Consider the following 57,671-nt stretch of genomic DNA (forward strand, 5'->3'; position numbering starts at 1 on the left):
CATGCGACCTCGCTCGATCATTGCGCGCAACACCGGCGTTCCCGCGTCGATCGTCATCGCCGCTGCCAGCGCCGCCAGTGCAGCCCGTGGCGCCCCCGATCCCGCCGACAGGATCGCGGCGCCGGCGGCGGCGATACCGACGGCCGTCGCGTGCAGCAGATCCAGCCATCCGGCGGCTTCTGCCTGCGCACGCTGCGCGGCGGCGAGCGCACGGCTTCGATCGTCGACCTGCGCGGTGGCCCAGGGCTCGAGCCCGAAGCATCGCAGTTCGGGGGCGGCATCGGCAAGGCCTGCGAACGTCTCGCGAAGTGCCCCGGCAGCATATTGCACCGCCTGGCCAAGTGGCGCGCTACGACGGGCAAGCCGGTCGGCAACGATCAGGAGCACCGCCATGCAGCACGCGGTGGCGATCGAGGCTCCGACGCTGCCGAGCGATACGAGCCCGAGCCCCGCGATCAGCGCGGCGGCGACGCCCCAAGGCGCGGACTGGCGTACGAACTGCATCTCCATCGCATCGACGTCGCCGATCAGCCGGGCGGTCGCCTCGCCCGTCCCGAAGGCGAGCGCGGTACCAGCGGGCTGTGCTGCGAGCACGCGGAAGATGGCCGGGCGGATCCGCGCGAGCGCGCCGAACGCCGCCTCGTGGCTGGCGAGGCGCTCGCCGTAGCGTGCGCCGGTCCGCAGGATGGCAAGAAGCCGGATTCCCGCGCTGGGCAGCATGTAGTTGAACGCGAGCGCTGCCGCCGGGCCCGCCAGACCGGCGATCGCGGCGGCGGTGATGAACCAGCCCGACAGCCCGAGCAGCAGGACGGATGCCGCCGCAACGAGCGCGGCGAGCAGCGCGGCGCGTGCGAGAAGTGGGCGCTGCGCACGTCGCTCCTGCGCGAGCAACCTGTCGAGTGGACCGGTCATGCGGGGTCTCCAAGCCGGACCACGTGATCGGCAATGCCGGCCAGGCGGTCGCTATGCGTCGCGATCAGCGTCGTCCGGCCGCGACAGGCCGCCGCGATCGTCGTCACCAGCGCGATCTCCGACAGCGCATCGAGATGCGCCGTCGGCTCGTCGAGCAGCAAGATCGGTGCAGGCTTGAGCATGGCGCGCGCCAGGGCAAGCCGCCGCCGTTCGCCACCGGACAGCCCGCCGCCGCGCGCATCGAGCCGGGTGTCGAGACCGGCGGCCATCCGACCGCCGCCGCGTGCCATCAGCATCGGCCGAAGACCGGCCTGCACCACCGCGCGGTCGATCGCATCGTCGGTGGCGTCGGGGCAGGCAAGGCGCAGGTTTTCGCGGATCGTTCCGGCGATGATCAACGGATGCTGGCCAGCCCAGGATGCGCGCGGCGCGAGCGAACCGCCGGGTGGGAGCCGCTGGTCGTCGATCAGGACATCGCCCGCGACCAGCGGCGCGAGGCCGAGCAGCAGGTGCAGCGCGCTGGTCTTGCCGCTGCCTGATGGTCCGATCAGCACGACGATGCGGCCGGACGGAACGTCGAACGACAGGTCGGACACAGCGTCCCGTTCCGCGTCGGGATAGCGGATCGCGACCGACTGGAACGCCAGTGCGGGAAGAGCGGGCATTTCGAGCCGCAGTGCGTGCGGCGTCGATGGCAGCGACGCCGGCATGGGACAGGCGGGCGCGGGGAGGGCGATCAGGCGATCCGCCGCGGTCTCGGCCGCCTGCTTGTCGTGATAGGCGGCGGCGAGACGGCGCATCGGCGCGTAGAATTCGGGCGCGAGTGCCAGGACGAAGAAGGCGCGGCCGAGATCGAGCTGCTCGGGCACCGGGAAGGGCAGGAGGTGGAGCAGGTTGAACCCGCAATAGACCGCGACCAGCGCGACCGAGAGTGCGGCGAAGAACTCCAACGCCCCCGAGGACAGGAAGGCGACGCGCAGCACGCCCATCGTCCGCGCCGCGAGTTCGTCCGCGGCGACCCCGAGCGCGCGCGCCTCGCGGCCCTCGGCGCCGAACGCAAGGACGACCGGCAGCGCCCGCACCCGATCCGCGAACCGCCCGGTCAGCCGGGCCAGCGCGGTAAACTGGCGCCGGGATTTGTCCGCGGCCGCACCCCCCGCAAGCGCCATCGCGACGATGAACGGTATGAGCGTCACGACCAGGATGCCCGCGGCGACGGGGCTGGCCAACGCGGTCGCGAGCAGGATCAGGAAGGGTGCGATGGCGCCTGCTTTGCGCGCGGGCAGGAATCGCGCGATATAGCCGTCGAGCGCGTCCACCTCGTCCACCACCGCGGCCATCAGGACGCCCGTGGTCGTCGGCGCACCGAGGTGGCGATGCAGCGCCGACGCGACGATCCGGCGACGCAGCGTCACCTTGGCGTCTTCAGCCTGGCGGGCGCCCCTGCGCGTCGCGAGCATGACGACGAGACCGCGAAGGCCGCCGGACAGAACGACGAGCATTGCCCAGGGCAGGACCGCTGCGGCACCGGCCGGAACCGCGACGATCGCCCCCGCCAGGCCGCCGGCAAAGCCGATCGCGGCAACGCTGTCGAGCATGAGCCACGCCGCCGCCGCATCGCCGCGTCGACCGCCCTGGGCGATGGTCTTGAGCCACTGGCGACGCGCGCGGGGCGTCGGGTCGGTGGATGGGAGGTCGCTCGAAGAAAGTGCCGTCATGGACAGGCTTGTCGCGTATTGCCGTTCGTCTGGTCTTTGACCGCGGTCAATGTTCTGGTCGGCCGCGCCACTTACGCCCCGACCAAACCGGCATGTTCGCCGGGGGGGAGACCGTTCCATGGACCTCGGGGTCATCGACCTGTCGCGGCTGCAGTTTGCGCTCACCGCGCTCTATCATTTTCTCTTCGTGCCGCTGACGCTGGGCCTGTCGATGATGCTCGTCATCATGGAATCGGTCTATGTCATGACGAACCGGCCGATCTGGCGCGTGATCACGCGCTTCTGGGGGCGGATCTTTGCGATCAACTTCGTGCTGGGGGTGGCCACCGGGCTGACGATGGAATTCCAGTTCGGCACGAACTGGTCGTATTTCTCGCATTATGTCGGGGACATATTCGGCGCGCCGCTCGCGATCGAGGGGCTGATGGCGTTCTTCCTCGAAGCGACGTTCGTCGGCATCATGTTCTTCGGCTGGGGGCGGCTGTCGAAGCTCGGGCATCTGCTCGTCACGGCCATGGTGGCGCTCGGCACCAACCTGTCCGCGCTGTGGATCCTGATCGCGAACGGCTGGATGCAGAATCCGGTCGGTGCAAAGTTCAATCCGGAAACGATGCGGATGGAGGTCACCGATTTCGGCGCCGTCCTGTTCAACCCGATCGCGCAGGCCAAGTTCGTCCACACGGTCAGCGCCGGTTATGTCTGCGCGGCGGTGGTCGTGCTCGGGATCAGCGCCTTCTGGTTGCTGACCGACCGCTACAAGGGCGTGGCACGGCGATCGATGACGGTGGCGGCAGCCTTTGGCCTGGCCGCGTCGCTGTCGGTGGTCGTGCTGGGTGACGAGAGCGGCTATGCCCTGACCGACAACCAGAAGATGAAGCTCGCCGCGATCGAGGCGGCCTGGCACACGGCACCGGCGCCGGCCGGTCTGACACTGTTCGGGGTACCCGACGTCGCCGCCCGGGAAACCCGGTACGAGGTCCAGATCCCCTGGGTCCTCGGGCTGATCGCGACGCGCAGCCTCGACGGCACCGTCACCGGCATGTCCGAACTGGTGCTCAAGGCGCAGGAGCGGATCACGTCGGGCGTAGTCGCCTATGACGCGGTCGAACGGCTCAAGACCGACCCTGCCAACGTCGTACAACGCGCACGGTTCGAGGCGCACAAGCGTGACCTGGGCTACGCCCTGTTGCTCAAGCGGCATGTCGCGGATCCGCGCACTGCCAGCCCCGCACTGATCGCTTCCACGGCATGGGACGTGGTGCCGAACGTGCCGCTGATGTTCTGGAGCTTCCGGATCATGGCTGCGATCGGGGTCCTGATGATCGCGCTGTTCGGTGCGGCGTTCGTCCTGACGTCGCTCCGCCTGCACACGCAGACGCGGTGGTTCCTGAAACTCGCGGTGATCGCGATCCCCTTGCCCTGGATTGCGATCGAGCTGGGCTGGATGCTCGCCGAGATCGGCCGCCAGCCCTGGGCGATCGAGGGCGTGCTGCCGACCTTCCTCGCCGCATCCTCGCTGACGCGCGGGGTCCTGTGGACGACGATCATCGGTTTCACTGCAATCTACGGGACGCTCGCGGTCATCGAGGTCCGCCTGATCCTCGCGACGATCCGCAAGGGGCCGTTCGAGCATGACGAGGATGCCTATCCGGTGCCCGATGCCGGACCGGCAGGGCGCGGCGCCACGCGCCCCGTTGCTGCTGACCCGATCCCCGCCTGACCCCTTCTCGCCTGATCCGAAAGGCACGATCCGATGTTTGACTATGAGACGCTGCGCATATTGTGGTGGGGGCTGATGGGGGTGTTGCTCATCGCCTTTGCGCTGACCGACGGGTTCGACCTCGGGGTCGCCACGCTTCTGCCGTTCGTCGCACGGACCGATTCCGAGCGCCGGATGGTGATCAACTCGGTCGGTCCGACCTGGGAGGGGAACCAGGTCTGGTTCATCCTGGGTGGCGGCGCGATCTTTGCCGCCTGGCCGTTCGTCTATGCGGTCAGCTTTTCCGGCTTCTACCTCGCGATGTTCCTCGTGCTCGCGGCGCTGATCCTGCGACCGGTCGGGTTCAAATACCGGTCGAAGCGGCCGGATCCGCGGTGGCGGTCCGGGTGGGACTGGGCGCTGTTCGTGGGCGGTGTCGTGCCTGCGCTCGTCTTCGGGGTCGCGGTCGGCAATGTCCTGTCGGGGGCGCCGTTCCGGCTGGACAGCGATCTGCGCGCCTTTTTCGACGGCAGTTTCCTCGGGCTGTTCACGCCCTTCACGCTGATCTGCGGCCTGTTGTCGGTCGCGATGCTGGTCCTGCACGGCAGCGCGTGGCTGGCGATCAAGGTCGAGCATGGCCCGGTCCATGACCGCGCGACGCGGTTCGGGACGCTGGCCGGCATGCTGTCACTGGTCCTGTTCGCGGCCGGCTGGGCGTTCGTCGCCTGGACCGATATCGGGTTCCGCATCGTCGGGACAATCGAGGCGGCGGGGCCGTCCAATCCGCTGCGCACGACGAGCGAAATCGCTGCGGGCGCATGGCTGGCGAACTATGCACTCCATCCCTGGATGATGATCGCTCCGCTGCTGGGATTCGGCGGCGTGGTGGTCGCGCTGATCGGGATACGCCGACGGATCGAGAGTGCGGCATTTGCGGGATCCTCGGCATCGGCGGTGGGGATCATCGCGACCGTCGGGCTGTCGATGTTCCCCTACATCCTGCCGTCCAGCATCGATGAGCATTCGAGCCTGACGGTCTGGAATGCGTCATCCTCCGAAAAGACACTCGGGATCATGCTGTTCGTCACCGCCGTCTTCCTGCCGATCGTCCTCGCCTACACCGCATGGGCCTTCAAGCTGATGTGGGGCCGCGTCACGGCGCACGAGGTCGCGACCAATCCCGATTTCTACTGATCACTCCGTGCGGCAAGGACGATAGATAATGTGGTATTTCAGTTGGGTATTGGGCCTCGGCCTTGCGCTGGGCTTCGGAGTGCTGAACGGCATGTGGCATGAATTCTCGTTGCCGGCCGATGACGAGATCGACGTACCGGACATGCCGTAGACAGTGTCGGGCAACATATCTTGCCCGGCCCGTCCGGCGATATTGACCAGTCGGCGCCGAATTGATGCGGTCAATTCGGCGACCGGGCGCTATATCTGCCGTCATGCTTGCTGCAACCATCTGCGTCGACTGTGCAGTTCGCGATCAGTCGCTCTGCGGAAGCCTGACCAATAGCGAACTGCATGCGCTCAATACCCTGGGTCGGCGGCGGATCGTGCGGCGTGGCGAGACGCTGATCTGGGCGGGTGAGGACAATATCCTGTGCGCCAATCTCCTGTCGGGCGTGCTCAAGCTCGTCGCATCGAGCGGTGACGGGCGCGAGCAGATCGTCGGGCTCCTATACCCCGCCGACTTTGTCGGGCAGCCCTATCCCGGGCAGGCCGATTTCAGCGTGTCGGCGCTGACCGACGCGGAAGTGTGCATCTTTCCGCGGGCGTCGTTCGAGCGCGTCCTGACCGATCATGCGCGGATGGAGCGGCTATTGCTGCAACGCACGCTTGCCGCGCTCGACGAAGCACGATCGCGCATGCTGACGCTCGCGCGCAAATCGGCGAGCGAGAAGGTCGCAGGGTTTCTCGTCGATATGGCGACCCGTGCCGCGGCGACCGGTTGCAGGGGAACGCCCAGCGGGCCGGTCACGTTCGACCTCCCGCTTTCGCGGGGTCAGATCGCCGACATATTGGGTTTGACGATCGAAACCGTCAGCCGGCAGATGACGCAGCTGAAGACTCGCGGCGTCATCGGCTTGCCCGGCGGACGAGCCATCACCATTGTCGACCGCGACGCTCTCGCGGCGCGCGCCGATCCGGCATAGCGACGCCGGGACCGACAGCAGGCTGTGCTCAGGGTGAAGTGCTACGCGCCAGGCTGTCGGTCAGCCGCATCCTGGCGGCGCGCGTGAGGCGGGCATGCCCCAGGGTCAGGATCAACAGCTCGGTGAAGTCGGTGGCACGCCGGCAGCCGTCGAAGAAGCATCGCAACATATAGCCGAGCATGTCGGGCGCGAACCGGTCGGCTTCGATCGAACGCGGATCGAGTGCGACGATGAGATCCTGTGCGTAGACGGCGTCGGTCGCGCGGTGTGCGGCGACATGATCGAGCAACACGCCGATCAGCGGCTGGGACGGGGTTCGCCGGAACAGCGTGTCGAGCGTCGGCTCGAGGCCATCGTCGCACCGTTCGGTCACCAAGGCCAGTCGCGCACAGATCCAGTCCGCATCACGTGCCGAGGGCCTGACGGGCAAGCAGTCGGCGCAATGTTCCAGAATGCTGCACAGGCTGCGCAGGTCGGCATGCGCGGACAGCAGCTCCGCGAGATCGTCGTCGCGGATGACATGCCAGTGACGACACGCTGGAACCGGGGACGACTCGCCGTCGCGTGATGCCCGATCGACGCGCTGCGCCTTGCCGTCCTGCTTCGTGCCGTGCCCGTCCGTCATGCCGGCTCCTCCGGTTATCGCTCTGCCCGTTATGGCGAACCGTGGCATTGATCGTCGTCAAAGGGGCAGGGTGCCGGTTTGAGGCGACCGCGACGCCAGGGCGCGGACTGATATTTGGTGACGTTTACCGATGCTTAGGCGCGCCGGCCTATCTTTGGACGGGTCGCCCCGTCGTTCCGAAGTCGCGGGATGGACGCATTTTCACAGCTGACCATAATGGTGGAACTGGCCATCATTATGGGTCAATATATTTGCCAATAAGCTAGGTAATAATTCAGTATTGGCATATACTTGCCGGATAGCATGAAGACTTCAACGCAAGACGATTCCGTTTCGACAATGAGCCAGCCGGGCCGTACTGTGGCCGGGTTGTGCATCGCGGCTGTCTTTGCGTGTGCGACGGTCCCGATGATCGGGTGGATGCTGCGGATTCCCGTGCTGACGACGTTCGGTTTGGTCGAGCCAATGCCGCCGTTCGGCTGCATTGCCTTTGCCTGCATGGCGGCGGCGACCCTGATATTGTCACGCGGACATTCCAGTCGCCGGGCCATGCCGCTGCTCGCCGTGCCGATCGCCATTGGTCTTGAGCGCCTGTTCGTCCAAGTGGTCCTGCCGGCCGGGAGCCATGGAATCGATGGGTGGCTGTTTGCGGACGATGTCCGGACAGCCTTTGATCGCGCGATGACGGGGCCGGGCATTGTCGCCGATCTCATACTCGTCGCATTGCCCGTCGCGATCGGCGCAGCCGCGGCAAATACCCGCTCCTATGGACGGCTGGCGGCGGCACTCGCAGGCGGCAGTTTGGTGACTGCAAGCACAGCCTTATTGTTGATCCCGATGCTCCCGGCCCTGCATGCGACCGGGTGGCATCTGTCGTCGACGTCCCTGCCATCCGCGATCGGCGCGATGCTGCTGGCCCTGGGGGTACTTGCCTGGCGAAGTGATATTCTGGACGAGCCCGGTGCCTGGTCGCCCGAATGGCACATGTTGCGACTTGTTCTGCCGCTGCTGCTGGTCGTACCGGTGCTAGCGCCGCTCGTGGAAATGGCGAGCATCGAGCTTGCCGGGGTGTCTGCGGTCTGGGGCGAACTGCTGACCGTCACGCTGAATTTCGTGGTGGTCAGCGCGCTCGTCACCTGGACGGTGCGGAGCGCAGCGCGGCATCGCGCCGCGTTGTCCGAGCTGACCGAGGCATTGAACGCCGCACCGATGGCGCTGGTCGATACCGATGACCGGATCATCCACTGGTCGCGCGGGTGCGAGGAATTATACGGGTGGCGTGCGCACGAGGCGCTCGGCAGGCAGAAGCATGTACTGCTCGCGTCGCGCACCGCCGACGGCAGCTTGGCGACGGGCTGCCCGCATGCCGATGGCGAGCGTGAACTGATCGAGCGCCGACGCGACGGCAGCGCGGTGCACGTGATCGAGCAGGCGCGCAGGGTCGAGAAGCTGGCCCGTGCGCCGGCCCTCGTCCTGTCGATGACCGATATCAGCACCCGGCTCGAGATCGAGGCCGCGCTGCGCAAGAGCGAGGAGCGTCTCGCGCTCGCCAGCAGTGCGCACGAGATCGGGGTCTTCGAATGGGAAATCGCAACGGGGGCGCTGACCTGGACCGCAGGGTCCGAGCAGCGTCTGGGGCTGCCCGCGGGAAGCCTGCACGATTATCCGAGCTGGGCGGCGTTGATCGACCCGGACGACCTGGCGGAGGTCGAGCGCACGATCGCCGAAACCGTCGGCATGCGCGCACCGCGCATCAGTTTCACCTATCGATTGAGACTGCCCAACGGCACGCAGCGTTTCCTCGAAGGCTCTGCGCGCTGCTTCTACGATCAGGCAGGCGCGATGGTCCGGACCACGGGAATCACGCTGGACATAACGCGGCACGAGGAGCGCGAGGCGGCGCTTCGCGTGCGCGAGGCGCAGCTGCGGTCGATCCTCGAAACCGTGCCCGACGCGATGATCGTGATCGACGAGGCCGGCGCCATCCGCTCCTTCAGCGCCGCCGCCGAACTCATCTTCGGCTATAGCGCCGCCGAGGCGATCGGATTGAACGTGCAGACCCTGATCCCGGGCGAGCGCGAGGCGTGGCAGCAGGGGTATTTACGGCGTTATCCGGCCTCGGGCGATCGGCGTGGCGTTGGTCATGGCCGGCTCACCACCGCGCGGCGCGCGGACGGAAGCAGCTTCCCGGTAGAGCTGCATGTCGGCGAAGCGCTGGTCGACGGCGAACGCGTGCTGACGGGGTTCGTCCGTGACATTTCGGAACGGATCGCCGCGGAAGAGCGGCTGAGCCTCGTCCGGCGGGAATTGATGCAGGTCATCCGGTTGAACGCGGTCGGCGAAATGGCTGCGGCGCTCGCGCATGAACTCAACCAGCCGCTCGCTGCGATCGCGAACTTCGTCACGACCGCCGAATTGCTCCTCGACAGCGGCGCCGGCATGGATGGCGACCGGCTCAAGGCCACGTTAATATCGGCGAACGCGCAGGCCCTGCGGGCAGGCGACATCATCCACCGGCTTCGCGAGTTCATCGCCAAGCGCGAGTCCGAGATGCGGATCGAGCCCGTGGAGGCGACACTGCGTGAGGCCGTCACGTTGCTGACGTCCGGCGGACAGCATGCCGATATCGAGCTGAGCTTCGCGCTGTCCCCCGACGCCGACTTCATGCTCGCGGATCGGATCCAGGTGCAGCAGGTGGTCGTCAACCTGCTCCGCAACGCGTTCGAGGCGTTGGCGACATCGCCCGACGGCGCGCGCGGCGTCCTCATCGAGGCGCGGTTGAACAAAGCGGCGCTCGTCGAGATCAGCATCTGCGACAATGGTCCCGGCTTGCCCGATGCGATCCTGTCGCGGATGTTCACGCCCTTCACGTCATCGAAGGGGGAGGGGGGCATGGGCTTCGGCCTGTCGATCTGCCGCCGGATCGTCGAAGCGCATGGCGGGGAGCTGGTCGGCTTCAATGCCCCGGGCGGTGGCGCCTGCTTTCGCTTCACCGTGCCGCATGTCTGTGTGGAATAAGCCGTGAAAGGATGTCTGGATGCGTACCGTCTATGTCGTCGACGATGACGACGCCGTCCGTGCATCGGTGCAGGGGCTGCTGTCGACCCGTCCGAACCTGCTGATCCGCGGCTTTCGCTCCGGGGATGCGTTTCTGGCCGAGCTCAGCAGCCTCGACCCGGGTATCGTGCTGCTCGACCATCATATGCCCGGAACCACCGGGCTCGAGGTGTTGCGAAAGCTCGTGCCGTTCGCACCGCATTTTGCGCCGATCATCCTGACCGGGCAGGGCGACGTGCAGCTCGCGGTCGAGGCGATGAAGGCGGGCGCACTCGAGTTTCTGGAAAAGCCGTGCGATCCGCACATCCTGCTGCGCACGGTCGATGAAGGTTTTGCGCGGCTCGAAACCGAAACCGCGGCGGCGGACCGGACCCAGGCGGCGCGTCAGCGGATCGCGCGGCTCTCGATGCGCGAGACCGACGTGCTGATGGGACTGATCGACGGCCAGCCGAACAAGGTGATCGCGCATGCGCTGAGCCTCAGCCCGCGGACCGTCGAGATCTACCGCGCCAATCTGATGGACAAGCTCGGCGTGCGCAGCCTGTCCGAGGCGCTTCGGATCGCCTTTGCCGCCGGCCTCGTGACGGTCGACTGACGATCGTTCGGTCCAAGGGGGTGTCGTTTGTGGCGTGTGCCGGTTAGGAAGGACCTGACGCCAAGCGGGAGTATCTTTTGGAAGCTGTATCGATCGTTCTGTTCCTCCTGCTCGCGGTAGTCCTGAGCGGGTCCATTTCGCGAATGCTCCCCGTGCCGGTGCCGACGCCTCTGGTGCAGATCATGCTCGGTGCGGTCATCGGTATGTCGACGTCGTACCGGGTCGCGCTCGATCCCGAACTCTTCCTGCTGCTGTTCCTGCCACCGTTGTTGTTCCTCGATGGCTGGCGGATCCCCAAAGACGAGCTGCTCAAGGACATTTCGACCGTGGTCGAACTGGCGCTGGGGCTGGTCCTGATCACGGTGATCGGCATGGGGCTGTTCATTCACTGGATGATCCCGGCGATGCCGCTTGCCGTCGCGTTCGCGCTGGCCGCGGTCGTCTCGCCGACCGACCCGATCGCGGTCTCGGCGATCGCCGCACGCGTGCCGATCCCGAAGCGGATGATGCACATCCTTGAAGGGGAATCGCTGCTGAACGATGCGTCGGGCCTCGTCTGTCTGCGCTTCGCGATCGCCGCGGCGCTGACCGGATCGTTCTCGCCGTCCTCCGCCGCAATCAACTTCGTCTGGGTGGCCGGCGCAGGGATCGTCGTGGGCGTCGGCCTGACGCTCGCGGTCACGCGCGCCAAAGCCTGGGTATCGCGGCGGTTTGGCGAAGAATCGGGGTCGCAGATCCTTGTCAGCCTGCTGATCCCGTTCGGTTCCTATCTCCTCGCCGAACATCTTCACGCGTCGGGGATCCTCGCGGCCGTCGCGGCGGGCGTGACGATGACCTATGCCGAGATATCGCGTCAGGCGCTGCCCAATACACGGATGCGGCGCAACTCGGTGTGGGACACGATCCAGTTCGCGCTCAACGGCATCATCTTCGTGCTGCTCGGCGAACAGCTGCCGGCGATCCTTGCGGGTGCCAGGACGACGGTCAAGATGACGGGGCATGACAGCACCGGCTGGCTTGCCGCTTATGTCCTCGCGATCGTCGCCGGACTCGCCGCCCTGCGGTTCGTCTGGGTCTGGGTGTCGTTGCGGCTGACACTGCTGCGCCGACGCTATCGCGACGGGGTGACCGTTCACAGCCCGGACTGGCGGGTGGTCGCGGCGATGTCGCTGGCGGGTGTCCGCGGGGCGATCACGCTGGCGGGCGTCCTGACGATTCCGCTCGTGCTCGACGACGGCACCGCGTTTCCGGCGCGCGACCTCGCCATATTCCTGGCCGCTGGGGTGATCATCGTGTCGCTGGTGCTGGCGAGCGTCGGCTTGCCGATCCTCCTCAACGGCCTGACGATGCCGCCCGAGCCGTCGCTGCTCGCGGAAGAGGACGCGGCGCGGGTCGCGGCGGCGGAAGCGGCGATCCGCGCGGTCGAGCGGTCGCAGCATGAGCTGGCCGAACGGATGGGCGACGGCGATTTCTATGCGGCGGCGGGCGGCCGGGTGATGGACATCTATCGCGACCGGATCGACAGCCGCAGCGGTTCTGCCAAGGCGTCCGCGGCCGCGCGTGTGCAGGACCGGATCGAGCGGGACTTCAAGCTCGTCGCGCTCCAGGCGGAACGCAGCACGATCGTCGATCTCGCGCGCGATCGCCGGATCGGCAGTGCGACGATCCGCAAGCTGGTCCGTGAACTCGACCTCGTAGAGGCCCGGTATCGCAGCTGACGGTCTGCGAGGGCCTCAGACGGGAGCGCCGGGCTTTCTCAGCGTGGAAAGCCATGCGACCACGTCATCGGGTCGTGTCACGGGGATCATGTGGCCGCCTGCGACCAGCGTGAGCGCTGCGGCGGGACAGGCGTTGGCGAGACCCTGGCCGTGGGCCAGCGGATCGAGCACAGCGTCGTCGCGTCCGAACAGGATCGCGGTCGGGACAGACAGCGAAGGATAGCGGTCGACCATCGCGGGCAGATCGGCATTTGCCGCTGCGAGATCTGCCGCCGCTCCGGCAAAGGCCGATGGACGACCGATCAGCGCGCCGCCGCCGCGTGTCGCGAAATCGTCGGGTACCGGATCGGGTGCGAAGACCATGCGCGCGCCGCTGGGTCGCGCGAGCAACGCCGCGGGCGTGGCGACCGTCCATGCCAGCGCGCTGCGCATCGCTCGCGTAGCGATGGCGCGCGTTGCGACGATCTGCGGCACGGTGGCGAGTGGCTGGGTCAGGGGTGCGATCAGCGCGAGCCCGCCAACCTGCCGCGGATGATCGAGCGCCAGCGCGAGCGCGATCGAGCCGCCCAGCGAGTGGCCGACGACGAGCGGCCGGTCGAGCCCCATCGCGGTGATGAACGCCGCGACATGCGCGGCTTGTGCACGGATATTGGCCTGCGCGATCGGCGCCGAATAGCCCGAGCCCGGGCGGTCGATCAGGATCACGCGGTGATCCGCACTCAGTCGGTCGAGCAACGCATAGCCGAAGTTGCGCATCTGCCCGCCAAGCCCGTGGATCATCACGATCGCCGGGCCCGTTCCACGTTCGAGGTAATGCACGCGTCGCCCGTCGATATCGATGAACCTGCCGTCGGCGGGCACGCGGCGTTCCACGCGGTTCGCCGCTAGCCTGGCAAACAGCGCAAGACCGGCCACCACACTGAGCGCGAGACCGGCTGCACGCGCGGCCGGATGGCGAGGCGGCGTGGGCGCCGCGCGGTTGTTCTCTTTCATATGCGTCATCCGCCGACACATAGATTGCGCCGACAAGTCCCGCCAAGCCTCCGGCACGTTTGGAATAACCGCCCGCGAGCGCCAGTTCGCGCGGACCCCATTTCAGGAAGGGGGGTGAGCCGCTCTATCATCTCGTCGATGTTGCATGGGCGGTATGCAACCCGCTTGCGAAGCGGCAGGCGCAGGCGGCATGACGCTAATATTGGAACCGGGCCGGGCGGGTGCGCCGGATGGGAGATGGTGATGACCGACATGATGGCGATCCTGGCGGCGCAGCGGGCGGCGTCGATGGCGGCGATGCCCGAGCCGCTGTCGGTCCGTAAGGACCGACTGAAACGGGCCGCGGCGATGATCCGCGAGTCCGCCACACGGTTCTGCGATGCACTGTCGGAGGATTTCGGTCACCGGAGCCGCGAGCAGTCGATGATCACCGACATCGCCGGATCGATTGCGCCGATCACCCATGCGATCAAGCATCTCGACCGCTGGGCGAAACCGGAGCGGCGCGCGGTGCAGTTTCCGCTAGGGCTGCTCGGCGCGAAGGCCTGGGTCGAATATCAGCCCAAGGGCGTGGTCGGGGTGATCGCGCCGTGGAATTTCCCGGTCAACCTCATCATGGCGCCGCTTGCGGGCATCTTCGCGGCCGGCAACCGCGCGATCGTCAAGACCAGCGAATATACCCCGGTCACGGGTGCGCTGTTCGAGGAGCTCGTCGGGCGGTATTTCGCGGCGGACGAGCTCGCCTTTGTCGGTGGCGGGCCGGAGGTCGGGAAGGCGTTCGCCAGCCTGCCGTTCGACCATCTGCTCTTCACCGGCGCGACAGGGATCGGGCGCCATATCCTCCACGCTGCCGCTGACAATCTCGTCCCCGTGACATTGGAGCTGGGCGGCAAGTCGCCAGTGGTGATCGGTGACGGGACGGATATCGCACGCGCGACGGAGCGGGTGGCGCTTGGCAAGATGCTGAATGCCGGCCAGATCTGTCTCGCGCCCGATTACATGCTGGTCCGCGACGCGGACGAGCCTGCGGTGGTGGCCGGGCTGACCGCAGCGGCGAGCGCGATGTATCCGACATTGCTCGACAACCCGGACTATACGTCGCTGGTCAGCGACCGTCACATGGCGCGGTTGAACGACTGGCTCGACGATGCCCGAACCAAGGGCGCGCGGGTCGAGATCGTCAATCCGGCGGGCGAGGACCTCAGCGGTGCGAACACGCGCAAGATGCCGCTCCACATCGTCCGCGACGCGACCGATGACATGATCGTGATGCAGGAAGAGATCTTCGGCCCGGTCCTGCCGATCCGTCGTTATGACGATATCGACGACGCGATCGGCCAGATCAACCGGCGCGACCGGCCGCTTGCCCTTTATCACTTCGGCAGCGATGCGGGCGAGCGTCGCCGGTTGCTCAATCGAACCGTGTCGGGCGGCGTCAGCCTCGACGACGTGATCCTCCATGTCTCGATGGAGGATCTGCCGTTCGGCGGCATCGGCCCGTCGGGCATGGGCGCCTATCACGGCGCAGACGGGTTCCGTACGTTCAGCCATGCCCGCGCGGTCTTCCGGCAGGCGCGGTTCGACGTCGCCAAACTGGCTGGCCTGAAGCCCCCCTATGGTGCAACCGCGCGCAAGGCCGCCGCGCGGCTGATCGGATGAACCGCGCGTCCAACCGGTCCGCCGCGGCCAGCGGCGGTCAGAAGTCCTTGCGCAGCAGCAGCCCGGCGTAGCGCTGGTCGTCACGCGGGACGAACCGGACCGTCCCTGCGAACGTCCCTGCGGTGAGGAACGACGAATAGGAGGTGTTCGTCAGGTTCTTCACATAGGCGCGCAACTGCCAGCCCGACTGGTCGCTGAGCAGGGCGACGCTCGCATTCCAGATCGCATAGGCGGGCTGCACGGTGCTCGGCGTCTGCGCCAGCGCATATTGCACCTTGCTGCTGAACGTCACGTCGCTCTGCAGTTCGAGTGCTAGGCTGTCGCTGAGCCCGAAGCGGTACGCCGCATTCTCATAGAGCTTGATATTGGGGGCATAGGGAAGCGGCTGGCCGTCGATGTTGCAGCTCGTCGGCGCGCCGGGCGGGCAGAGGAAATTGCGCACCGTTGCGTCGGTATAGGCGGCCGAGATGTCGAGCGTCAGCCCCTTGGTCGGGCGCAGCGTCACGTCCGCCTCGGCACCGCGCGACCGCACCGAGCCCGCGTTGATCAGGCGGCTGACCTGCGCGCCGGCGACGACGTCGTTGAAGCTTGCCTGATACCCGTCGAAGTTCGTCGTGAACGCGGCAAGGCTGTAGCTCAATGCACGGTCCGCGGTGCTGCCCTTCAACCCGACTTCGTAGGAGTTCGACGTCTCGGGGCTCAGCGGGACCTCGTCGAGCGGCGTCGTGGCGTTGAGCGACCGCATGTTGAAATACACGTTATAGGCCGGCCCCTTATAACCGCGCGAATAGGTGAAATAGGTCTGCGCATGATCGCCGAGATCATATTGGAGACCGAGCCGGTAGCTGTCGCCACGCCGATCGAGCCCGTCGCTGGCATTGTGATAGGCGCGCACGCCGGGGCGATCGAGCGCCGCTGCCCCGGTATTAAGGGGATCTGCGGTCGACGTGCGGACATGGTAGAAGTCCAGGCTGTCCCAGGTTGAACGATAGCCCGCGATACCACGGAAGCGCGGGGTGAAATTGACGTTGGCCTCGCCGAACAGCGCGAAATTGTCGTTGGTGATGCCGTAGTTCGCGACACCCGTCGTCGTGCTGCGCGCGCCACCAGCGGCGAGCGACGTCAGCGTCCGCTGATAGGTCTCGTCGGTGGTGGCGTGGAGATAATAGGCGCCAAGCACGTAATCGATCAGCCCGCCCTTGGGCGACGTGAGCCTCAGTTCCTCCGAAAACTGCTTGGTGTTGACGTGGCCAGTATCCTGACCCGACGGGAAGGCGGTCGATAGCGCGGCGACGCTGTCATAATCCTGACGTTGCGTGTTCAGCCACTGCCGCCAGCCGGTGATCGAGGTGAGGTGATAGTCGCCGAGCGTGAGGTCGCCCGTGAACGAGCCGCCGTAATTCTCGTCGCGCACGTCGGTGATCGTATCGTTGTTCGTGCGGCGGTTGCTGGCGTTCGCGCGGATGCCGCTTGCCGTGAGCGCGGCGGCCAGGTCGGGCGAATTGGTGACAGTGCCGGTGGGGTAGGCGGTCCGGCTGGTGCTGGCATAGACGCTGGTCGGGGTGGTATCGTGCGAATTGAGATAGTCGCCGATGATCGTGAACTTCAGTGCGTCCGACGGCGTGATCACCAGCTTGCCGCGCGCACCGTAGCGCCGATAGCCGTTGACGTCGTCGTTGCGGGCGACGTTGCGGACATTGCCCTTGAAGTCGTCGTAAAGGCCGCCGATCAGCGCCTGGACCTTGCCGGGCACGATCGCACCCGAGATGCCGGCCTTGATCCGGTATTCCTCGTCCGACGTGACGCCGGCTTCGCCGAACATCCGGAATTCGTCGGTCGGATTGCGCGTGACGATGTTGACGACGCCCGCGGACGCGTTCTTGCCGAACAGCGTGCCCTGTGGGCCACGCAGCACCTCGATCCGCTCGACTTCGCCCAGATCGAGCGTCGACTGGCCGGGGCGGGTGAGGACGACGCCGTCGAGCACGGTCGACACCGACGGCTCGACGCCTGGCGAGGTGGTGATCGTGCCGACGCCGCGAATGAAGATCGTCCGGTCCTTGTTCGACGCACCGCTGCGAAAGCCGACCGCGGGGATCGTCGCGGCGATGTTCTCGACGGTGTTCAACTGGCGTTCGGCGAGGGACTGTCCGCTGACGGCGGTGATCGCGATCGGTACGGACTGAAGGCTTTCGTTGCGAAAGCGCGCGGTGACGACAACGTCTTCGCCGGTGTCGGCGGCAGGCGTCGCCGCCTTGGGCGTCGCGGTTGTCGGCGCCGGGGCCGTGTCCTGAGCGAATGCCGGCGTGGCGAAGGTCGCAAGCGCGGTGCCGGCCAGCAGCGCCACATGGCGTGGATCGATCATGATATCCCTCCCGAAGATGATGTCGTCTTTTAAATCCCATTCAGCCGATGGGTATATAGATCTGGATGCAGACGCATCGTATCAGCTTTAGTGCCCCTCGACCGGGCGCAACCGCGGCAGCAGCAGCTGGATCCAGCCGACCGCGAGCAGATAGGAGACGCTGGCGAACAGGAACAGCGGCAGGTAGCCGAGCCCGGCGGTCAGGACGAGGCCGGCGACCTTGGCGATCACCATACCACCGACATTGCCGCTGAACGAGCCGAACGCGGTGACCCGGCCAAGCTTGTCCTGCGGGACGACGTCGGCGATCAGCGCGAACAGGTTGGTCGAGAACGCCTGGTGCGCGGCGAGCGTCAGCGCCATCAGCGCGATCGTGACGGGATAGCTGCCGACGTAAAGCACGAGTGGAACGGGCAGGACGCAGAGTGCGGCGGCGAGCAGGATGCCCTTGCGGACCGCGTTGACGCTGTAGCCGAGGCTGAGCAACCGGGTCGCCACGCCGCCGCCGAGCAGCGAGCCGACCGCCGCGCCACCATAGGCAATCGCGAGCGGGACACCGAGCGCGACCCCGCTCAGCCCATATTGGCGGTGGAAGAAATCGGGCAACCAGAAGAGCATCAGCCACCAGGTAGCGTCGGACAGGATCTTGGCGATCGCGATCGCCCAGGTCTGGCGGTTGCGCAAGATCGGGCCGTATTCGCCGACCGGTGCCGCGGCATCTGCGGCGCCCACGGGCTGCGAGGTGAAGTGCAGGCGACGGGTCGCGATCAGCCAGACCGCCGCCCAGACGAGCCCGAGCGCACCTGCGACGACGAACGTCCCCCGCCAGCCGACGAGCAGCGCGACGCCCGGAATGGCCAGCGGCGCCAGAATCGCACCGATGCTGTTGGCCGCATTGGTCGCGCCGAACCCGCTCGACCGCCAGTTCTTCGGCAGCACCGACGCGATCGTCTTGATTCCGGTCGGCGTGCCCATCGCCTCGGTCGCGCCCAGGCTCACGCGGATCATCACGAACTCGGTCATCGATCGCGCCCAGCCATGCGCCATCGCGGCGATGCTCCACGCCGCGACACCGATCGGGTTCGCCCATTTCACCCCGAGCTTGTCGACGATCCAGCCAGTGAACAGGAATGCGAACGCCGCGCCGCCCTGGAACCAGGCGGCGAGCGTCCCGTAATCATCGTCGCTCCAGCCGAGATCGGCGGCGATCGTCGGCTTCAGCACGGCGATGATCTGACGGTCGACGAGGTTGAGGATGCCGGCGGTGACGACCAGCGCGAACAGCAATGTGCGGCCACGGGTGCTGAGTTGCGCGACGGTCTTGATGGGCAAAGTCATAGCGGGCCAGCATGGACGAGAGGACGATGGATGCGAGCCATTTTCTCTTGTCCGCGTCGGTTATTTGATTTCAATCGGTCTCAGCGGGCAGGTCTGCGTCCTAGACGACCAAGGGACCATGCTCGATCCGCGGCAGCACGTGGCGGGCGAACAGGTCGGCCTCAGCGGCGTGCGGATAGCCCGACAGGATGAACGCATCGATCCCCTCGGCCCGGTAGGCGTTGAGCTTGGCGAGCACCTGGTCCGGATCGCCGACGATCGCGGCACCGCATCCCGACCGTGCGCGGCCGATCCCGGTCCACAGATTGGCCTCGGCATAGCCATCGTCGGATCCCTCGCGCAGTTCGGCCTGGCGACGGACGCCGGCGGACTGAGAATCGAGCGAACGCGCGCGGATCGCCTGGCCTTCGGCATCGTCGAGCTTGGACAGCAGACGATCGGCCGCGGCGCGGGCTTCCGCCTCGGTGTCGCGAACGACGACATGGACACGGTAGCCGAAGCGCAGCGTGCGGCCGTGACGTGCGGCGCGCGCGCGCAGGTCGGCGATGATCGCACGGACGCCGTCCATCGTGTCGGGCCACATCAGATAGACGTCGGCATTGGTCGCCGCGGCCTCCCGCGCCGCCTCGGACAGGCCACCGAAATAGAGCGCGGGACAGCGCCCGGACACGGTGGTGGTCCGCGGAGGATCGAGCTTCAGCTTCCAGAAGTCGCCGTCATGGTCGAGCGGCTTGCCGTCGAGCAGCGTACGCAGGATGTGCATCGCCTCGACGGTGCGCGCATAGCGCGGCGCGCTTGCGAGCGTCTCGCCGGGCAGGTCGCTGGAGATGATGTTGATCGCCAGCCGACCGCCGAGCATCTGGTCGATCGTCGCGATCTGGCGGGCGAGCTGCGGTGGCCAGCTTTCGCCGATCCGTACCGCCATCAGCAGTCGCAATCTCTTGAGCATCGGTGCGATCCCCGCGGCAAACGCGGTCGTGTCGATGCCGAGCGTATAGCCCGAGGGCAGCAGGATATTGTCATATCCGGCCGTCTCGGCCTGCATCACGATGTCGCGACAATGCTCCCAGCTCGATTTCAGCGCGGGGTCGGGGACGCCGAGAAATTCGTAATCATCGTCGCACAGCGCGGAAAACCAGCTGATCTCGCAGGGCGGGAGGCTTGCCGACGGATCGATCATGGCAGCGAGACACCCATGCCGGCCTGCAGCACCGCATACCATTCGCTGCGGGTCCATTCGACCTTGTACGCATCGGCCGAGGCTGCGATCCGCGCGGGGGTCTGCGAGCCGACAATCGGGATGATCCGCGCCGGATGTGCCATGATCCACGCCAGGGTCGCGGTCGCGGCGTCGACGCCGTAGCGCGCGCCATGCTCGGCAAGCAGCGTTGCCGCCGGGTGATCGCCCTGCGCCAGCCGACCGCCGCCAAGCGGCGACCATGCCATCACCGCGACGTCGTGCGCCATCGCCTGATCGAGCGTGCCATCGAACAGGGGCGCGGTCTGGAGCGGCGAAAACTCGGGCTGGGTGCTGACGATCGGCAGGCCGAAAAACGCCTGCAACGCGGCGAATTCGTGGACGCTGTAGTTCGAGACGCCGATGCTGCGCACCTTGCCCGCGTCGATCATGCGCGTCAGCGCTGCGGCGACCTCCTGCGGATGGGTCATGAAATCACGGCGGTGGATCTGGTACAGGTCGACCTGCTCGATCGCCATGCGCGTCAGCGACGCGTCGAGGGCGTCGGCCAGATACTCTGCACTGGAATTATACGGAATGCCGGGACGGATGCCCGCCTTGGTCGCGATCACCATCTTCGCGCGCAGGCTGCGGTCCTCGGCCAGCGCGCGCCCGAACAGCGCCTCTGCCGAGCCGAAGCCCGCCGGGACGTCGCAGCCATAGATGTCGGCGGTGTCGAAGAAGTTGATTCCCGCACCCAGCGCCGCGTCGATCATCGCGCGGACCGGCGCGGTTTCTCCGGCCAGCCGCCACATGCCCCAGGCTATCGGCGAAACAAGGATTTCGCTCTTGCCGAGCGGGCGAAGGTCGTTGGAAAGGCGGATCGTCGTCATGCCGACGGCTCATGGCATAGGGATAGACAGCTTGGTAGCCACGATCAGATACGGTGTCGTCGGAACGGGCATGATGGGCGTCGAACACATCCGCAACCTGGCGATCCTGCCCGGTGCGGAGATCGTCGCGATCGCGGATCCGGTCGCGACCTCGATCGACTGGGCGACCGAGGCGCTCGGCGACCGGGCCGATGACGTCGCGCGGTTCGACTCGGTCGAGTCGTTTGCGAAGCGCGCCGATGTCGATGCGATCGTCATCGCGTCGCCGAACAATACGCACCGCGACGTGCTCGAGCAGCTGTTCGCGATGGACGCCGCGATCCTGTGCGAGAAGCCGCTGGCGACGACGATCGACGATGCGCGGTGGATCGTCGAGCGTGCCGCCGCACACGCCAAGCCGTTCTGGACCGGGATGGAGTACCGTTTCATGCCGCCCGCAGCCGCCTTTATCGAGCAGGTCCAGGCGGGCCGGGTCGGCCGGTTGCAGATGCTGTCGATCCGCGAGCACCGCTTTCCCTTCCTGCCCAAGGTCGGCGACTGGAACCGGTTTGCCCGGAACACCGGCGGGACGATGGTGGAGAAATGCTGTCACTTCTTCGATCTGATGCGGCTGATCGTCGGGTCGGAAGCGGTGCGAGTCCATTGCTCGGGCGCGATGGACGTGAACCATCTCGACGAACTTTATGACGGCGAGCGCCCGGACATCATCGACAACAGCTATACGACGGTCGATTTCGCGAACGGCGTGCGGGCGATGCTCGATCTCAGCATGTTCGCCGATGGTGCGGAGAATCAGGAGGAGATGTCGGCGACGGGCGATGCGGCGCGGCTTGACGTGCTAATTCCTGCAGGCGAGCTCGTCTATTCGCCACGGGTCGGATTTCTCAACCCCAAGGCGGTCGAGCGCAGTCATGTCTCGGTCGATCCGGCGGCCCGGGCCGCGGGCTCGCACGAAGGTGCAACCTATTATCAGCACGCCGCTTTTGCCGCCGCCGTGCGCGGCGAGGGACCGGTACAGGTCACCGCGGAGGATGGCCTGCGCGCGGTCGCGATCGGTACCGCCGCGGAGATCAGCGCGCGCGAGCACCGGGTCGTGACGATGGCGGAACTGGGCGTCTGACACGGCCGCGGGGTTGCGCGCCATCCGCCGGGCGCGCACAGGCTGTGGCGAAATCACGCCCAGGAGGTCGATATGCCCGTTAAGGTCATTGCGTTCGTTTCCGTCAAGCCCGGCCATGAGGAGGCGTTCATCGACGCCGCCCGCATCTGCGCCGCGGCGTCGCGGAATGAACCGGGGGTGCTCCACTACGATCTGTGGCGCGAGGCCGATGGCGACCGGCGTTTCGTGTTCAACGAGCTGTATGTCGACGATGCCGCGGTTCAGGCGCACATGGCGTCCGACCATTTCAAGGCGCTGGGCGTGGCCTCGCGCGACCTCGCCGCCGCGCGACCGACGATCATCGCGACGCATCCGGTCGACGTTGCAGGCTGAGGCAGCACCGCGGCAAGGGCGCGCGCATCCGTGAGGGGCTAAAGCGCGCCGTCTGCGGCCGCGCATCCGCCATGGTCGTGACGTTTTCTCTTACGGTATAGGCGACGGATGGACACGCAGGGTCTGGAGGCCGTCTTCCTCGCCAATCGCGATACGCTGCTCCGCTTTCTGTCGGCGCATGGCGCGGGGGATGCGGCGGAAGACCTTTTGCACGAGCTCTGGATCCGCGTGCGGACGCCGCGCGGCGGGCCGATCGCGGCGCCGCTGGCCTATCTGTACCGCGCGGCGCACAATCTCATGCTCGACCGTCATCGCGCGGTCCGGCAGGCCGCCCGACGCGACAATGACTGGAGCGACGCGGTCGGCGCCACGGTCGCGGGCCAGTCCGATGCGCCATCGGGTGAGCGCGTGCTGATCGCGCGCGAAGAGGCGCGGATGGCGGCGCGCGCGCTGGAGGCGGTCGGTGAACGCGCCGCGGCGGTGTTTCGCCGCCACCGGATCGACGGGGTCGCGCAACGTGCGATCGCGGACGAGATGGGCGTGAGCCTCAGCACCGTCGAAAGTGATCTGCGGCGAGCCTATCGTGCGATGATCGCGTTGAAAGGGCGGCTCGATGAGGTTTGAGGCGAACGTCTCCGTCAAGCCAGTCAGGAGGCCATGATGGCGCAGGACGACACCGCATTGGACGCACAGGCGCTCGACTGGATCGTGCGGACGGGCGATCCCGCATTCGACGACTGGCCCGGCTTCATGGCGTGGATGGAGGCGGACCCGACGCATGCCCCGCGCTATCATGCGCTGAACGCCGCAATCGATGATGGCGTCGCACTGGCGCGCGCACCGCAGGGGGGGGCGGTGGCGCCGCCGATGGCCAGCCCGTCACGACGCGCGCCGCAGCGGATAGGACGGTGGGCCGGCGGGGCGATCGCCGCATCGCTGGCGGTCGTCGCCGGCCTTTCGGTCTATGAGCGCCGCCCCCAACCCTATGCCGTCGAGGCGGCGCCGGGGGCCGCGCGGACGATCCTCCTCGCTGAGGGAAGCCGGATCATGCTCGCCGGCGGTTCCCTCGTGACGATCGATCGACGTGATGCGCGCATCGCGACGCTTGATCGTGGCGAGGCGATGTTCGTCGTCGCGCATGATGCGGCGGATCCGTTCGAGGTCCGGGTCGGCGAGACGCGCCTGGTCGATGTCGGCACGGCCTTCGACGTCAAGCGGACCAGCGACGGCATGCGCGTTGCCGTGTCCGAAGGTGCGGTCGACTACGATCCGGGTCCGAACGCGATCCGGATGACGGCGGGGCAGGGTGTGGTGGCCACGCGCGGCGGTGTGATGCGGATCACGGTCGATGCCACGGCGGTCGGATCGTGGCGCGAGGGGCGGCTGGCGTTCGAAAATGCGCCGATGACCGAAGTCGCGGACGATCTGTCGCGAACGCTGGGCATCACGATCGCGGTGGCACCGGAGATCGCCGATCGCCGCGTCCGTGCGACGATCGCCACGGCCGGGCTCGCGCGTGACCCCATGCCGCTCGCCGCACTGCTCGACGTGACGATGCGGCGGTCCGCACAGGGTTGGACGATGTCGGCACGGTGATTCGGGGGGGCGTGGTCTTCGTCGTCGCGGTGGCGATCGCCGGGCTGACCGCTGCGTCGGCTGCGGCGGGGCCGGTATCGCTCGACCTGCGCGCGGGCCGTCTGGGCGATTCCGTCATGGCACTGGGGCGGCAGGCGGGGGTCAGCATCGCCGTCGACGACCCGGTTCTGTGGGCACGACCCGTCCCCGCGATCCGGGGCCGCTTTACGGCCCGGCAGGCGCTCGCAAAGCTCGCACGGTCGACGGGGTCGACGATACGGTCCGCAGGGGCCGGGGGGTGGCGTCTGGTCGCGCGCGCCGCGCCGCCACCTGCGGCACAGCGCCGTCTGCCGCCGGGCACCGCCCATGCCGCGGTTACGACCATCGCAGGGGCCGATATCATCGTCGCCGCCAGCAAGCGGGACACCCGGCTGCGCGATTTCGCCGGGCAGGTCGCGCATCTCGACGGAATCGACCTGGCGCTTGGCGGCGCGGGGGGCAGCGACGCGGTGCTGGCGCGGCTGGCGAGCGTGTCGTCGACGCATCTCGGTGCGGGGCGCAACAAGCTGTTCATTCGCGGCATTGCGGATTCGAGCTTCACCGGCCCGACGCAGACGACCGTCGGCCAGTATCTCGGCGACATCCGGCTCAGCTACAACGCGCCCGATCCCGACCTGCGGCTCTACGATATCGCGTCGGTCGAGGTGCTCGAGGGGCCACAGGGCACCCTCTACGGCGCAGGGTCGCTTGGCGGCATCATCCGCACGGTCCCCAACGCGCCGGTGATCGACGACACGACGGCCGCCATCGCGACGGGCGTGTCCGCGACGACGCATGGCGACCCCGGCGGCGACATCGGCGCGACGCTCAACCTGCCTGTGATGGAGGGCCGGATGGCGCTGCGTATCGTGGGCTATGCGGTGACGGAGGGCGGGTATATCGACAACCCGACGCTCGGGCAGAGCGACGTGAACCGCACCAGCATCGCCGGAGGGCGGGGTACGCTGCGTGTCGATCTGGGGCGCAACTGGACGCTCGATCTGGGCGGCGTGTACCAGCGGACCCGCGGCGACGACAGCCAATATACCGATCGCGACGCGCCGCCCCGCACGCGGAACAGTGCCGTCGTACAGGGCTTCGGTGCGGACTACCGGATGGGCGATCTGGTCGTGTCGGGCACGCTTGGCGGCCTGATGCTGCGATCGTCGACGGCGATCGTCGGGCAGACGCTGACGGAACGCTATGACGCCACCATGGTGAACGGCGATCCGCGGCTGTTCGTGCAGCGCAACGCGACCGCGATGCTGACCAACGAGACCCGGCTGTGGCGGCCGATGCGCGCCGGCTTCGGCTGGGTGGTGGGCGGCAGCTTCACGCACAACCGGACGCGGCTGTCGCGCGCACTCGGCGCAGTCGAGGCACCGGTGCCCGTGACGGGCGTTACCAACCGGATCGACGAGGCGACGCTCTATGGCGAGGCCAGCGTCGCGCTGTTCCCCGGATTGATCGCGACCGGCGGCGCGCGCGTGACGCGGGCCGCGCTGTCGGGAACGGGCCAGGATCTGGCGGAGGCCCTCGCTCCGGTCGCGCTCGCGCGTGCGCAGGTGACCGCCAGTCGTCGTGAAACGAGCCTGTTGCCGTCCGGATCGCTGATCGCAACCGTGCTGCCGCGGCTGTCGCTCTATGCCCGGTACCAGCAGGGGTTCCGGCCCGGCGGGCTCGCGATCGAGAGCGACTTCGTCCGGCGGTTCCGCAACGACCGGGTCCGCACGATCGAAAGCGGCATACGGTTCGGGCAGAGCGGGATCGACGCGGTATCCGTGTCGGCCGGGCTGTCACATACGCTCTGGGACGATATTCAGGCGGACTTCATCGACGGGTCGGGGCTACCGAGCACTGCCAATATCGGCAACGGCCGGATCTGGTCGGCAAGCGCGGCGGCCGCCTGGCGACCGGTCGCCGGGCTCACGATCGACGCCGGGCTGACCTATAACGACAGCCGGGTGACCGAACCCAGCCAGGCCTATGCCCTGGCGTTCGCGCGGATGAGCCAGGTTCCCAATATCGCCCGGTTCGCAGGGCGGTTGGGGCTCGACTATAGCCGGCCGCTCTGCGGTGACCTCGACCTGCGGGTCTACGGCTGGGCGCGCTATGTCGGCCGCTCCCGGCTCGGTATCGGCCCGGTGCTCGGGGAGGAGCAGGGCGATTATCTCGACACCGCGCTGACAATGCGGGTCGGCCGGCCGACACTGGGTCTGACGCTCGGCGTGACCAATTTGACGGATGGCACCGGCAATCGCTTCGCGCTTGGCACGCCGTTCCAGATCGGCAGCGGCCAGATCACGCCATTGCGGCCTCGCACGTTGCGCCTGGGGATAGACGCGGCATTCTGAAAAGCTGCGCAGCCCGGCAAGGCTGCGCGGCAATGGTTCCGTCCTGTGTTCGAAACATATTCGAAAAGGGACCTGGTTCATGCGTCGTATCCTGCTTGCCTCTACCTGCCTGATGGCGGTCGTTCCGGCCCATGCGCAGACCACGATCGAGACCAAGCGCACCGATGCGGTGCGGACCTCGACCGTGAAGGCCGGGGCGCCGGATGCGATCCGGATCACGACGGCGGGATCGGTGACCCCTGCCGGCGGCACGGCGGTGACGATCGACAGCGTGCATGCCGTCACCAACGAAGGCACCGTCCAGGTCACCAATGCGGACAATGCCACGGGCATTCTCGCGGTTGCGGGGACCGGCGGCGGTATCACGAACAGTGGCAAGATCATCGTCGACGAGACCTATGAGGCGACCGACGTCGACAAGGATGGCGATCTCGACGGCCCCTTCGCTGCGGGCAGCGGCCGGACCGGCATCCGCACCGCAGGCGCCTATAGCGGTGCCATCACCAATACGGGCGCGATCACGGTCGAAGGGAACGAGTCCGCAGGGATCTGGCTCGGCGGCCCGCTGTCCGGCGCGCTCAAGACCGAGGGCACGATTGCGGTGACGGGAACGAACGTCGTCGGCGTGCGGACGAGCGACATCACCGGCAACGTCCGGCTTGCCGGGACGGTGGCGGCGATCGGGCAGGGAGCCGTGGCGGTCCGGCTCGATGGCGCGATCACCGGTGCGCTGGTGGTGCAGGGGGCGCTCGGCGCGACGGGCTACCGCACCACCACCGCGCCGGCGGATCCGTCGAAGCTTGATGCCGACGACCTGTTGCAGGGCGGATCGGCGCTGGTCGTCGCGGGCAACGTGTCGGGCGGGATCGTCTTCGCGGTGCCGCCAAAGGATGCCAGCACGACCGACAATGACGAGGACAAGGACGGGATCGACGACAGCAAGGAAGGATCGGCGTCGGTGACCGCCTATGGCGCGGCGCCCGCGGTCCAGATCGGGTCGGCGACCAATGCGGTCGCGATCGGCGCAGTCGCGGGTAGCGGCACGAATTTCGGCCTGATCGTCGATGGCGGCATCGGTGGCAGCGGTGTCTATGCGGGTGTCACCGCGACCGGCCTGTCGATCGGCGGCCTTGGTGGCAGCGTGTCGATCGTCAACGGGATTGCGGTCAACGGCACGGTCCAGGCGCAGGCCAACGGGGCGAGTGCGACCGCGATCCGGATCGGCAGCGGCACGACGACGCCCGAACTGCGCAATGCCGGAACGATCGCGGCGGCAGGCGGCGGTACGACCGCGTCGCTGTCGAGCGCGGTCCTCGTCGAGGCGGGCGCGACGGTCGGCACGATCCGCAACAGCGGGACGATCAAGGCGAGCGCACAGGCCGCCGATGGCAGCGCCACCGCGATCCTCGACCGGTCCGGCCGGGTGACGCTGGTGGAGAATAGCGGGGCGATCACCGCAAGCGGTGCACTCGCGACGTCGGAGCGCAACGTCGCGATCGACCTGTCTGCAACGACGGCGGGCGCCACCGTCCGCCAAACCGCGGTCGCGGCGGGCGTCACGGCGCCGAGCATCGTCGGCGACGTCCGCTTCGGTACGGGGAACGACGTGTTCGAGATCGCCGATGGCACCGTGTCGGGCACGACCCGGTTCGGCGGCGGCGCGAACCGTCTCGCGCTGTCGGGCGACGCAGCCTATGCGGGGGCGGCGCTCTTCGGCACCGGCAACGACACGATGGCACTTGCCGGGACGGCGGTGTTCAGCGGCGCGGCGGATTTCGGTGGCGGGGCGGACACGCTGACCATCGGCGGGACATCGCGCTTTTCGGGCACGCTCGCGAACAGCGGCGGGCTGGCGGTGACGGTCGCAGGCGGTACGCTCGACCTGACCAAGGCGGCAACGATCGCGTCGCTGGCGATGGGTTCGGGCAGCGTGCTGGCGGTGACGCTGGACAAGACCGGGGGGACGGGGACGTCGATCACCGTCGCCGGGGTGGCATCGTTCGAGAAGGACACCAAGCTCGCGCTCAAGCTCGCCAGCATCACCGGTGCGGAAGGACGGTACACGGTCCTGCGTGCGGGGAGCCTGACCGGCGCGGCAAACCTGACCGCCTCGACCACGCTGTTGCCGTTCCTTTACAAGGGTAATGTCGCGACGGGCACGGGCAACGACGTTGCGATTGACATCGTCCGCAAGACGACGGTCGAACTCGGCCTCAACCGCTCGCAGACTTCCGCCTACAATGCGGTCTATGCGGCGCTCGGTACTGACGCCAAGGTCGGCCAGGCGTTCCTGAACATCAATGACGGCGACGCATTTCGCGGATCGCTGCGCCAAATGCTTCCGGATCATGCCGGCGGGACGTTCGAGACCGTGACGATGGGCTCGCGCGCGACCGCCCGGGTGATCGCCGACCCGCACGGCCCGTTCAAGGACGAGGGGCAGTGGGGCTATTGGGTCAGCCAGGTCGGCTGGGGCACGTCGAAGAGCATCGGCGATACCGGCGGCTATGACGTGACCGGCTGGGGCGTCTCCGGCGGGGCCGAATACAAGACCGGGCTGGGCAATATCGGTGCCTCGCTCGCCTATCTCAGCGGTCGCGATGCCGATGAGGGGACCAGCAACGAAGTCAGTTCCAATCAGTATGAGCTCGCGGCCTATTGGCGTGGGCACTGGGGCGGGCTGAACGCCAATGCCCGCGCCTCGGGTGCACGGATCGGGTTCGACGGCGTGCGGCGATTTGCCGGCACCGCGGGGACCGAGGCGGTCCAGCGCGTGTCGAGCGCGGACTGGAACGGCACGCTCTACTCGGCGTCGGGCGGCCTGTCCTATGATGCCGATCTGGGCAATATCTCGTTCCGGCCGATCATCGCGGTCGATTATTACAAGCTGAAGGAGGACGGCTATAGCGAAACCGGGGGCGGCACCGCGATCGATCTGGTCGTCCAGTCGCGCAGCAGCGACGAACTGGCGGTCACCGGCAGCGCGGCGCTGGGTCTCGATCTCGGCGGGCAGAACCAGGACGCAGGCTGGTTCCGCTTTGAGCTCGAGGGCGGGCGGCGCGAACTCGTTGGCGGGGGGCTGGGTGCGACGACCGCGGCCTTTGCCGGCGGGACCGCGTTCACGCTGACACCCGAGGAGCGCACCAGCGGCTGGGTCGGCAAGCTGCGCGCGGTCGGCGGCAATGCAGCGTTCCGCTTCGGCGGCGAATTCAACGCCGAGGAGCAGCAGGGCCGCGCCGCATTGTCGCTGCGCGCAAGCCTGCAGATCGGGTTGTAACGACGGAAGACTGGTCTGCCCGCGTCAGCGCGGTGCGGACCAGTCCCCGGACTTGCCGCCGCGCTTTTCGAGCAGGCGGATCCCGTCGATCTCCATCGCCTTGTCGATCGCTTTGGCCATGTCGTAGACGGTGAGCAGCGCGACCCCGACCGCGGTGAGCGCTTCCATCTCGACGCCGGTCTTGCCGTCGGTCGCGACGGTTGCGGTCGCGGTGACGCCGCTGGCGTCGACGTCGAGGTCGAGCGTGATCTTCGTTAGCGGCAGAGGGTGGCACAGAGGGATCAGATCACTGGTCCGCTTGGCGGCCATGATCCCCGCAACGCGGGCGACGGCGATGACGTCACCCTTCTTGGCCGAGCCCTCGGCGATTGCGCGCGCGGCCTCGGCCGACATTGTGATCCGGCCGGTCGCGACCGCCTCGCGTGCGGTCGGCGTCTTGCCGCCGACATCGACCATCCGCGCGGCACCCGCCGCATCGACATGCGTCAGCTGGCTCATCCGACCAGCGCCCGCGTCGCGGCTTCGACATCGTCCTGGCGCATCAGCGCTTCCCCGATCAGGAAACACCGGATCCCGCGCTCGGCCATCGCGTCGAGGTCGGCGCGCGTCGTCAGCCCGCTTTCGGCGACGAAGGTACAGTCGCGCGGTGCCTTGTCGACCAGGTCGTAGGTCCGTTGGAAGTCGACGGTGAAGTCGCGCAGGTCGCGGTTGTTGACCCCGATCAGCCGCGATTTGAGCTTGAGCGCGCGATCGAGTTCGTGCGCATCGTGGATCTCGACCAGTACGTCCATCCCGCATTCGAGTGCCGAGGCCTCGATCTCCGCCATCTGAATATCGTCGAGCGCGGCGACGATGATCAGGATCGCGTCGGCGCCGATCGCGCGCGCCTCGGTCGCCTGCCACGGGTCGACCATGAAATCCTTGCGCAGCACCGGAATCGACACGGCGTCACGCGCGGCGGACAGATAGGCGTCAGCGCCCTGGAACCATTTTTCGTCGGTCAGCACCGAGAGGCAGGCGGCACCGCCCGCCTCATAGGCGCGGGCATGCGCGGGGGGATCGAAATCGGCGCGGATCAGCCCCTTGGACGGACTGGCCTTCTTGACCTCGGCGACCAAGGCATAGCCGGACTTCGCATCGAGCGCGGCGCGGAAGCCGCGCGGCGCGGACATGCGGGCGATGCCGGCATCGATGTCCGACAACGAGGTGGTGGCCTTGCGCGCGGCGACTTCGGCGCGCTTGGTCTCGAGGATACGGTCGAGCATGGTCATGTCAGTAGGCGATCCAGCGGTCGAGCAGCGCGTCGGCGCTGCCGGTGTCCAGGGCGGTGGCGGCGAGCGCGGCGCCTGCGACAAGGGTGGGGACGGTCCCGGCGACCATCAAGGCCGCGGCGGCGTTGAGCAGGACGGCGTCGCGGTAGGCGCCCGCCTCGCCCTTCAGCAGGCGGCGGAGCGCCTCTGCATTATGGGCGGCATCACCGCCGCGAATTGCCGTGATCGCATGCCGCGGCAACGCTGCATCGTCGGGCGTGACGCGCGCGGGAAGCGCGACGTTGCCGATGGACGCAACGACGCTGGGGCCCGCGCCGGACAGTTCGTCGAGCCCTTCCTCGCCGGAGACGACGAGTGCGGCCTGGGTACCGAGCTGGGCGAGGGCATCGGCGTAGAGCGGGACATAATCGGGCCGCGCGATGCCGATGAGCTGACGCGTCGTTCGCGCGGGATTGGCGAGCGGCCCCATCAGGTTGAAGATCGTCCGCCTGGCGATACGCTGACGGATCGGGGTGATCCGCTTCATCGCCGGATGGTGATTGGCGGCGAACAGGAAGGCGATGCCGATGTCGCGCAGGCTGGCCTCGGCGGTTGCGCCCGCGCGGTCCATGTCGAGGCCGAGGACTTCGAGCGTGTCGGCGGCGCCGGCCTTGCTCGAGGCGGCACGGTTGCCATGCTTGGCGACGGGCACGCCGCAGGCTGCGACGACGAGCGCGACGGCGGTCGAGACGTTGAGCGTATGGTGGCCATCGCCGCCGGTGCCGCAGACGTCGATCGCGCCCGGCGGCGCATCGATCGGGATCATCCGCTCACGCAGCGCACGCGCGGCCTCGGCGATCTCGATACTGGTTTCGCCTCGCTCGGATATGGCGATCAGGAATGCGGCGATCGCGTCTTCGCTGGCGCGCGCGTCGAGGATGTCGGCAAACGCCGCACGCGCGGTCTCGCGCGAAAGCGGCGTCGTCGGATCTGGCAGGAGCACGGTGGTCGTCATCGATCGAGCCCCTCGCACAGGCGGTCGGGCAGCTGATGCGGGATCCCCGCGAGCGTCAGGAAATTGGCGAGCATCGCGTGGCCGTGTTCGGTCGCGATGCTCTCGGGATGGAACTGCACCCCGTGGATCGGCAGCGTCGCGTGGCGGAACCCCATCACGCTGCCATCCTGCGCGGTCGCGTTGACGACGAGCGTGTCGGGGACCGCGTTGACGATCAGCGAATGATAGCGCGTCGCGATAAACGGCGAAGGGAGGCCGGCATAGAGGCCGGTGTCATCATGGACGACCGGCGACGTCTTGCCGTGCATCAGCCCGCCACGTTCGACCTTGCCGCCGAAATGCTGCCCGATCGCCTGATGGCCGAGGCAGACGCCAAGCAGCGGCCTGCCGGCATCCGCGCAGGCGGCGACGAGGTCGAGGCTGACGCCCGCTTCGGTCGGCGTGCAGGGGCCGGGGGAAATGAGAAACGCCTCCGCGCCGGACGACAGGGCCTGTCCAGCGGAGATCGCATCGTTGCGGACGACCTCCACCTCGACACCCAGTTCCATCAGATAATGGACGAGGTTCCAGGTGAAGCTGTCGTAATTGTCGACGACCAGGATCATGCGTTCGCCATAGACGAAGTCGAAGCCGGTGCAACGGGGATGCGCATCGGGCGACGCTGCACATCATGTCGGCCATAATCGGTGCAGGGCAAAGCGCGGGGCATGCTATTCAGCACGGAGCAACCTGCGGCGGCAGACGTTGTCTGTCTGCAAGGAGTTTTCCACCAATGTTCCGTCTCACCGTCCTCGCCGCGCTGATCGCGCTTCCCGCCCTCGCTTCGGCGCAGGAGCAGACGGCCGAACAAGGCCAGCCCCCGCAGCGCATCCGCAGCGTTACGCTGGGGGCTGGGCAGAAGTGCCCGACATCGACCAATGGCGAGATCGTCGTTTGCTCGACGCTCGATCAACCCTATCGTATTCCCAAGGAACTGCGCGATACCGCACCGATCGCCGCGCAGAACCAGAGCTGGGTCAACCGGGCTGCAACCGTCGATCAGGTCGGCCGCGTCGCGGGCGGGCTGCCGGACACCTGTTCGCCGGTCGGTACGGGTGGACAGTCGGGATGTGCGCTCGCGCGTGCCCGCGCCTATTCGGCCGAGCGTCGTGCGCAGGCTGCCGGGCAGGCTATCGATCCCTGACGCCACAGCGAGCGCTATCCGGATCCTAGGCCGCGGTTGTCATCTGACGCCCGCGGCCTTTTACTGTGTTTGTCGAACGATGGCGGGATTACTGCCCGTAGGACGTCCCGCCGGCGCGCGCGACCGCTTCGCGGGCGGCGGCGAGGATCGCCCCGGCCTTGGCCTCGCATTCGCGCTGTTCGGACACGGGATCGCTGTCCGCGACGATTCCCGCCCCGGCCTGTGCATGGATCATCCCGTCCTTCACGACCGCGGTCCGCAACACGATGCACGAGTCCATCGATCCGTCGGGAGAGAAATAGCCGACGCCGCCGGCATAGGCGCCACGTCGTTCGGGTTCGAGTTCGGCAATGATCTGGCACGCCCGGACCTTGGGGGCGCCGCTGACTGTGCCCGCCGGGAACCCCGCGAACAGCGCATCAAGCGCATCGCTGCCGGGCGCGAGCGACCCGACGACGTTCGAGACGATGTGCATGACATGACTGTAGAATTCGACGCCGTAGCTTGCCGTGACGCGGACCGACCCCGGCGCCGATGCCCGTCCGACATCGTTGCGGCCGAGGTCGAGCAGCATCAGATGCTCCGCGCGTTCTTTCGGATCGGCCAGCAGGCTGGTCCGGTTCGCCTCGTCCTCCGCAGCACTGCGGCCACGTGGGCGGGTCCCGGCGATCGGGCGGATCGTCACCTCGTCGTCGCGGACGCGGACGAGGATCTCGGGCGAGGATCCGATCAGCGCGAAGCCGGGAAGATCGAGGTGGTAGAGGAAGGGCGACGGATTGATCCGCCGCAGCGAGCGATAGAGCTCGAACGGCGGGAGCGTGAACGGCGTGCTGAAGCGCTGGGCAAGGACGACCTGGAAGATGTCCCCGGCCACGATATAGTCCTTCGCGCGCGCGACCATCGCGCCGTAGCGATCCGGCGACAGCGCCGGCGTGTAGGACGGCTCTGGTGAGACCGCCCGGACCGGCGCCGGTACCGGCGTGGTCATGAGCTTCGCGGCGACGGCGTCGAGTCGCTCTTCGGCACGCGCGACGATCGTGGCGGGATCCATCGCGGGATCCGGCCAGGCGGGGGCGACAAGAAACAGCGCATCGGCGAGCCGGTCGAAGACGAGAACCACCGAGGGACGCACGAAGATCATGTCGGGCAGGCCGAGCGGATCGCTGTCGGGTTGCGGCAGGGTCTCGACCAGACCGACCGTCTCATAGCCGAAATAGCCGACCAGACTGGCGAGCGCGCGTGGCAGCTCCTCCGGGACGTCGCTGCAGCATTCGGCGACCAGAGCGCGCAGGGCATCGAGTGTGGGCAGCGCACAGGGCTCGAACGCCTCGCGATCCGTCGACCAGTGACGGTTGATCTCGGCACGATGGCCCGCGGCACGGAACAGCAGGTCGGGCGCAAGGCCGATCAGACTGTGCCGTCCGCGTGTTGCGCCGCCCTCGACCGACTCGAGCAGGAAGTCGCCACGCCCCGGCTCGATGAGCTTGAGGGCGGCGGCGACCGGCGTCTCCGTGTCGGCGACCTGCCGCCGCCAGACGAGGGCAGGGCGTCCGGCGGCGAGCGCCGCGCGTGCGAGCTCAGTTATTGGAACCACCCTGTGCCAGCAGTTCGGCCCGGACGCGGGCGACGGCCTTCGGATCGGTCTTCACGCCGACCTGCGCGCGGACGGCCTTGACGAACTGGTCGACATATTCGCGGCCGACACTGCGCGCGATCGAACCGCGAGCGGCCTGGATCGCCGCCTGGTTGCCGGTCGCATTGCCGCGATCGATCTTGTCGAGCTTGACCACGAACCAGCCATCGGGGCCGGCGATCGTCTTGGCGGTACCCTGCGCCATGCTGAACATCAGGCGCAGCACGGGCGGGGTGTTTTCGGGGTTCTGCATGATCTGCGCGCGCGACGCCGTGACGGGGCGCGCGGGCGGGACAGGGAAGCCCGACTGCCCCAGCGCCTGCTGCAGCGGCATGCCCTTGTTGATCCGGGCCAGCGCGGCATTGGCATATTTGCGGGCGGCCTGGCTGGCGCGGTCGGCCATCAGGTCGCGCATCACGGCAGGACGGACCTGTGCGAGCGGACGGGGTGCTGCACGAACGACACGGCCGAGCGCGACGACCGCGAAGCTGCCGTCCGACCCGGTCTGGACCATCTGCGGCGCATCACCCTCGGTGGCCTGGAACGCGGCGCTGACGATCGGCGCAAGCGCGGCGTCGGGCTGGGTGGCGGGCGCGTCGGGGTTGGTGCCGTTGGCAACGAGGCCGGGCGTGGTGATCGCGGTCAGCTTGCGGTCCGCGATGATCTCGTCGAACGTCGCATTGTCCGACAGGCCATCGTCGATCGCGTCATGGATCTTGCCGAGCGCTGCCTGTGCCTTTTGCGCGCTGAGTGCTGTGGCGATCTCGCCCCGTGCCTGGTCGAGCGTCTTGGCGGGGACGTTCTGGATCGAATCGATGCGAGCGATCGTCCAGCCGAGCGGCGTACGGACGGGGCCGACAACCGCGGCATTCGCTGCCGCGAACACGGCATCCGCGACCTGCGGGCTGGTCGTGCCGGCATAGGCGGCCTTCTCGACAGCCGTCTGCGTCGATGCCTCGAGCCCGGCGGCGCGGGCGGCGTCGGCGATCGCGGTTCCGGCCTTCACCTTGCCAGCGATCGCGGTGGCGCCTGCCTGATCAGCGACGACGACCTGCGTGATCGTGCGCTTCTCCGTCGGGGCATAGCGGGCGCGATCCTGCTGATACTGCGCGGCGATTTCCGCGTCGGTCGGGACGGCCTGCGCCTTGACCTGCGCTGCGTCGACGACGGCGTAGCGGATGACGCGGCGTTCGGGGATCGTGTAGCGCGCGACGTTGCGACGATAGAAGGCGTTCAGTTCGGCGTCGGTCGGCGCAGGGCCGGCCGGCACCGCGGCGGTCGGGATGAAGCCGACGAGACCGCTGCGCTTCTCGAGCAGCAAGGAGGCGAAGGGGAGGGCGAGCTGGCTCGGGACCTGCGACGCGCCGCGCGTCGGCAGGATCAGCTGCTGCGCATAGGTGTCGCGGACGATGTCGGCGCGAATCTGCGCGTCGGTCAGCTTCCGTTCGACCAGCACGCGCTGATACAGGGACGGATCAAACTTGCCGGTCGGGCCCTGCAGCGCGGGGATGCTGGCAATCTGCCCGTCGACCGCGCGCTTGCTGACGACCATGCCCTGCTGCCGGCCGAACTGCTCGAGCGCGAGGCTCGCCGTGATGCGGTCCAGCGTGCCGTCGAAGCCGCCCTGCTGGACATAGCTCGCCATGTCGAGCGTCGGCTGCTGCTGGCGGAAGCCTTCCATCTCGGTCTGGACACGCGTGCGAAGCTCGTTCGCCGTCACGTCCGCCTTGCCGACCGTCGCGACGTCGTCGGCGGCGATGCCGCTTGTTCCGCCGCCCAACCCGGTCATGTCACCCGCCGCGAAGGCGAGTGCGATGACGCCGAGGAGGCCGAAGGTGATGATCACGCCGAACCTCGACTGGGTGAGGCGGCGGAAGAAACTGAGCATGAATGGCCGATCGACAGGGACTGAGTTCCTTCCGCTTTACGGTGCGCATCGGCGCGCTTCAAGCTTGTGCCGTTCCGTGTCGGCGCTATCCGGGACCGATGATGATCGGGAGAGTGCGATGCGGCGCAAGTTGGTAGCGGGAAACTGGAAGATGAACGGGTCGCGCGCGGCGCTGGCCGAACTCGACGCGATCGCGGCGGCGGCGGCGGCGGCGCCGGACGTCGATGTGGAAATTGCCGTGCCCTTCACGCTGATCGCCGCGGCGGCTGATCGCGCGCCGGCGCTCGCGATCGGTGCCGAGGATGTGCACGAGGCCGATTCGGGCGCGCATACGGGTTGCGTTTCGGCGGGGATGGTGAAGGAAGCGGGTGCGCGCTTCACGATCGTCGGTCATTCGGAACGCCGTGCTGACCAGCACGAAACCAGCCACGACGCCTGGGCGAAGGCGGCGGCGGCGCGGCGGCAGGGGCTGCGCGTCATCCTGTGCTGCGGCGAAACCGAGGCCGAACGCGATGCCGACCGGGCCGAACGTGTCGTGCAGGCGCAGATCGAGAAGTCGGTGCCCGACAATGCGGACGGGAGCTGGTTCACGCTGGCCTATGAGCCGCGCTGGGCGATCGGCACCGGACGCACCCCGACGCTCGACGAGATCGCCGCGATTCATGCGATCGCGCGGGCGAAGCTGCGTATGCTGATCGGCGATGCGGCAGCGGGCGTGCGGATCCTCTATGGCGGGTCGGTGACGGGCAGCAATGCCGCGGCGATCCTAACGACCGCGAATGTCGACGGCGCGCTGGTCGGTGGCGCCAGCCTGACTGCGGACAAGTTCGTCCCGATCATCGAGGCCGCGGCGAGCATCGACAGCGTCGGCTGACCCGCCGAGAGCGCGGCACGCCCTATCGTCGGGCGTGCCGCGTCAGGCCTTTGGTCAGGGGGCGCCGTACCGCGTGCTCAGCATCGCGAAGGCGGCGCGCAAGGCATAGGCCTCGCCCCCTTTGGGGCGGCCGGGCTTCGCAATCGGGCGCCAGGCGAACACGTCGAGATGCGCCCAGGCGATGCCGGGCGGCACGAAGCGGCGCAGGAACAGCGCCGCGGTGATCGCGCCGGCAAAACCGCCATCGGGCGCGTTGACCAGATCGGCGATGTCCGACTTGAGCATGTCGTCATACCCGTTCCACAACGGCATCCGCCAGAGCGGGTCGGCTTGGTCATGGCTGGCGGCGATCAGCTCGGCTGCGAGCGTCTCGTCGTCGGTGAACAGCGGCGGAAGATCGGGGCCGAGCGCGACACGCGCCGCGCCCGTCAGCGTCGCGAAGTCGAGGACCAGCGCAGGGCGGTGCTCGACCGCGCGGGTCAGTGCGTCGCCGAGAACGAGCCGCCCCTCGGCATCGGTATTGGTATTCTCGACCGTCATGCCCTGTCGCGTGTCGAGTACGTCGCCCGGGCGGAAGGCATTTCCGGCAATCGCATTCTCGACCGCGGGGATGAGCAGGTGGAGCCGGACGGGGAGCTTCGCCCCCATCACCAGCCCGGCCAGGGCGAGCGTGTGCGCGGCGCCGCCCATGTCCTTCTTCATCAGCCGCATGCCCGCCGACGGCTTGATGTCCAGGCCGCCCGAGTCGAAGCAGACGCCCTTGCCGACCAGCGCAACGCGCGGGTGCGTGGGGTCGCCCCATTCGAGCTCGATCAGCCGGGGCGCGCGTGCCTCCGATGCTGCCTGGCCGACCGCGTGGATCATCGGATAGCCGCTGGCGAGCGCGTCGCCGCGCGTCGTCGTCACGGTCGCGCCATGCCGTGCGGCGAGCGCTTCGACCGCCGTCTCGAGCTCGGCGGGACCGAGATCCGATGCGCCGGTGTTGACGAGGTCGCGGACCATTGCGGTCGCCTCGGCAAGACGGATCGTCGGCTCGATCGACGCGACTTCGCTCGTCAGCAACACGCGCGCAGGCTTCGCGGCGGGCTTGCGATAGCGATCGAACTGATGCTGTGCGAGCATCCAGCCGAGTCCGGCACCCCCCACGTTGCCCTGCGCGAGGCGGTAGGTGCCCGCGGGGAGTGTGGCACCGAGCGAGGCGATCCGCCACGGCGACGACATCGCCTCGTCACAGACGAGCAGCATCGACCATGTGTCAGGGGCGTCGCCGGGCAGCACGGCGCGGTCGCCGGGCTTGCCGGTCAGGCCATGCGCCGCGACCGCGGTGCGGATGCGCGGCGGCTGAGCACCGAGCCAGCTCGCAAACTCCTCCGGACGGACGACGTGGATCGGCGTGGCGGGCTGGCCGCGGTCGGGCTGAAGCAGGGAAGAGAAATCGGTCATTGCGTGCCAGTTACTGAGAGGGAGCCACGAGGAATTGTTCGTACCGGCCGCTCGCACCGGGTTCGGCATAGGTGCTGAGCGAGAGCGTACGGTCGGGATAGGTGATGCGATAGGTGCGGTTGACGAAGCCGCCGCGCAAGCGGGCGCGGCCGGTCTGCGCAAAACCGGTCGGTTCGCCGAGCGCGCCGAGGCTCGACTTATAGTCCGCGAGCGCGACCGGCTTGAAATAGAAATTGGCGTCCTCGGTCAGGCGGCTGCGGTCGAGCGTGCCGGTGCGGAGCTGATCGTAGACTGCGCGTGCCCTGGGCAGGGCGGCGGCATCTTCTGCGCTCGCGGCGGGGGGTGGCAGGACGATCTTCGCGATCCCGCTCGAGATGCGGCCGACCGCATCGCTGAACCAGCTGTTGGTAAGCACGACGATCGCCGCCTGATCGTCGGGATACACGATGTTCTCGGACAGGAAACCGACCGCCTCGCCGCTATGCTCGACGTAGCGACGCCCGTTGGTGGTGCCAGTCGAGACGCCGAGGCCATAGCCATTGGTCGATCCGTCGACGAGCCTGATAGGGGTCTCCTGCGCCGCCCAGTCGTCCGCGGGCAGCGTGGTGCGGGTAAGCCGCGCTACGTCCCATTTGGCGAGGTCCCGCGCACTCATCGACAGCTCGCCCGCGGCATAGAGCCAGCCCGGCGCACTCGGCGTCTCGGGACGGACGGGCCCGAGCGCGAAACGGCCATAGCCTTGTGGAAAGCCCTTGCCGATCGCCTTGTCCTGATCGAGTGCGCGAATGTCGAGCGGCTTGAAGATGCGCTGCTGCAGGAAGTCGAGCAGCGGTTGTTTCGCGATCTTCTCGACGATCAGGCCCGCGACGACATAGCCGGTGTTGGAATATTGCCACTGCGTGCCCGGCTCGAAATCGAGCGGCTTCTTCCCCCAGCGATCGACGATCTGCTGCGGCGTGACGGGGGTCGCCATTGCCGCAAAGCTGTAATCCTGCGGCCAATAGTCCTGCAGGCCCGAGGTGTGGCTGAGCAACTGGCGGATCGTGATGCGGTCGCCGCCGGTCACGCCGGGGACATATTTTGCCACCGTATCGTCGAGGCTCAGCCGGCCCTCATCCTCGAGCAGCAGGATCGCGGCGGCGGTGAATTGCTTCGAAATCGACGCGATCTGGTAGGGCAACGCCGGATCCGCCACGGCGATCGTTTCCGACGGCTTGCCATAGGCCTTGGCGAATATGATCCGCCCGCCGCGCACGATCGCGATCGATGCGGACGGGACGCCCGTATCGCGGAGCGAACCGGCAACGAGCGTATCGATCTGCGAGGTTTCCGCAGGCGTGAGCGACTGGGCGATGGCTGGGAGAGGAAGCGCGAGCGCGGCGAGCGTGAACAGGCGAAACAGCATGGCGACATCGAAGCAGAAGGCGGGTGTCGGCGCAACGTCGCAACTTAATGTCGAGCTAGCTGAGGAGCTTAACCCATATCAGGTTAAACGGCGGAACACGCTCGAGCGCGGGGACGTTTCAGCGGCATCGATCACGTCATCAAAACAGATTGGGAACTGCCATGCTCTGGACCATCGCCGTCATCTTGCTCGTCCTCTGGCTTGCCGGTTTCGCCTTTCACGTCGCGGGCGGGTTGATCCACATCCTGCTGGTGATCGCGGTGATCGTGGTGCTCGTGAAGCTGTTCACCGGTCGCAACGTCGTCTGAACGTGTGAGCCCCAAGGTGCAGGCGTTTTCGCGTGCACCTTGGGGTAGTACCGTTGCGTCAAGACCGACGCAGGCGCGTCAGACCGGCACGCCGTACAGATCATGGTCGTCGGCATCTTCGATCGTCACGGGTACGATATCGCCGACCGTCAGGTGACCTGCGTCGCGCAGGAAGACCTCGCCGTCGATCTCGGGCGCATCCGCCTGTGAGCGACCCGTCGCCCCTTCGTCGTCGACCACGTCGATGATCACGTCGAGGGTCCGGCCGATCTTGGCCTGCAACTTGGCCGCGGAAATCGCCGCGGTCTTTTCCATGATCCGGGCGTAGCGCTCTTCCTTGAGCTCCTCGGGCACATGGTCCGGCAGCAGGTTGGCCGCCGCGCCCTCGACCGGTTCGAACCGGAACGCGCCGACGCGGTCGAGCTGCGCCTCGTCGAGCCAGTCGAGCAGATACTGGAAATCCTCCTCGGTCTCGCCGGGGAAGCCGACGACGAAGGTCGAGCGGATCGTGATGTCGGGCGCGATCTCACGCCATTTGTGAATGCGCTGGAGCACCTTGGCGTCGTTGCCTGGGCGCTTCATCCGGCGCAGCACCGCTGGCGCGGCATGCTGGAACGGAATGTCGAGATAGGGCAGCACCAAGCCCTCCGCCATCAACGGGATGACGTGGTCGACGTGCGGATAGGGGTAAACGTAATGCAGCCGCACCCACGGCGCGATCTTGCCGAGTTCGCGCGCGAGATCGGTCATGTGCGCACGAACCTCGCCGCCACCCTTCAACGGCCAGACCGAGTGGCGCAGGTCGACGCCATAGGCCGACGTGTCCTGGCTGATGATTAGCAGCTCCTTCGTACCCGCGGCGACCAGTTTTTCGGCTTCGCGCAGGATCGCGTCGGGACGACGGCTGACGAGATCGCCGCGCAGGCTCGGGATGATGCAGAAGGAGCAGCGATGGTTGCAGCCCTCGGAGATCTTCAGATAGCTGTAGTGGCGCGGCGTCAGCTTGAGCCCGGCATCCGGAATCAGGTTAAGGAATGCGGAGGGCGGCATCGGAGCGGCTTCGTGGACCGCGCCGACGACCTGCTCATATTCATGCGCACCGGTGATCGCGAGCACCTGCGGGAAGCGCGCGCGAATCGCCTCGGCTTCCTTGCCCATGCAGCCGGTGACGATGACACGGCCGTTCTCGGCGATGGCTTCGCCGATCGCCTCGAGGCTTTCTTCCTTCGCCGAATCGAGAAAGCCGCAGGTATTGACGAGGACAACGTCGGCGCCGGCATAGTCGGGCGACATCTGATAGCCGTCGCCGCGCAGCTGCGTGAGAATCCGCTCGCTGTCGACGAGGTTCTTCGGACAGCCGAGCGAGACCATGCCGATCTTGGGCGGAGTGGGGAGTATGGTTGCCATGGGAGCCGCGCACATAGGCGCAAAGTTCGGTTTTTTCTAGGCGGTCGAGATGCGATCCGTCATGGCCGGGTCTGAGGACAGGGAAAGGGACCCAAAATGCTGGCGATTGGATTGATGTCGGGGACATCGCTCGACGGGATCGACGCCGCGCTGATCGAGACCGATGGCAAGGCGATGGTCCGCCCCATCGCGTTCCGTGGGGAGCCCTATTCGGATGCGGCGCGCGCGGAACTGTTCGACGCGACACGGATGGCGCTGACGTTCGATCGGCCGCGCGCCAGTCCGCCAATCGTCGCGGCGGGTGATCTCATCACGCGTACGCATGTCTTCGCGGTACACAAGCTGCTGGCGGATGCCGGTGTCGCCGCAGCGGAAGTAGACGTGATCGGGTTTCACGGACAGACGATCGCGCATCGGCCCGATCGGGGCTGGACCTGGCAGATCGGCGACGGCGCGGCGATGGCACGCGCCACGGGGATCACGACGGTATCCGATTTCCGGTCAGCCGATGTGGCGGCGGGGGGGCAGGGCGCGCCGCTGTTGCCGGTCTATCATGCGGCGCTGGCGTCCACGCTCGACGGGCCGGTCGCGGTGCTGAACCTGGGCGGGGTCGGCAACATCACCTTCATTCCCGGTGCGACAAATGGCAACGACTCGCTGGTCGCGTTCGATACGGGGCCGGCGAACGGCCTGATCGACAGCTGGGTCGAGGCGGAGACGGGCGCGCGCTACGACAAGGGGGGCGCGCTGGCGGCGGCGGGGCGCGTCGACGAGACGGTACTGACGGCGATGCTCGATCACCCGTTCTTCGATGCACCGCCGCCCAAGTCGCTCGATCGCAATGACTTCACGATTCAGCCGGCACGCGGGCTGTCGGCGGCGGATGGCGCGGCAACGCTGACCGCATTTACTGCGGAGACGGTTGCGGATGCGGTCCGGCATCTGCCCGCGCGACCAAAGCGGCTTTTGGTCGCGGGCGGTGGACGTCATAATCCGACGATGCTGGCCATGATCGCCGCGGCGACCGGGCTGGGCGTTGAGGCGACTGACGCGCTCGGGTGGAACGGCGATGCGCTGGAGGCGGAAGGTTTCGCCTATATGGCGGTGCGGACGCTCCGCGGGCTGCCGATCAGTTTTCCAGGAACGACGGGGGTGCCAGCGGCGATGGCTGGCGGGGTCGTCCACGCGGTTTAAGGCTACTGAACATGCGAGAGGTGATGGCCCGCCTTTGTCGGCGGGCCATGCATTTCGATTAGTGGGACTTCTTCGGCTTGCCGGGCTTCTTGGGCGCGGGCTTTGGCGGAGTCTTCTTTTCCGGTGCGTCCTTTGCGCGGAGCGCAGGTGCGGCGATCGCAGCAGCAATGCCGGCGACCAGCGTGGCGCCGACCGCGATCGCGGTCTTCGGGTGCGACTTCACCGCGTCGGTGGCGGTGGCGATGCCGGCCTTTGCCGCGTCCGTCGCATCGTCCATCCAGTCGCCCTTCGCGGCGGGGGCCGGCGTGGCGTCGTCGTCATGCTTGACCTTGGCATGGGGCATGGCGGAATTCGGGATCGACGACATAAGCTATTCCTCGCACAGGGATGATGCACGCTAAACCGACCGGATCCATGACGGTTCCGTTACGGGATCGCGCAGGCGGGGCCTTAGCGCTTGCGGGTCAGCTCACGCATCGCGTTGTCGAGACCGGCGAGAGTCAGCGGGTACATGCGGTCGGTCATCAGTTCGCGCATGAGGCGGACCGATTGCGAGTAGCCCCATTGCGCCTCGGGCACGGGGTTGAGCCATGCCGCAGACGGATAGGTGGTCGTCAGGCGCTGCATCCACACCGCGCCCGGCTCCTCGTTGAAATGCTCGACCGAGCCGCCGGGATGGGTGATCTCGTACGGGCTCATCGACGCGTCACCGACCAGCACGAGTTTGTAGTCGTGGCCGAACTTGTGGAGCACGTCCCACAAAGGTGTGCGCTCGGCGAAGCGGCGCGTGTTGTCCTTCCACACGCCTTCGTAGGGGCAATTGTGGAAATAATAGAATTCGAGGTTCTTGAACTCGGTGGTCGCGGCCGAGAAGAGCTCCTCGCAGAGCTTGACGAAGGGATCCATCGATCCCCCGACGTCGAGGAACAGCAGCATCTTGATCGCATTGCGGCGTTCGGCGCGCATGACGATGTCGAGATAGCCCTGACGTGCGGTACCGGCGATCGTGCCGTCGATGTCGAGTTCGTCCGCCGCGCCGTCGCGCGCGAACCGGCGCAGGCGGCGCAGCGCGATCTTGATGTTGCGCGTGCCGAGTTCGCGCGTGTTGTCGAGATTGCGGAACTCGCGCTGGTCCCAGACCTTGAGCGCGCGCTTGTGCCGGCTCTCGCCGCCGATGCGGACGCCTTCGGGATTGTAGCCGCCATTGCCGTACGGAGAGGTGCCGCCGGTGCCGACCCATTTGTTGCCGCCCTGATGGCGTCCCTGCTGTTCCTCAAGCCGCTTCTTGAGCGTCTCCATGATCTCGTCCCACGAGCCCAGCGACTGGATCGCGGCCATCTCGTCCGGGGTGAGGAATTTCTCCGCGACCGCCTTCAGCCAATCCTCGGGGATGTCGGTCGGCGTCGTGCCATAGCTCGTGGCGAGGCCGCGGAAGACCTTGGCGAAGACCTGGTCGAAGCGGTCGAGCAGCCCCTCGTCCTTCACATAGACCGCGCGGGAGAGGTAGTAGAAATCTTCGGGTGTGCGCTCGATCACCTCGGCGTCGAGCGCCTCGAGCAGGAGCAGATGCTCCTTGAGACTGGCCGGGATGCCCGCGCTGCGCAGCTCGTCGAGAAAGTTGAGAAACATTTCCTCATCCTGCCTCTCCAGCCCCGCGAAGTCGAGGGGCGAGTCGAGGATCGGGTATGCGCGGTCAGCTGCCCGGGACGTATGCGTCGATCAGCGCACCGACATAATCCGGATTGCGACTGGTCAGTTCGGCCGCGGGTCGCGCATCGCCGTGGATGAAGCCGTAGACGGGGTAGATCCCGCCGCCGAGGCCGTCGACATCCTTGTACCAGACCTTGACGCGGCTCCAGTCATTGGCTGGCGAGACGTCGAACAGCGTGACGTCCTGTTCGGCATGACCGCGTTCGCCGTTCTGGCGCGACCAATTGGCATGGGTCAGCATCACGACGCGCTTCTCGACGACGCGGCTGATGACCGCGACATGCCCCATAGGCAGGCGGGCCGTCTTGGCGAAGACGATGACGGAGCCCGTCTTTGGTCGGTGCGTCCGCTCGTACCGGCCATCGGCCTGACGCCACCAGGTCCAGGCATCGCCATAGATCTCGATCCCCGAGGCCGCCCGCGCAAACGGAACGCACTGGCCGACATAGTCGAGCAGCGATGCCTGTGCAGCAGACCCCGCGCCGATCGTGAGGACAGCGGAGAGAAGGGCGCGACTGAAGCGATTCATCCCGTGATCCTAAAGGCCGTCCCATGACCGCCATGTTGCCGCCTGTGGTTAATGGCATGACGATGCGCCAGCCTCAATATGGATTAGACGACAAGGCGTTGCGCGCGTGCGGTAGTCCGTAAAGCGCCCAGTCGGTTCCCGACAGCATCCCCCGGCGGCGGACGGTCCGGAGCGTATAGACGCGTCCGCAGCGTCGCGTCGTGGCCGCCGCGCCGCCGTCGTCGAGATCGACAAAGACGAACTGCGCAGGTCGGCAGTCACTCGTCAGAACGAGCGGATAGCGCGCCGTCGCGGCTGCGACCCGAAGCGGGGCAACGGGCTGGAGGTGATCGACATGAACGCGCGCGCCGCCCGGTGCTTCGATGCGGACGCGGGCGATGGCGGCATCGATATCGCCGCGTCGTCGCTTAATGTCCTGCGCGATGTCGTCGACTATGCCGATCGCGAGGAGGGTGAGAGCGAGCGCGGCCAGCATCCTTGACCGCGGGCCTTTCGTCAGCGCGGTGGCGATCAGGTCGGTCAGGAGCAGCAGTATAGCCACGCTGGAGAGCAGAAAATAGCGCGGCATCCCCGTATTGGCGACCTGAAGCGTGGCGAGGGCGATCGGCAGTCCTGCAATGGCGAGCATCGCCAGCCATGCCATTGGTCGTCGTTGCGCCACGGCGGCCATTGCCGCGACGCATAGTGTGAGCGCGAGCACCGCGATCCACCAACGCGGCAAGGCGGATGCGCCGAGCGTCGTCGCCAGCATGACCTGCAGCGCGCTGACCAGGCTTGCGAACGAGAAGGGCACATAATCGCCGACCTGCATGCCGCCGGGGCTTGCGGCCGCGGCGCCGAAGACCAGCGTGACGACGAGCAGGACGGCAACGAGGCTCGGCAGCATCAGCCGCGCGGTCATCGCGGCGGCCGTCCCTGTGGCAACCCGCTGGCGCAGCGTCAGCGCGACCCAGCCGGCGATCGCGACCACGAAGAACAGCATCGTCAATTGCGACAGGAGTCCGAGAATGGTCAGCAGCGCAAGCAGCCCCGGCGCATGGCGGGGCGCAGGGCCAGGGGCGTTGAGCCAGCGTGCGGCGACCAGGATCGCACCCACCGCGCACAGCAGCATTGGCGCATAGCCGCGCGCTTCGCTGCCATAATTGACCAGGATCGGCGACAGCGCGAACAGCGCTGCACCGACCAGTGCATGTGCCGCGGAGCGCCGCGCACCGATCGCAGCGACGACCAGCACCGTGGCGGCGCCGGTGACGATCGACAGCGCACGCAGGGCCAGCGGCGGCGCGGCATAGCCGACCGCCTGCATCCACAAGCTGTTCAGATGGTGGTTGTTGTCGTGGTTGATCGAGGTGAACACGGCCCAGGGTGTGTCCGCCCTCGCCACCAGCACCGCAGACCACGCCTCGTCGACCCACAGCCCGCCATGGGCCGATAGGATCCGGACCCAGACCGCGACGCCCAGGATCGCAAGCAGAGCGTATGCCGCGGGGAGGGACAGGTTGTGACGCACCCCCGGAGCATTAGCGCGCAACTGATTAAAGCCGCGTTTTCAGCGTCGCTCAGGCGGACCGTTCCGGCCGCTGCTGTCTCGTCGCTCCCGAAGCTACCCCTGGTTCTTCTGCCGCTTTGCCATGAAGGCGAGGCGTTCAAAGAGCATCACGTCCTGTTCGTTCTTAAGCAGTGCGCCATGCAGCGGCGGGATCGCCTTGGTCGGATCGCGGTTCTGCAGCGTCTCGAGCGGCATGTCCTCGTGCAGCAGCAGCTTGAGCCAGTCGAGCAGCTCGGAGGTCGAGGGCTTTTTCTTGAGGCCGGGGACGTCGCGGACGTCGTAGAACAGGTCCATCGCGCGCGAGACGAGCATGCGCTGGATCCCGGGGAAATGGACGTCGACGATCGCCTGCATCGTGTCGCGATCGGGGAACTTGATATAGTGGAAGAAGCAGCGGCGCAGGAATGCGTCGGGCAGTTCTTTCTCGTTGTTGCTGGTGATGATGACGATCGGACGCTCGACCGCGCGGACGGTTTCCTTGGTCTCGTAGACGTGGAACTCCATCCGATCGAGTTCCTGCAACAGGTCGTTCGGGAACTCGATATCTGCCTTGTCGATCTCGTCGATCAGCAGGACGGGCGGCGCCGGCTGAGTAAACGCCTCCCAGAGCTTGCCCTTGCGGATATAATTGCCGATGTCGTGGACGCGCTCGTCGCCGAGCTGGCCGTCGCGCAGGCGGGCGACCGCGTCATATTCGTACAGCCCCTGCTGCGCCTTGGTCGTCGACTTGATGTTCCATTCGATCAGCGGCGCGCCGAGCGCCTTGGCGATCTCATAGGCGAGCACGGTCTTGCCGGTGCCGGGCTCACCCTTGATGAGCAGCGGGCGGCGTAACGTCACCGCGGCGTTGACCGCGACCTTGAGGTCGTCGGTCGCGACATAGCTCTGCGTGCCTTCGAAGCGCTTCATGCCCATTCCCGTCAGAATCGAATTCCCGGTACGGATAGAAGCTGTTGGGTATCCGACGCAACCCGGACGATGGCGACACCGACAGCCATCGGGGTTCGTGGCAAGGACCGGACGGTGTACGGAACGATCGCGCGGCGAAACGGCGCGGCTGGAGGAGGCATCACGATCATCATGCTGAACAGGCGGGCCGTCCTGTCGGGCGTTTCCGCAACGCTCGTCACGCGTCCGGCCTTCGCACGCAGCGTGGCTCCTCCGCCCGGCGTCGCCGACTATGAGACCGCGAGCGGCGGCCATGTCGGGCTCTACGCGCGCAACCTGATGACGGGGAGGGCGATCGCCTGGCGTGCCGATGAGCGGTTCGTCATGTGCAGCACATTCAAGGCGTCGCTCGCCGCCTGCGTGCTCGACGGGGTCGATCGCGGCCGCTTCAGGCTTGCGGACGAGATCGCGCTCGTCCCCGCCGACTTGCAAGACTGGCACGCGCCCGTCGCCCGGCAGAATCTGGCGCGGGGCGAGATGTCGCTTGGCGAAATGTGCCGAGCGGCGGTCGAGCAGAGCGACAATAGCTGCGCCAACATCTTGTTGCAGCGGATCGGCGGTCCTGCGGCGCTAACCGCCTATTGGCGGGGTCTCGGCGACGATATCAGCCGGCTGGACGATATCGAGCCGTTCCTGAACCGTACGCCGCCGGGTGGGTTGCGCAACACGACGACGCCGAGGGCGATGGCGGCGACGATCGGACGGCTGACGCGTGGTCCGGCGTTGTCGCCCTCGTCGCGCGCGCTGCTCATGCTGTGGCTCCGGCAATGCCGGACCGGCGACGCGCGGTTGCGGGCCGGTCTGCCGCGCGGATGGGCAATCGGCAACAAGACGGGGAACAACGGCAAGGACGCGGCCGGCGACGTCGGGGTGTTGTGGCGCGATCCCGACACGCCGATCATCATCAGTGTCTACACGCGCGGCGGCACGCCGACCGAGGCGCAGTTCAAGACGTTGTTCTCAGAGGTTGCCCGGGGAGTTGCTACGACACTGGCCTAGGCTGCGTGTGCGATCCGTTCAGAGATCGCCGCGCGCGCTGGCGCGGGCTTCGAGCAGCGACCAGAGGCCGCGATGCTGGGCGTAGAGCTGCTGCGCCCCGAAGGTGATGGCGCGCCGCGTACCGGGCGTTGCACCCAGCGTCGCCAGCGCCTTGGCGCTGACGTCAGCGGGCGGGAGCGCGCGCGGCGGCGCGACGATGCCGAAGCGGGTCGCGGCAAGGTCGAGCACATCGCGCGTCACTGCCCAGTCGTGGAGCAGCGCGGCCACCGCCCCCGTGGCGCAACCGGCGCGCTCCGAACCGGACAGGATCTCCAGCGCGTTGCGCACGCCGGCGAGGGCGGCCTCGGTCGCCGCCTGACCCGGTGTCGAGGGCAACGGCCCCACGGCCGCGGTCAGCTGGGCGAGATAGCCGCGTTCGATCGCGAACCCGGTCGCTGCGGTTTCGAGCCAGGGCAGCGAACCCAACTGTGCGCCGCGCAGCAAGGCGTCGTCGATCATCCCGGGGTGCCGTCCATAGACGTCGCAGAACGCGTGCACCGCATCTGACAGGTTGCGCTGGGCGGGGGCGGATTGGATCAGCCGCGTCGCGTGAGGGTGCGCGACAGCACCGTCGACGGCGCCAAGGCGCGCGACGACGTCCCAGGCGCCGGGCCGTGTTTCGTCAATGGATGCCGTCGTCGAAGCCATTAGTCCCCGGTCATGTCTGGGATGCCCGCGCACCATATCCGTGCGGACGTCCGGTCGCAGGTCCTTGCACGCGACCTGTAAAGACGGCGTGCACATGACGTTAACCGGCTGCTAACCATCCGCAGGCGGGTCCGGTCGGCTTGGGCTTGACGACTTGGCCGCGGGCGAGCGCATCACGCGGGGTTTACGGCTTTACGGGGGCGGGACGCGCCGCGATAACGCGCGCGGCACCGGCGCCGCGCTGGAGCCCGTCCATCGGAGACTATAGGATGCGTACATGGTTGCTTGGGCTTGCACTTGCTTCGGTCGGAACCGCCGCGATGGCTGCTGACGGCGCGTCCGCGCAAACGGCAGGCGGCGCCGACGGCGTTGCAACGCCGAGCGATCCGGCAGCGGCTCCCGTGGCAGCTGCAGCCCCGGCCGGCGATCTGACGCTGGCGCGGGTGTTCGGCAATCCCGACCTGTCGGGCCCGCAGCCGCGCGCGGTACGGCTGTCGCCCGACGGCGCGCTGTTGACCTCGCTGCGCAACCGGGCGGACGAGAAGGAGCGGTTCGACCTGTGGGCGGTCGACACCGCCACGGGCCAGGAGCGGATGCTCGTCGATTCGAAGAGCGTCGGCACCGGCGCCGAGCTGAGCGAAGCCGAGAAGATGCAGCGCGAGCGCGCGCGGATCGCCGGGTCGAAGGGTATCGTCGCCTATGACTGGGCGCCCGATGGCAAGTCGATCCTCGTACCGCTCGACGGCGACCTGTACATCGCGACGCTCGACGGCAAGGTCCGGCGGCTGACTGATACACCGGGTGGCCAGCTCAACCCCGTGATCAGCCCCAAGGGCGGGTTCGTGTCCTATGTCCGCGACCAGAATCTCGTCGTTCAGCCGCTGGCGGGTGGCGAGGCGCGCGCGGTCACCAAGGGCGGGGGCGGCACCGTCCATTTCGGCGAGGCGGAGTTCGTCGCGCAGGAGGAAATGGATCGCCGCACGGGCTATTGGTGGTCGCCCGACGAGCGCTATGTCGCGGTCGAGCGGTTCGACGAGGCGCCGGTGCGCATCTTCACGCGTGCCTCGATCGGCGCGACGGGGACCAAGGTCTATGATCAGCGCTATCCCGCCGCGGGCACGCCCAACGCACTGGTCGACCTGTACGTGATGAAGCCCGACGGGTCGGGCCAGGTGAAGGTCGATCTGGGCACCAATCCCGACATCTATCTGGCGCGGGTCGACTGGACGCCCGACGGGACGATGTTGCTCGTCCAGCGCCAGAGCCGCGACCAGAAGCTGCTCGAGATGCTGCGCGTCGACCCGGCAACGGGCAAGTCGACGATCCTGTTCACGGAGAAGTCGGGGGTGAAGAGCTGGCTGAACCTGTCGGACGCCTACCGCGTGCTGAAGGACGGCAGCCTGATCTGGCGGTCGGAGCGCAGCGGCTATGGCCATCTCTACCGGTTCGCGGCAGGCCGCTGGACGCAGCTGACCAAGGGCGATTGGGTCGTGACCGGGCTGGTCGGCGTCGACCAGGCCAAGGGGCGGTTGTTCTTCACGGGCAACAAGGACGACGTGCTGGAGCAGCAGCTCTATTCGGTCGATATCGCCAAGCCGAACGCGATCACCAAGCTGACCGAGAGCGGCTGGTGGAACAGCGCGTCGATGGACGGTGCCGGCACGCGGTTCATCGTCTCGCGCTCGAACCCGTCACAGCCGACCCAGGTCTATCTGGCGGATGCGACCGGCAAGCGGATTTCGTGGATCAACGAGAATGCGGTGAAGGAGGGGCATCCCTATCATCCCTATGCCGCCAGCCATCAGCAGACCAAGTTCGGCACGCTGAAGGCCAAGGACGGCACGACGCTCTATTACGAGATGATCACCCCGCCGATCGAGCCGGGCAAGAAATATCCCGTCTTCTTCCAGCATTATGGCGGCCCGGGCACCGGCCAGCAGGTCACGCGCGGCTGGCAGGGGCCGCTGCCGCAATATCTGGTCGATCAGGGCTGGATCTTCTTCCAGATCGACAATCGCGGCTCGTACAACCGCGGCAAGAAGTTCGAGGACGCGATCTATCATGCGATGGGCACGGTCGAGGTCGAGGACCAGCTGGCCGGGGCGGAGTATCTGAAGACGCTGCCGTTCGTCGAGCCGAGCAAGATCGCGACCTATGGCTGGTCCTATGGCGGGTACATGTCGCTGAAGATGCTGGAGAAGACGCCGGGGGTCTATGCTGCCGCAGTGTCGGGCGCGCCGGTCACCGACTGGCAGCTCTACGACACGCATTATACCGAGCGCTATCTGGGCGATCCCAAGACCGATCCGGCGAGCTATGCGACGTCGGCCGCGGTCGAGGATGCGGCGCTGATCAAGGATCCGCTGCTGCTGATCCACGGCATGGCGGACGATAACGTGTTCCTCGACAATTCGACCAAGGTCGCGGCCAAGATGCAGGCGACCGCGACACCGTTCGAGATGATGTTCTACCCGGGCTATACGCACCGCGTTGCGGGGCCGGGGATCAGCGAGCATGTCTGGGGGACGATCCTCAACTTCCTCGACCGGACGGTGAAGGACAAACCGGTTACCGGCGAAGGGACGAGCTTGCCTGCGACGAAATAAAGTTATCTGGCAGGGTGCGTCGGAGACGTATACGGACGCGCCCGAATGAAAATCAGCAATGTCGCGATCGTTTCGCGGCGGCATCAAGGGACGACATAATGGGTTATCGGATCGTGGTTGCAGGGGCGACCGGCAATGTCGGGCGCGAAATGCTCAACATCCTGGCGGAGCGTGAATTTCCGGCGGACGAGATCGCCTGCGTCGCATCGTCGCGCAGCCAGGGCGAGATGGTCGATTTCGGTGACACCGGCAAGCAGATCAAATGCCAGAATATCGAGAATTTCGACCCCACCGGCTGGGACATGGCGCTGTTCGCGATCGGGTCGGAGGCGACCGCGGTCTATGCGCCGAAGTTCGCCGCGGCGGGCTGCACCGTGATCGACAATTCGTCGCTGTACCGGATGGATCCGGACGTGCCGCTGATCGTGCCCGAAGTGAATGCGGACGCGATCGACGGCTACAAGGTCCGCAACATCATCGCCAACCCGAACTGCTCGACCGCGCAGATGGTCGTCGCGCTCAAGCCGCTGCATGACGCGGCCAAGATCAAGCGCGTCGTCGTCGCGACCTATCAGTCGGTGTCGGGCGCGGGCAAGCAGGGCATGGACGAGCTGTTCGAGCAGAGCCGCAACATCTTCGTCGGCGACCCGGCCGAGGCCAAGAAGTTCACCAAGCAGATCGCGTTCAACGTGATCCCGCACATCGACAGCTTCCTCGACGACGGATCGACCAAGGAAGAGTGGAAGATGGTGGTCGAGACCAAGAAGATCCTCGACCCGAAGATCAAGGTCACCGCGACCTGCGTCCGGGTGCCGGTTTTCGTCGGTCATTCGGAAGCGATCAACATCGAGTTCGAGAACGAGATCTCGGCCGAGGAGGCGCAGAACATCCTGCGCGAGGCGCCCGGGGTCATGCTGATCGATAAGCGCGAGGATGGCGGCTACATCACGCCGATCGAATGCGTCGGCGAGTTCGCGACCTTCATCAGCCGCGTGCGCGAGGATTCGACCGTCGAGAACGGCATCAACCTGTGGTGCGTGTCGGACAATCTGCGCAAGGGCGCGGCGCTGAACGCGGTGCAGATCGCCGAGCTGCTCGGGCGACGGCATCTGAAGAAGGACGCGTAAGGGACTGATCTGGGGGGAGGCTGTGCCGCCCTCCCGTCATCCCGGGCTCGACCCGGGACCCAGGGCCACGGCTGTCGCCCTTGATACTCTGGGTCCCGGGTCGAGCCCGGGATGACGAAGAGGGTCGGTGGCGATCAGTGCCCAATATACCGTCCCGGCCTATGCCAGGCGATCAGGATCAGGCTGATCGCCGCCGCGCTGAGTACCGACCAGAGAAGCTGGCCCGTGCTCACCACGGGAATCGCCGCGGCGAGGATCACCACGTCGAGCGCGATCTGTGTGCGGCCCGCATTCCAGCCGCGCGTGCGCTGCAGCCACAGCGTCACGACCCCGGTGCCGCCGACCCCGGCCTGATGCCGCGCGAGGACGAGGATGCCGAGCCCGATCACCGTGCCGCCGACGATCGCGGCAAAGAACGGGTGCATCTGATCGACGTGCATCGATCCGCCCGCGAAGGTCGAGAAGGCGGCGATCCCGGCATTCACCAGCATCGTCTTGATCGCGAAACGGCGGCCCATCGCGTAATGCGCGAACAGGAAGAAGGGCAGGTTGATCAGCGTGAACAGGACGCCGGTCGGCAAGGGCACCAGATAGGACAGCAGCAGCGCGATCCCGGCGATCCCGCCGGTGACAAGCCCTGCCGCCTTCAGGAAGACCAGCCCGATCACCAGCAGGATACAGCCGATGACGAGCGCGTAGAAATCCTCCGCGATGCTGTGCGGGCGTCCCAGGGGAAGGGTGGCTGAGGGGAAGGTGGCGTCGGCAGATGGCGGCATTGCGGGTCCTTGGTCGGGCCCTTCGCGCATCCTCAATGGATCGTTCGACGCAATCCTTGTCCCTTAGCTAAAGGAGTTTGCGCGTCACACTACCCCTTTTTGTGATGGCGTCGTGCGGCGGGGCCATAACGATGGGCGCTCGTCATCCTGACGAAAGTCAGGATCCAGGATACCAAGCGCCGCATCCGTGGCTCTGGATCCTGACTTTCGTCAGGATGACGTAGCGGTGGGTCGCGGATACTCCTCGGAGCGCGTCTCTTCGTGCCGGTTGACAGCACGGTGTCGTGTGTCGGACGGGGGCAGCAACATCCTAAGATTATAGGGATCTGGATCCGTGGCACATTCCCCGACCGAGACGCAGTATTTCGAGAGCTTCGACGGCACGCGGATTGCGTGGCGCGAGGTCGGCGAGGGGCGACCGGTGGTGCTGATCCACGGCTATTTCTCCGACGCGAACACCAACTGGATCCGATACGGCCATGCCGCCAAGATCGCGGCCAAGGGGTTCCGCGTGATCATGCCCGACCTGCGCGCGCACGGCGAGAGCGGCAAGCCGCATGGGCTGGAATTCTACCCCGCGGATGCGCTGACGCTCGACGGCCATGCGCTGGTCGATCATCTCGGGCTGACCGATTATGATCTTGGCGGCTATTCGCTGGGCGCGCGGACGACGTCGCGAATGCTGGCGACGGGCGCGACCCCCGGGCGCGTGATATTTTCGGGGATGGGGCTCGCGGGGCTGACCGAGACGTCGCGGCGCGCGGGGCATTTCCGCAATATCCTCACCAATTTGGGCAAGCATGTCCAGGGTACGCCCGAGTGGCTGGCCGAGGCGTTTCTGAAGACCACGGGCGGCGATCCGGTCGCATTGCTCGGGATCCTAGAGACCTTTGCGGATACACCGATCGAGGCGGTCAAGGCGATCGAGCAGCCGGCGCTGGTGGTGTGCGGCGCGGAGGACGAGGATAACGGGTCGGCACCGGACCTCGCCGCGGTGCTGCCGCATGGCCAGTATGTCGCGACGCCGGGCGGGCATATGAGCGCGGTGGTGAAGCCCGAGCTTGGCCAGGCGATCGCGGACTTTCTTGCTGCATAGCGCCCGGTCATCCTGACGAACGTCAGGACCCGGAGCCAAGCAGCGCCGCCCCCCGTGACCCTGGGTCCTGACTTTCGTCAGCATGACGGGAGGGGGCATGGCTGGCGGGTTGACCATCCGGCGGCGGATCATCCATCAGGGCCTCACGATAAGGGGATGATGATGGTTCGGTTCAGCGTTTCGATGTTTGCTCTCGCCGGCGCGCTGTGCGCCGTGCCGTCGGTGGCCGGTGCCCAGGCCACCGCTGCCGCGTCCAGCCCGACCGCCGCGCAGGCGGATGCGTTCGTCGCCGAGGCGGAAAAGATATTTGCGGCCAAGTCGGTCGACGCAGCGCGCGTGGCGTGGGTGAACGCGACCTACATCACCGACGATACCGATGCGCTCGCGGCGAAGTCGGGGGCGGAGATGACCGATCTCGGCGTCAAATACGCGCTGGGTGCGGCGAAATACGCCAATGTCCCGGGCCTGTCGGTCGACACGAAGCGCAAGCTCGACCTGCTCCGCGGGGGGCTGACGCTGCCCGCGCCGACGCGGCCGGGCGCATCGGACGAGCTGTCGATGCTGACGACGAAGATGTCGTCCTCCTACGGCAAGGGCATGGGGACGCTCGACGGCAAGCCGATCAACGGCTCCGACATCGAGGCGGCGATGGGCGAGAGCCGCGATCCCGCCAAGCTGCAGGAGATGTGGACGAGCTGGAACGACGCGGTCGGTGCGCCGATGCGCGGCGACTATGCCAAGATGACCGCGATCTCGAACGAGGGCGCGCGCGAGCTCGGCTACAAGGATGTGGGCGCGCTCTGGCGGTCGGGCTACGACATGAGCCCCGAGCAGTTCGCCGCGCTGACCGACAAGATCTGGAAAGAGGTCGAGCCGCTCTACATGTCGCTGCACACCTATACGCGGTGGAAGCTCAACGAGAAATATGGCGATGCGGTCCAGGCGAAGACCGGGCCGATCCGCAGCGATCTGCTCGGCAATATGTGGGCGCAGGAATGGGGCAATATCTATGACATCGTCGCCCCCAAGGGGGCTGGCGATCTCGGCTTCGACACGGGCGAGCTGCTGAAGGCCAAGGGCTATGACGCGGTAAAGATGGTGAAGCAGGGTGAAGGCTTCTACTCGTCGCTGGGCTTTGCGCCGCTCCCCGAGACCTTCTGGAAGCGGTCGCAAATCACCAAGCCCGCGGACCGCGACGTGATCTGTCATGCCTCGGCCTGGGATATCGACAACCAGGACGATATCCGCATCAAGATGTGCACCAAGGTGAATGCGGACGACTTCGTCACGATCCACCATGAGCTCGGCCACAATTACTATCAGCGCGCGTACAAGGCGCAGCCGATGCTGTACAAGAATGGCGCGAACGATGGCTTCCATGAGGCGATCGGGGATACCGTCGCGCTCTCGATCACGCCGGATTATCTGGTGAAGATCGGACTGCTCGATCAGGCGCGGGTGCCGAGCGCGGACAAGGATATCGGCCTGTTGCTGCGTCAGGCGATGGACAAGGTCGCGTTCCTGCCGTTCGGGTTGCTGATCGACAAATGGCGCTGGGGCGTGTTCTCGGGACAGATTCCGACGACCGGCTATCAGGCGGCGTGGGACCAGATGCGGCTGCAATATCAGGGGATCAAGCCGCCGGTCGCGCGCGACGAGACGAAGTTCGACGCGGGCGCGAAATACCATATCCCGGCGGCGGTGCCCTACACGCGCTACTTCCTCGCGCGCGTGCTGCAGTTCCAGTTCTACAAGGCGGCGTGTGAGCAGTCGGGGTGGACGGGGCCGCTGCATCGCTGCTCGTTCTACGGCAACAAGGCGGTAGGCACGAAGCTGAACGCGATGCTGAGCATGGGGCAATCCAAGCCCTGGCCCGACGCGCTGCAGGTGTTCACGGGCAGCCGCGAGATGTCGGGCGCGGCGCTGGTCGAGTATTTCAGGCCGCTGAAGGCGTGGCTCGACGTGCAGAACAAGGGCAAGCCGACCGGCTGGTGAGCTTCAGGAAATTGGCGGCGATCCTGTTTCCCCGCGAAGGCGGGGATCCACGGCTGCAAGCGCGCTTTGGGTCTAGCTGGGCCCCCGCATCCGCGGGGGCCCAGTGGGGGCCAGGGACGATTATTCCGGGATCGTTCCTTCGTCGGCAATCCCGGCTTCGAACGACTTAGACGAATCCGTACCGTCCGCCTGATGCGCGTGTTTGCCAGCGGGTTTGGGCGTCTTCGGCGTGCTGCCGCGCAACGTCAGCAGCGCGGCGGCAGCGCCAAGTACCGCGACGCCGCCCGCGATCGCGGCGGCACCCCATTTGCCGCCGACCTTGTCGATCGGCTTGGCAACGGGCGGCGGCGTCTTGCGCGCCGATATCGGTCGCGGCGTGCTGCGCTTGGTCGAGCGCGGCTTGG

The 57,671-nt window shown here is 67.1% G+C and carries 49 protein-coding genes (2 of these 49 cut by a window edge); 23 read left to right on the forward strand and 26 right to left on the reverse strand.

Going from position 1 to position 57,671, the window contains the following annotated elements; translation table 11 throughout:
- Positions 1-912 carry the 5' portion of an amino acid ABC transporter ATP-binding/permease protein gene (locus IFT87_RS11660; RefSeq protein WP_031440404.1) on the reverse strand. It extends 747 nt beyond the left edge of the window, so only the first 912 of its 1,659 coding nucleotides appear in the window; it begins with the start codon at positions 910-912; its stop codon lies off the left edge, out of view.
- The gene (gene cydD, locus IFT87_RS11665) at positions 909-2,630 is read right to left on the reverse strand and encodes a thiol reductant ABC exporter subunit CydD (protein WP_031440403.1); all 1,722 of its coding nucleotides are present in this window, start codon (positions 2,628-2,630) and stop codon (positions 909-911) included. Before cydD ends, IFT87_RS11660 begins: the two co-directional genes overlap by 4 nt.
- Positions 2,631-2,748: 118 nt before the next feature.
- Between cydD and IFT87_RS11670 the strand changes: the two genes are divergently transcribed.
- The 4 genes from IFT87_RS11670 (at position 2,749) to IFT87_RS11685 (ending at position 6,488) form a co-directional block, all read left to right on the forward strand.
- A complete protein-coding gene (locus IFT87_RS11670; RefSeq protein ID WP_031440402.1) occupies positions 2,749-4,350 on the forward strand; it encodes a cytochrome ubiquinol oxidase subunit I in 1,602 nt (533 codons plus the stop codon).
- A 33-nt stretch (positions 4,351-4,383) separates the two neighbouring features.
- Positions 4,384-5,523: a cytochrome d ubiquinol oxidase subunit II gene (gene cydB, locus IFT87_RS11675; RefSeq protein WP_037529132.1), complete on the forward strand. Its 1,140-nt coding sequence runs from the start codon at positions 4,384-4,386 to the stop codon at positions 5,521-5,523.
- Positions 5,524-5,551: 28 nt separating this feature from the next.
- The gene (gene cydX / locus IFT87_RS11680) at positions 5,552-5,674 is read left to right on the forward strand and encodes a cytochrome bd-I oxidase subunit CydX (protein WP_031440400.1); all 123 of its coding nucleotides are present in this window, start codon (positions 5,552-5,554) and stop codon (positions 5,672-5,674) included.
- Between the two features lie 103 nt (positions 5,675-5,777).
- Positions 5,778-6,488 (forward strand): Crp/Fnr family transcriptional regulator, encoded by a 711-nt coding sequence (locus IFT87_RS11685; protein WP_037529129.1) that lies wholly within the window; start codon positions 5,778-5,780, stop codon positions 6,486-6,488.
- A 28-nt stretch (positions 6,489-6,516) separates the two neighbouring features.
- On the opposite strand, the gene IFT87_RS11690 is transcribed toward IFT87_RS11685, so the two are convergent.
- Both IFT87_RS11690 and IFT87_RS11695 read right to left on the reverse strand, forming a co-directional pair.
- The gene (locus tag IFT87_RS11690) at positions 6,517-7,113 is read right to left on the reverse strand and encodes a hypothetical protein (protein WP_192008576.1); all 597 of its coding nucleotides are present in this window, start codon (positions 7,111-7,113) and stop codon (positions 6,517-6,519) included.
- A gap of 242 nt (positions 7,114-7,355) precedes the next feature.
- Positions 7,356-7,691: a hypothetical protein gene (locus IFT87_RS11695; RefSeq protein WP_192008578.1), complete on the reverse strand. Its 336-nt coding sequence runs from the start codon at positions 7,689-7,691 to the stop codon at positions 7,356-7,358.
- Here IFT87_RS11695 and IFT87_RS11700 point away from each other — a divergent pair.
- The 3 genes from IFT87_RS11700 (at position 7,663) to IFT87_RS11710 (ending at position 12,483) form a co-directional block, all read left to right on the forward strand.
- Complete coding sequence (locus IFT87_RS11700) at positions 7,663-10,131, forward strand: PAS domain S-box protein (RefSeq protein WP_192008580.1); 2,469 nt, start codon at positions 7,663-7,665, stop codon at positions 10,129-10,131. The genes IFT87_RS11695 and IFT87_RS11700 overlap by 29 nt on opposite strands.
- A 19-nt stretch (positions 10,132-10,150) precedes the next feature.
- Positions 10,151-10,765 carry a response regulator transcription factor gene (locus tag IFT87_RS11705; RefSeq protein ID WP_031440397.1) on the forward strand — a complete coding sequence of 205 codons (615 nt, stop codon included), beginning with the start codon at positions 10,151-10,153 and terminating at the stop codon, positions 10,763-10,765.
- Positions 10,766-10,842: 77 nt separating this feature from the next.
- Entirely contained in the window at positions 10,843-12,483 is a 1,641-nt protein-coding gene (locus IFT87_RS11710) for a Na+/H+ antiporter (protein ID WP_192008583.1), read from the forward strand.
- 15 nt (positions 12,484-12,498) lie between these two features.
- On the opposite strand, the gene IFT87_RS11715 is transcribed toward IFT87_RS11710, so the two are convergent.
- Positions 12,499-13,485, reverse strand: a complete 987-nt coding sequence (locus IFT87_RS11715; protein ID WP_249403322.1) for an alpha/beta fold hydrolase — start codon at positions 13,483-13,485, stop codon at positions 12,499-12,501.
- Between the two features lie 243 nt (positions 13,486-13,728).
- Between IFT87_RS11715 and IFT87_RS11720 the strand changes: the two genes are divergently transcribed.
- Positions 13,729-15,135, forward strand: coding sequence for a coniferyl aldehyde dehydrogenase (locus IFT87_RS11720; RefSeq protein WP_426290656.1), 1,407 nt, complete (start codon positions 13,729-13,731; stop codon positions 15,133-15,135).
- Between the two features lie 37 nt (positions 15,136-15,172).
- Here IFT87_RS11720 and IFT87_RS11725 read toward each other — a convergent pair whose 3' ends face one another.
- From IFT87_RS11725 to IFT87_RS11740, 4 genes are all read right to left on the reverse strand, one after another.
- On the reverse strand, positions 15,173-17,500 hold the full coding sequence (locus IFT87_RS11725) for a TonB-dependent receptor (RefSeq protein WP_192008587.1): 2,328 nt from the start codon (positions 17,498-17,500) through the stop codon (positions 15,173-15,175).
- Positions 17,501-17,587: 87 nt separating this feature from the next.
- Positions 17,588-18,838 (reverse strand): MFS transporter, encoded by a 1,251-nt coding sequence (locus IFT87_RS11730; protein WP_037529126.1) that lies wholly within the window; start codon positions 18,836-18,838, stop codon positions 17,588-17,590.
- 100 nt (positions 18,839-18,938) lie between these two features.
- On the reverse strand, positions 18,939-20,018 hold the full coding sequence (locus IFT87_RS11735) for an LLM class flavin-dependent oxidoreductase (protein ID WP_183935719.1): 1,080 nt from the start codon (positions 20,016-20,018) through the stop codon (positions 18,939-18,941).
- On the reverse strand, positions 20,015-20,908 hold the full coding sequence (locus IFT87_RS11740) for an aldo/keto reductase (protein ID WP_037529124.1): 894 nt from the start codon (positions 20,906-20,908) through the stop codon (positions 20,015-20,017). The genes IFT87_RS11735 and IFT87_RS11740 overlap by 4 nt, the downstream gene beginning before the upstream one ends.
- A gap of 31 nt (positions 20,909-20,939) precedes the next feature.
- On the opposite strand from IFT87_RS11740, the gene IFT87_RS11745 reads away from it, so the two are divergent.
- The 6 genes from IFT87_RS11745 to IFT87_RS11770 all read left to right on the forward strand — a co-directional run bounded on the left by IFT87_RS11745 (position 20,940) and on the right by IFT87_RS11770 (position 29,645).
- A complete protein-coding gene (locus tag IFT87_RS11745) occupies positions 20,940-22,028 on the forward strand; it encodes a Gfo/Idh/MocA family protein (protein ID WP_274602538.1) in 1,089 nt (362 codons plus the stop codon).
- A gap of 72 nt (positions 22,029-22,100) precedes the next feature.
- Entirely contained in the window at positions 22,101-22,400 is a 300-nt protein-coding gene (locus IFT87_RS11750) for a putative quinol monooxygenase (protein ID WP_031394383.1), read from the forward strand.
- Positions 22,401-22,508: 108 nt separating this feature from the next.
- Positions 22,509-23,024: an RNA polymerase sigma factor gene (locus IFT87_RS11755; protein ID WP_031440388.1), complete on the forward strand. Its 516-nt coding sequence runs from the start codon at positions 22,509-22,511 to the stop codon at positions 23,022-23,024.
- Between the two features lie 36 nt (positions 23,025-23,060).
- A complete protein-coding gene (locus IFT87_RS11760; protein WP_192008589.1) occupies positions 23,061-23,996 on the forward strand; it encodes a FecR family protein in 936 nt (311 codons plus the stop codon).
- The gene (locus IFT87_RS11765) at positions 23,993-26,368 is read left to right on the forward strand and encodes a TonB-dependent receptor domain-containing protein (protein WP_031440386.1); all 2,376 of its coding nucleotides are present in this window, start codon (positions 23,993-23,995) and stop codon (positions 26,366-26,368) included. Before IFT87_RS11760 ends, IFT87_RS11765 begins: the two co-directional genes overlap by 4 nt.
- A 79-nt stretch (positions 26,369-26,447) precedes the next feature.
- Positions 26,448-29,645, forward strand: a complete 3,198-nt coding sequence (locus tag IFT87_RS11770; protein ID WP_031440385.1) for an autotransporter outer membrane beta-barrel domain-containing protein — start codon at positions 26,448-26,450, stop codon at positions 29,643-29,645.
- 24 nt (positions 29,646-29,669) lie between these two features.
- Here the strand turns inward: IFT87_RS11770 and moaC are convergent, their stop codons facing one another.
- The 4 genes from moaC to IFT87_RS11790 are packed head-to-tail and all read right to left on the reverse strand — an operon-like array spanning position 29,670 to position 32,515.
- Positions 29,670-30,143, reverse strand: coding sequence for a cyclic pyranopterin monophosphate synthase MoaC (gene moaC / locus IFT87_RS11775; protein ID WP_031440384.1), 474 nt, complete (start codon positions 30,141-30,143; stop codon positions 29,670-29,672).
- Positions 30,140-30,916, reverse strand: coding sequence for an indole-3-glycerol phosphate synthase TrpC (gene trpC, locus IFT87_RS11780; protein WP_031440383.1), 777 nt, complete (start codon positions 30,914-30,916; stop codon positions 30,140-30,142). The genes moaC and trpC overlap by 4 nt, the downstream gene beginning before the upstream one ends.
- Before the next feature lies 1 nt (position 30,917).
- A complete protein-coding gene (gene trpD / locus IFT87_RS11785; protein WP_192008591.1) occupies positions 30,918-31,910 on the reverse strand; it encodes an anthranilate phosphoribosyltransferase in 993 nt (330 codons plus the stop codon).
- The gene (locus tag IFT87_RS11790; RefSeq protein ID WP_037530004.1) at positions 31,907-32,515 is read right to left on the reverse strand and encodes an anthranilate synthase component II; all 609 of its coding nucleotides are present in this window, start codon (positions 32,513-32,515) and stop codon (positions 31,907-31,909) included. Before IFT87_RS11790 ends, trpD begins: the two co-directional genes overlap by 4 nt.
- Positions 32,516-32,682: 167 nt before the next feature.
- Between IFT87_RS11790 and IFT87_RS11795 the strand changes: the two genes are divergently transcribed.
- Positions 32,683-33,093, forward strand: coding sequence for a hypothetical protein (locus IFT87_RS11795; protein ID WP_031440380.1), 411 nt, complete (start codon positions 32,683-32,685; stop codon positions 33,091-33,093).
- Between the two features lie 88 nt (positions 33,094-33,181).
- Here IFT87_RS11795 and IFT87_RS11800 read toward each other — a convergent pair whose 3' ends face one another.
- Together IFT87_RS11800 and IFT87_RS11805 are read right to left on the reverse strand one after the other, a co-directional pair.
- Entirely contained in the window at positions 33,182-34,687 is a 1,506-nt protein-coding gene (locus IFT87_RS11800; RefSeq protein WP_192008593.1) for a chorismate-binding protein, read from the reverse strand.
- Positions 34,671-36,614 carry a peptidylprolyl isomerase gene (locus IFT87_RS11805; RefSeq protein ID WP_192008595.1) on the reverse strand — a complete coding sequence of 648 codons (1,944 nt, stop codon included), beginning with the start codon at positions 36,612-36,614 and terminating at the stop codon, positions 34,671-34,673. Before IFT87_RS11805 ends, IFT87_RS11800 begins: the two co-directional genes overlap by 17 nt.
- 118 nt (positions 36,615-36,732) lie before the next feature.
- On the opposite strand from IFT87_RS11805, the gene tpiA reads away from it, so the two are divergent.
- Positions 36,733-37,488 (forward strand): triose-phosphate isomerase, encoded by a 756-nt coding sequence (gene tpiA, locus IFT87_RS11810; RefSeq protein WP_031439877.1) that lies wholly within the window; start codon positions 36,733-36,735, stop codon positions 37,486-37,488.
- A gap of 54 nt (positions 37,489-37,542) precedes the next feature.
- Here tpiA and IFT87_RS11815 read toward each other — a convergent pair whose 3' ends face one another.
- Together IFT87_RS11815 and IFT87_RS11820 are read right to left on the reverse strand one after the other, a co-directional pair.
- Entirely contained in the window at positions 37,543-38,931 is a 1,389-nt protein-coding gene (locus IFT87_RS11815) for a leucyl aminopeptidase family protein (RefSeq protein WP_031439878.1), read from the reverse strand.
- Between the two features lie 10 nt (positions 38,932-38,941).
- A complete protein-coding gene (locus IFT87_RS11820) occupies positions 38,942-40,336 on the reverse strand; it encodes a serine hydrolase domain-containing protein (protein WP_031439879.1) in 1,395 nt (464 codons plus the stop codon).
- 161 nt (positions 40,337-40,497) lie between these two features.
- Between IFT87_RS11820 and IFT87_RS11825 the strand changes: the two genes are divergently transcribed.
- Entirely contained in the window at positions 40,498-40,644 is a 147-nt protein-coding gene (locus IFT87_RS11825; RefSeq protein ID WP_107045915.1) for a lmo0937 family membrane protein, read from the forward strand.
- Positions 40,645-40,722: 78 nt separating this feature from the next.
- Here the strand turns inward: IFT87_RS11825 and rimO are convergent, their stop codons facing one another.
- Entirely contained in the window at positions 40,723-42,051 is a 1,329-nt protein-coding gene (gene rimO, locus IFT87_RS11830) for a 30S ribosomal protein S12 methylthiotransferase RimO (RefSeq protein ID WP_037530002.1), read from the reverse strand.
- A gap of 96 nt (positions 42,052-42,147) precedes the next feature.
- Here rimO and IFT87_RS11835 point away from each other — a divergent pair, with 96 nt between their 5' ends.
- The gene (locus tag IFT87_RS11835) at positions 42,148-43,245 is read left to right on the forward strand and encodes an anhydro-N-acetylmuramic acid kinase (RefSeq protein WP_192008597.1); all 1,098 of its coding nucleotides are present in this window, start codon (positions 42,148-42,150) and stop codon (positions 43,243-43,245) included.
- Positions 43,246-43,303: 58 nt separating this feature from the next.
- On the opposite strand, the gene IFT87_RS11840 is transcribed toward IFT87_RS11835, so the two are convergent.
- From IFT87_RS11840 to IFT87_RS11860, 5 genes are all read right to left on the reverse strand, one after another.
- Positions 43,304-43,612 carry a hypothetical protein gene (locus tag IFT87_RS11840; RefSeq protein ID WP_037530000.1) on the reverse strand — a complete coding sequence of 103 codons (309 nt, stop codon included), beginning with the start codon at positions 43,610-43,612 and terminating at the stop codon, positions 43,304-43,306.
- 83 nt (positions 43,613-43,695) lie between these two features.
- Positions 43,696-44,874, reverse strand: coding sequence for a vWA domain-containing protein (locus IFT87_RS11845; RefSeq protein WP_037529999.1), 1,179 nt, complete (start codon positions 44,872-44,874; stop codon positions 43,696-43,698).
- A gap of 64 nt (positions 44,875-44,938) precedes the next feature.
- Positions 44,939-45,484, reverse strand: a complete 546-nt coding sequence (locus tag IFT87_RS11850) for a CHAP domain-containing protein (RefSeq protein ID WP_031394952.1) — start codon at positions 45,482-45,484, stop codon at positions 44,939-44,941.
- Between the two features lie 73 nt (positions 45,485-45,557).
- Positions 45,558-46,994 carry a hypothetical protein gene (locus IFT87_RS11855; protein WP_192008599.1) on the reverse strand — a complete coding sequence of 479 codons (1,437 nt, stop codon included), beginning with the start codon at positions 46,992-46,994 and terminating at the stop codon, positions 45,558-45,560.
- 93 nt (positions 46,995-47,087) lie between these two features.
- On the reverse strand, positions 47,088-47,942 hold the full coding sequence (locus IFT87_RS11860; RefSeq protein WP_031394950.1) for an AAA family ATPase: 855 nt from the start codon (positions 47,940-47,942) through the stop codon (positions 47,088-47,090).
- Between the two features lie 69 nt (positions 47,943-48,011).
- On the opposite strand from IFT87_RS11860, the gene bla reads away from it, so the two are divergent.
- Complete coding sequence (gene bla, locus IFT87_RS11865; RefSeq protein ID WP_249403323.1) at positions 48,012-48,980, forward strand: class A beta-lactamase; 969 nt, start codon at positions 48,012-48,014, stop codon at positions 48,978-48,980.
- 18 nt (positions 48,981-48,998) lie between these two features.
- Here the strand turns inward: bla and IFT87_RS11870 are convergent, their stop codons facing one another.
- Positions 48,999-49,667, reverse strand: a complete 669-nt coding sequence (locus tag IFT87_RS11870) for a DUF6975 family protein (RefSeq protein ID WP_192008601.1) — start codon at positions 49,665-49,667, stop codon at positions 48,999-49,001.
- Between the two features lie 269 nt (positions 49,668-49,936).
- Between IFT87_RS11870 and IFT87_RS11875 the strand changes: the two genes are divergently transcribed.
- Entirely contained in the window at positions 49,937-52,273 is a 2,337-nt protein-coding gene (locus IFT87_RS11875) for a S9 family peptidase (RefSeq protein ID WP_192008603.1), read from the forward strand.
- Positions 52,274-52,371: 98 nt separating this feature from the next.
- Positions 52,372-53,400, forward strand: coding sequence for an aspartate-semialdehyde dehydrogenase (locus IFT87_RS11880; RefSeq protein ID WP_031439890.1), 1,029 nt, complete (start codon positions 52,372-52,374; stop codon positions 53,398-53,400).
- A 134-nt stretch (positions 53,401-53,534) separates the two neighbouring features.
- Here the strand turns inward: IFT87_RS11880 and IFT87_RS11885 are convergent, their stop codons facing one another.
- Positions 53,535-54,176 carry a YitT family protein gene (locus tag IFT87_RS11885; protein ID WP_037530106.1) on the reverse strand — a complete coding sequence of 214 codons (642 nt, stop codon included), beginning with the start codon at positions 54,174-54,176 and terminating at the stop codon, positions 53,535-53,537.
- A gap of 334 nt (positions 54,177-54,510) precedes the next feature.
- On the opposite strand from IFT87_RS11885, the gene IFT87_RS11890 reads away from it, so the two are divergent.
- Positions 54,511-55,272 carry an alpha/beta fold hydrolase gene (locus tag IFT87_RS11890; RefSeq protein ID WP_037530108.1) on the forward strand — a complete coding sequence of 254 codons (762 nt, stop codon included), beginning with the start codon at positions 54,511-54,513 and terminating at the stop codon, positions 55,270-55,272.
- A 162-nt stretch (positions 55,273-55,434) separates the two neighbouring features.
- Entirely contained in the window at positions 55,435-57,267 is a 1,833-nt protein-coding gene (locus IFT87_RS11895) for a M2 family metallopeptidase (protein ID WP_037530147.1), read from the forward strand.
- Between the two features lie 120 nt (positions 57,268-57,387).
- Here the strand turns inward: IFT87_RS11895 and IFT87_RS20475 are convergent, their stop codons facing one another.
- On the reverse strand, positions 57,388-57,671 hold the 3' portion of the coding sequence (locus tag IFT87_RS20475) for a hypothetical protein (protein WP_249403324.1). Its footprint extends 181 nt past the window's final position; the window shows 284 of its 465 coding nt (coding positions 182-465); its start codon lies off the right edge, out of view; its stop codon occupies positions 57,388-57,390.

It is taken from the genome of Sphingomonas sp. CFBP 8765, from assembly GCF_014841445.1.
GTDB lineage: Bacteria > Pseudomonadota > Alphaproteobacteria > Sphingomonadales > Sphingomonadaceae > Sphingomonas > Sphingomonas aerolata.

Bases quoted from the DNA above. Each gene is read 5' to 3' on its own strand.
- IFT87_RS11895 (WP_037530147.1), top strand. From the start codon at position 55,435: ATGGTTCGGTTCAGCGTTTCGATGTTTGCTCTCGCCGGCGCGCTGTGC.
- IFT87_RS11690 (WP_192008576.1), bottom strand. From the start codon at position 7,113: ATGACGGACGGGCACGGCACGAAGCAGGACGGCAAGGCGCAGCGCGTC.
- IFT87_RS11805 (WP_192008595.1), bottom strand. From the start codon at position 36,614: ATGCTCAGTTTCTTCCGCCGCCTCACCCAGTCGAGGTTCGGCGTGATC.
- IFT87_RS11840 (WP_037530000.1), bottom strand. From the start codon at position 43,612: ATGTCGTCGATCCCGAATTCCGCCATGCCCCATGCCAAGGTCAAGCAT.
- IFT87_RS11685 (WP_037529129.1), top strand. From the start codon at position 5,778: ATGCTTGCTGCAACCATCTGCGTCGACTGTGCAGTTCGCGATCAGTCG.
- IFT87_RS11720 (WP_426290656.1), top strand. From the start codon at position 13,729: ATGATGGCGATCCTGGCGGCGCAGCGGGCGGCGTCGATGGCGGCGATG.
- IFT87_RS11695 (WP_192008578.1), bottom strand. From the start codon at position 7,691: ATGGCGATCGGCACGGCGAGCAGCGGCATGGCCCGGCGACTGGAATGT.
- trpC (WP_031440383.1), bottom strand. From the start codon at position 30,916: ATGACCATGCTCGACCGTATCCTCGAGACCAAGCGCGCCGAAGTCGCC.
- IFT87_RS11790 (WP_037530004.1), bottom strand. From the start codon at position 32,515: ATGATCCTGGTCGTCGACAATTACGACAGCTTCACCTGGAACCTCGTC.
- IFT87_RS11795 (WP_031440380.1), top strand. From the start codon at position 32,683: ATGTTCCGTCTCACCGTCCTCGCCGCGCTGATCGCGCTTCCCGCCCTC.
- IFT87_RS11815 (WP_031439878.1), bottom strand. From the start codon at position 38,931: ATGACCGATTTCTCTTCCCTGCTTCAGCCCGACCGCGGCCAGCCCGCC.
- IFT87_RS11740 (WP_037529124.1), bottom strand. From the start codon at position 20,908: ATGACGACGATCCGCCTTTCCAACGACCTTCGCCCGCTCGGCAAGAGC.
- IFT87_RS11860 (WP_031394950.1), bottom strand. From the start codon at position 47,942: ATGAAGCGCTTCGAAGGCACGCAGAGCTATGTCGCGACCGACGACCTC.
- IFT87_RS11755 (WP_031440388.1), top strand. From the start codon at position 22,509: ATGGACACGCAGGGTCTGGAGGCCGTCTTCCTCGCCAATCGCGATACG.
- trpD (WP_192008591.1), bottom strand. From the start codon at position 31,910: ATGACGACCACCGTGCTCCTGCCAGATCCGACGACGCCGCTTTCGCGC.
- cydX (WP_031440400.1), top strand. From the start codon at position 5,552: ATGTGGTATTTCAGTTGGGTATTGGGCCTCGGCCTTGCGCTGGGCTTC.
- tpiA (WP_031439877.1), top strand. From the start codon at position 36,733: ATGCGGCGCAAGTTGGTAGCGGGAAACTGGAAGATGAACGGGTCGCGC.
- IFT87_RS11715 (WP_249403322.1), bottom strand. From the start codon at position 13,485: ATGACGCATATGAAAGAGAACAACCGCGCGGCGCCCACGCCGCCTCGC.
- rimO (WP_037530002.1), bottom strand. From the start codon at position 42,051: ATGGCAACCATACTCCCCACTCCGCCCAAGATCGGCATGGTCTCGCTC.
- IFT87_RS11875 (WP_192008603.1), top strand. From the start codon at position 49,937: ATGCGTACATGGTTGCTTGGGCTTGCACTTGCTTCGGTCGGAACCGCC.
- IFT87_RS11750 (WP_031394383.1), top strand. From the start codon at position 22,101: ATGCCCGTTAAGGTCATTGCGTTCGTTTCCGTCAAGCCCGGCCATGAG.
- IFT87_RS11880 (WP_031439890.1), top strand. From the start codon at position 52,372: ATGGGTTATCGGATCGTGGTTGCAGGGGCGACCGGCAATGTCGGGCGC.
- IFT87_RS11705 (WP_031440397.1), top strand. From the start codon at position 10,151: ATGCGTACCGTCTATGTCGTCGACGATGACGACGCCGTCCGTGCATCG.
- IFT87_RS11730 (WP_037529126.1), bottom strand. From the start codon at position 18,838: ATGACTTTGCCCATCAAGACCGTCGCGCAACTCAGCACCCGTGGCCGC.
- cydD (WP_031440403.1), bottom strand. From the start codon at position 2,630: ATGACGGCACTTTCTTCGAGCGACCTCCCATCCACCGACCCGACGCCC.
- IFT87_RS11870 (WP_192008601.1), bottom strand. From the start codon at position 49,667: ATGGCTTCGACGACGGCATCCATTGACGAAACACGGCCCGGCGCCTGG.
- cydB (WP_037529132.1), top strand. From the start codon at position 4,384: ATGTTTGACTATGAGACGCTGCGCATATTGTGGTGGGGGCTGATGGGG.
- bla (WP_249403323.1), top strand. From the start codon at position 48,012: ATGGCGACACCGACAGCCATCGGGGTTCGTGGCAAGGACCGGACGGTG.
- IFT87_RS11700 (WP_192008580.1), top strand. From the start codon at position 7,663: ATGCCGCTGCTCGCCGTGCCGATCGCCATTGGTCTTGAGCGCCTGTTC.
- IFT87_RS11725 (WP_192008587.1), bottom strand. From the start codon at position 17,500: ATGATCGATCCACGCCATGTGGCGCTGCTGGCCGGCACCGCGCTTGCG.
- IFT87_RS11845 (WP_037529999.1), bottom strand. From the start codon at position 44,874: ATGTTTCTCAACTTTCTCGACGAGCTGCGCAGCGCGGGCATCCCGGCC.
- IFT87_RS11735 (WP_183935719.1), bottom strand. From the start codon at position 20,018: ATGATCGATCCGTCGGCAAGCCTCCCGCCCTGCGAGATCAGCTGGTTT.
- IFT87_RS11885 (WP_037530106.1), bottom strand. From the start codon at position 54,176: ATGCCGCCATCTGCCGACGCCACCTTCCCCTCAGCCACCCTTCCCCTG.
- IFT87_RS11835 (WP_192008597.1), top strand. From the start codon at position 42,148: ATGCTGGCGATTGGATTGATGTCGGGGACATCGCTCGACGGGATCGAC.
- IFT87_RS11825 (WP_107045915.1), top strand. From the start codon at position 40,498: ATGCTCTGGACCATCGCCGTCATCTTGCTCGTCCTCTGGCTTGCCGGT.
- IFT87_RS11820 (WP_031439879.1), bottom strand. From the start codon at position 40,336: ATGCTGTTTCGCCTGTTCACGCTCGCCGCGCTCGCGCTTCCTCTCCCA.
- IFT87_RS11760 (WP_192008589.1), top strand. From the start codon at position 23,061: ATGGCGCAGGACGACACCGCATTGGACGCACAGGCGCTCGACTGGATC.
- IFT87_RS11770 (WP_031440385.1), top strand. From the start codon at position 26,448: ATGCGTCGTATCCTGCTTGCCTCTACCTGCCTGATGGCGGTCGTTCCG.
- moaC (WP_031440384.1), bottom strand. From the start codon at position 30,143: ATGAGCCAGCTGACGCATGTCGATGCGGCGGGTGCCGCGCGGATGGTC.
- IFT87_RS11670 (WP_031440402.1), top strand. From the start codon at position 2,749: ATGGACCTCGGGGTCATCGACCTGTCGCGGCTGCAGTTTGCGCTCACC.
- IFT87_RS11850 (WP_031394952.1), bottom strand. From the start codon at position 45,484: ATGAATCGCTTCAGTCGCGCCCTTCTCTCCGCTGTCCTCACGATCGGC.